Origin of the sequence: Streptococcus toyakuensis (assembly GCF_024346585.1) — a bacterium.
GTDB lineage: Bacteria > Bacillota > Bacilli > Lactobacillales > Streptococcaceae > Streptococcus > Streptococcus toyakuensis.
Window position 1 is genome coordinate 195,001 of the sequence record NZ_AP024523.1, and the last position, 57,671, is coordinate 252,671.

The window sequence follows — 57,671 nt, forward strand, 5'->3', positions numbered from 1 at the left end:
GGACAAACCTATTATTTTTATCCGATTCAGGCTAGGGACTATTTGGCTACACCTGAAATCCAAGCATATGCGCTTAATGGGGATGAGATTATTATTTATCCTCAAGAGAAGGATTTTGAAACCCATCGTAGTTATCAGTACCAAGACTTAACGACTCGCGGAACAGTTGAGTTTCGTAGTGTGTGTACTCAACCTCTAGATAGAACCTTCGCTTCAGCAGCTTTTCACTTAGGATTGTTGGTTAATTTAGATAAGTTAGAAGCTTACTTAGAAACAGTACCTTTCTTTAAAGAATTTGGTCGTGATTACAAGTTTTTAAGACGGCAATTTTCTAAAAAAAATCTTATAGCTGAGGAAAAACCTGCGATTATTGAATTTTCCAAAGACTTACTCCTTCTAGCTGAGGAAGGACTGGAGATGAGAAATAAGCAAGAAATGACCTACTTACAGGCTTTGAAAGAAGAATTGGGCCTATAATTTCTCTTACAAAAGGAGAATTTTCTGAAAAATCATGATATAATGGATGAGACTATAGATAAAGGACAGAGAGTAATGACATTAGTTTATCAATCAACGCGTGATGCCAACAATACAGTAACTGCTAGTCAAGCTATTTTGCAAGGTTTGGCGACGGACGGTGGTTTGTTTACACCGCTTACTTATCCAAAGGTAGATTTGGACTTTGACAAATTGAAAGATGCTTCTTATCAGGAAGTTGCTAAGTTAGTTTTGTCGGCATTTTTAGATGACTTTACAGCTGAGGAGTTGGATTACTGTATCAACAATGCCTACGATAGCAAATTTGATACTCCTGCTATCGCGCCATTAGTGAAATTAGACGGACAATATAACTTGGAACTTTTCCATGGTTCAACAATTGCCTTTAAGGATATGGCCTTGTCTATTTTGCCATACTTTATGACAACAGCTGCTAAGAAACATGGTTTGGAGAACAAGATTGTCATCTTGACAGCGACATCTGGTGACACGGGGAAAGCTGCTATGGCAGGATTTGCGGATGTACCTGGTACTGAGATTATCGTCTTTTATCCAAAGGATGGTGTCAGCAAGGTACAAGAGTTGCAAATGACCACTCAGACTGGCGACAATACTCATGTTATCGCTATTGATGGTAACTTTGACGATGCGCAAACAAATGTGAAGCACATGTTTAACGACGTAGTTCTTCGTGAAAGATTAGCGGCTAACAAGTTGCAATTTTCATCTGCAAACTCTATGAATATTGGTCGTTTGGTGCCACAGATTGTTTATTATGTTTATGCCTATGCTCAGTTAGTTAAGACTGGTGAGATTGTGGCTGGTGAACAGATCAACTTTACCGTACCAACAGGAAACTTTGGAAATATCTTGGCTGCTTTTTATGCCAAACAAATCGGCTTACCAGTTGGTAAATTGATCTGTGCTTCAAATGATAACAATGTTTTGACAGACTTCTTCAAGACACGTGTTTACGATAAGAAACGTGAGTTTAAGGTAACAACTAGCCCATCTATGGATATCTTGGTATCTTCAAACTTGGAGCGTCTCATTTTCCACCTTTTGGGTAATGATGCGGTTAAAACAGCTGAACTTATGAATGCCTTGAACAAGCAAGGACAATATGAGTTGACAGACTTTGATGCAGAGATTTTGGACCTCTTTGCAGCTGAATATGCGACTGAGGAAGAAACGGCAGCAGAAATCAAGCGTGTTTATGAGGCAGATTCTTATATCGAGGATCCACATACGGCGGTTGCCTCGGCAGTTTATAAGAAATACCAAGCGGCTACTGGCGATGTGACTAAGACAGTGATTGCTTCAACAGCGAGTCCATACAAGTTCCCAGTGGTTGCAGTAGAAGCTGTAACAGGTAAAGTAGGCTTGACTGACTTTGAAGCCTTGGCTCAATTACATGATATTTCAGGAGTTGCAGTACCACCAGCAGTTGACGGGCTTGAAACAGCTCCTGTTCGTCACAAGACAACAGTGGCAGCTGCTGATATGCAAGCAGCGGTTGAGGCTTATCTAGGACTTTAAGACAGAGGGAGTAAACTCGGTTGGGAAACCAACTGAGTTTCTTTTCATCAGGAGGAAGGATTGTTTAAGAAAAATAAAGACATTCTTAATATTGCCTTGCCAGCTATGGGCGAAAATTTTTTGCAGATGCTCATGGGGATGGTGGATAGTTACTTAGTAGCCCACTTGGGCTTGATAGCTATTTCGGGTGTATCAGTAGCTGGCAATATTATCACGATTTATCAGGCGATTTTCATCGCTCTGGGAGCTGCTATTTCCAGTGTTATTTCAAAAAATTTGGGGCAGAAGGATCAATCTATGCTAGCCTATCATGTGACTGAGGCATTGAAGATTACCTTACTATTAAGTTTCCTTTTAGGATTTTTGTCCATCTTCGCTGGGAAAGAGATGATAGGACTTTTGGGGACGGAGAGAGATGTAGCTGAGAGTGGTGGACTCTACCTATCTTTGGTAGGCGGATCGATTGTTCTCTTAGGTTTAATGACTAGTCTGGGAGCCTTGATTCGTGCAACGCATAATCCACGTCTGCCTCTCTATGTTAGTTTTTTATCCAATGCCTTGAATATTCTTTTTTCAAGTCTAGCTATTTTTGTTCTGGATATGGGGATAGCTGGTGTTGCTTGGGGGACAATTCTGTCTCGTTTGGTAGGTCTTGTGATTTTATGGTCGCAATTAAAGTTGCCTTTTGAGAAACCGACTTTTGGTTTAGATAAGGAACTATTGACCTTATCGTTGCCAGCAGCTGGAGAGAGGCTCATGATGAGGGCTGGAGATGTCGTGATCATTGCCTTGGTTGTTTCTTTTGGAACGGAGGCGGTGGCTGGAAATGCAGTCGGAGAAGTCTTGACCCAGTTTAACTATATGCCTGCCTTTGGCGTCGCTACTGCAACGGTCATGCTGGTAGCTCGAGCAGTTGGAGAGGATAATTGGGAAAGAGTAGCTAATTTGAGCAAGCAAACCTTTTGGCTTTCTCTGCTTCTCATGTTGCCCTTGACGCTTAGTGTCTATGCCTTGGGTATACCACTAACTCATCTCTATACGACTGATTCTCTAGCGGTGGAGGCTAGTGTGCTAGTGACACTTTTTTCACTACTTGGTACTCCTATGACGATAGGAACAGTCATCTATACAGCAGTCTGGCAGGGTTTGGGCAATGCTCGGCTTCCCTTTTATGCGACAAGTATAGGAATGTGGTGTATCCGCATTGGAACAGGATATCTGATGGGGATTGTGCTTGGTTGGGGCTTGCCCGGTATTTGGGCCGGAACCCTTTTGGATAATGGTTTTCGTTGGTTATTTCTACGTTACCGTTACCAGCGTTATATGAGCTTGAAAGGATAGGAAATGCAAAAAACAGCTTTTATTTGGGATTTAGATGGGACTTTATTGGATTCTTACGAAGCGATTTTATCAGGAATTGAGGAAACTTTTGCTCAGTTTTCTATTCCTTATGATAAGGAGCAGGTGAGGGAGTTTATTCTCAAGTTTTCTGTGCAGGATTTACTTGTGCAGGTGGCAGAAGAGAGAAAGCTGGATGTGGAAATGCTAAATCAGGTGCGTGCCCAGAGTTTGGCTGAGAAGAATGCTCAGGTAGTTTTGATGCCAGGTGCGCGTGATGTGCTAGCTTGGGCAGAGGAATCAGGAATTCAGCAGTTTGTTTACACTCATAAGGGAGACAATGCTCGTACCATTCTCAGAGACTTGGGTTTGGAATCTTATTTTACAGAGATTTTAACCAGTCAGAGTGGTTTTGTGCGGAAGCCAAGTCCAGAAGCGGCTAACTATCTGTTAGGCAAGTATCAGTTGGATTCTGAGAAGACCTATTATATAGGGGATCGGACTCTGGATGTGGAATTTGCCCAGAATAGTGGGATTCAAAGTATCAACTTTTTAGAGTCGACTTATGAAGGAAATCATAGGATTCAAGGGTTAGCAGATATTCCTTATATTTTTGGGGATTGGGAACGATAAGATTGTGTCAGTTTTGTGACAGAGACCTAACAAACTATTTCAAGTAACCAAGTTTGTTACAAGGAATAGACAGTTCTGTTAAATAGGCCCGAGAGGGCTTTTTTTCTGCATTTTTTGTGTTATGATAGACAGGTACTCATTTGAAAGGAATAGGAAAGAATGAAGAAAAGAATATTATTAGCTTCAACAGTAGCCTTGTCATTTGCCCCAGTATTGGCAACTCAAGCAGAAGAAGTTCTTTGGACTGCACGTAGTGTTGAGCAAATCCAAAACGATTTGACTAAAACGGACAACAAAACAAGTTATACCGTTCAGTATGGTGATACCTTGAGCACCATTGCAGAAGCCTTGGGTGTAGATGTCACAGTTCTTGCGAATTTGAATAAAATCACTAATATGGACTTGATTTTCCCAGAAACTGTTTTGACAACGACCGTCAATGAAGCAGAAGAAGTAACAGAAGTTGAAATCCAAACACCTCAAGTGGCTTCTAGTGAAGAGGTGACAACTGCGACAGCAGATTTGACAACCAATCAAGTGACCGTAGATGATCAAACTGTTCAGGTTGCAGACCTTTCTCAACCGATTGCAGAAGCGCCAAAAGCGGTAGAAACTACAAGTACAAAAGAAGTAGCAACAAATTCAGAAGTTGCAGAGACAGTTGCTACTGCAGAAGAAGTGGCACCATCTACAAATACTTCAACGTCAGCGGAGCAAACAGCCGAAACAAGCAATGCAGTTGCAGAAGCAGCTCCTCAGGCAACAATTCCAGCTGAGAAAGATGAAACACAAGCAAGCACTCAAGCTGAATCAGCAGTGGAAGCAACTACAACTCCAACAGAAGAAACAGCAATCGAAACAACTGCAACAAGTTCAGAAGAATTAAAAGAAGCCTCATCAAATGAAGCTACAACAGCAGTTTCTACTTATCAACCAGAAGAGGCGAAAACAGTTTCAACAACTTACGCGGCTCCAGCTGCGCCCGATTATGCTGGACTGGCAGTAGCGAAATCTGAAAATACTGGCCTTCAACCACAAACAGCTGCCTTTAAAGAAGAAATCGCCAACTTGTTTGGCATCACATCCTTTAGTGGTTACCGTCCAGGAGATAGTGGAGATCACGGAAAAGGTTTGGCTATCGACTTTATGGTACCAGAAAGTTCAGAACTAGGGGATAAGGTTGCGGAATACGCTATTCAAAACATGGCCAGCCGTGGAATTAGTTACATCATCTGGAAACAACGTTTCTATGCTCCATTCGATAGCAAATATGGACCAGCTAATACTTGGAACCCAATGCCGGACCGTGGTAGCGTGACAGAAAACCACTATGACCACGTTCACGTTTCAATGAATGGATAAACCAGACTTTGTAATATCATTTTGACGAATGAGATCTAGCTTTCGTGATAAGAAGCGAGTCTCGTTCGTTTTTTCTTTGTCATACTCTTCGAAAGTCTCTTCAAACCACGTCAGTTTTATCTGCAACCTCAAAGCTGCGCTTTGAGCAACCTACGGATAGCTTCCTAGTTTGCTCTTTGATTTTCATTGAGTATCAATATGAATAGAAAATGGAAGTTACCATTTTGTAATGATTGAAGCAACATTCTTGCAATCTATTTTACTTTGTATTATGATTGATTAATCAACTATTGATAAATCAATAAAAGGGAAGAAGAAATGTTAGAGATTCAAGATTTACTTTATCAACTCCGCTTGTCTGAGCAAGCAAGTACGCAATTGTTTGAAAAAAGACTTGGGATTAGTTTGACACGGTATCAGATTTTACTGTTTCTGCTGAAGCATTCCCCTTGTAATCAAATAGCGGTTCAGGAGCGTTTGAAGATTGATCAGGCTGCTTTGACACGACATTTCAAGATTCTGGAAAAGGAAGGTTTGGTGGAACGTCATCGCAATTCTGAAAATCAGCGGGAAGTGTTGGTAGAGGCTACGAAGTATGCCAAGGAGCAGTTAGTGGTGAATCCCCCTCTGACGCATATCAAGGTTAAGGAGGCGATGGAAAGTATCTTAACAGATTCTGAGAGAACAGAACTCAGCCGTTTATTAAATAAATTGGTTTTGGGTATTGAGAATATAGAAATTTAAGGAGAAATAGATGTCAATTATGACAATCATTTTAGCAACGATTGTTGCTTTGGAGCATTTTTACATTTTTTATTTGGAAAGTATTGCAACGAAATCAGATGCGACTAGTCGTGTCTTTAACATGGACAAGGAAGAACAGGCTCGTCCGTCGGTAAGTTCACTGTTTAAAAATCAAGGGATTTATAATGCTTTGCTAGGAGTCTTTCTCTTGTATGGAATTTATTTCTCACAGAATTTAGAAATTGTGACTATTTTTGTTTTATTTGTGATTGGTGCTGCGGCTTATGGCTCTCTCACAGCAGACAAGAAAATTATTTTGAAGCAAGGTGGACCAGCTATTTTGGCCTTGATTAGTATTTTCCTCTTTAAATAAACTTTAATGCCAGTCTTATCCTCTCTAGTCCTTTTCACTCCAGAATAAGAGAAATATGTTATACTTGTTTCTAAGAAAAAAGTCTCATTGAATTAGTTTTGAGGAGTTAGAAATGAAAGTATTAGTGACAGGTTTTGAGCCCTTTGGAGGGGAAAAGGTTAATCCAGCCTTGGAGGCCATTAAAGGTTTACCAGCTGAAATCCATGGTGCTGAGGTCCGTTGGTTAGAAGTGCCAACAGTCTTTCACAAATCGGCTCAAGTATTGGAAGAAGAGATGAACCGCTATCAACCGGACTTTGTCCTTTGTATCGGCCAAGCAGGTGGAAGGTCTAGCTTGACACCTGAGCGAGTAGCTATTAATCAAGATGATGCACGGATTCCTGATAATGAGGGTAATCAACCGATTGACTTTCCCATTCGCCCAGATGGTGCTTCGGCCTACTTTAGTAGTTTGCCGATTAAAGCGATGGTTCAAGCTATAAAAAAAGAAGGTTTGCCGGCCTCTGTTTCCAATACTGCAGGGACTTTTGTCTGCAATCATTTGATGTATCAGGTCCTCTATTTGGTAGAAAAGAAATTTCCCCATGTTAAGGCAGGTTTTATGCATATTCCTTATATGATGGAACAGGTGGTGAATCGACCGACCACTCCAGCTATGAGTTTAGTGGATATTAGGCGAGGGATAGAAGCAGCAATCGGCGCCATTATAGAACATGGAGATCAGGACCTCAAGTTGGTAGGCGGAGAAACTCATTGATAGAAAAAAGCTTGAGGGGTTACCTTCAAGCTTTTGGACGTTTTCGAGCCAGTACTGCTCGGTAAAAAATCATTTTATTAATTTGAATGTAGGGTAGGAGTGAGAAACTAGCAATTCCAAAGGTAATCCAATTGAGGAAATACCAAGGAAGGAGTTGTAAGTCTAGGACAAAGCGCTGAAATTTGTAACCTTTCATTAAGAAACGGCTGGTTTTAAGGATTTGTCCTGGTTTGGCTTGTCCTAAGTCTAGGGTGTCACAGAGGAGAAATTCTACCTGTGAATAGGCATAGTATTGTGGAATATAGAGACTATTTCCGACAATCATCAAGAGGATACTTGCTAGAAAGTAAAGACCAAAGATCATGAGGAAGTGCTCGGTTTCAATTGACGAGAGATCCAAATTGGGAAATTCAGGATGAAGGACAACGAATTTCTTTGCTAGAAAGCTACTATAAAAGAGGAAGTAAATCCCAAGTAAACTAGGAATACTCCATAAGAAGAGATAGAAACGTTTGAGAAGGAGAGTCAAAAAGGTTTGTGAAAAGTGCTCTTCGTTAAAGAGTGTGAGACTATTTTTGACGGATAGTCCTGTATCAGGATTCTTGATGAGTTTCAGTGTTGTATAGACTGAACTGGTTAGAAGTATTGTTCCGATAAAGGAAACTAATAATGGAAAGAGGTAGGCTTGGAATACATGGCCAAACACGCTTAAAAAGGGTTGTTCTAAAATTGCTTCGTTGATACGCTCTAAGGGATTGAGGAAGCCAGACAAGATGACCAGCATGCTAGGTAAGAGATAGACGAGAAAGAGGCGGGGATTTTCAGCCTGAAATTGTCTGGCTTGCAGACGAACGGTTTTTAAATCAATTTTTGGGTATTTCATTCTCTCATTATACCATAGTTCGTGACAGTTCCTCCTTTTTTTGATAAAATCATACAGTATGCCCTTGGGCACAAAGTATGAACTGGGACTGTCTTTTCCAGCTTCGGAGGTAAAAAATGTCAGATTCACCAATCAAATATCGTTTGATTAAGAAAGAAAAACACACAGGAGCTCGTCTGGGAGAAATCATCACTCCCCACGGTACCTTCCCAACACCTATGTTTATGCCAGTTGGGACACAAGCCACTGTCAAAACTCAGTCGCCTGAAGAATTGAAGGAGATGGGTTCGGGAATTATCCTGTCAAACACCTATCATCTCTGGCTTCGTCCTGGAGATGAACTCATCGCACGCGCAGGTGGTCTCCACAAGTTCATGAATTGGGACCAGCCTATTTTGACAGATAGTGGTGGTTTTCAGGTTTATTCCTTAGCAGATAGCCGCAATATCACAGAAGAAGGGGTAACCTTTAAAAACCATCTCAATGGTTCTAAGATGTTCCTATCACCAGAAAAAGCCATTTCTATTCAGAACAATCTGGGCTCAGACATCATGATGTCCTTTGACGAATGTCCTCAGTTTTATCAACCATACGACTACGTTAAGAAATCAATCGAGCGTACCAGCCGTTGGGCTGAGCGTGGTTTAAAGGCTCATCGTCGTCCGCATGACCAAGGATTATTTGGGATTGTGCAAGGGGCAGGATTTGAAGACTTGCGTCGCCAATCGGCTCATGACCTTGTTAGCATGGATTTCCCAGGCTACTCTATCGGTGGTTTGGCAGTGGGAGAAACCCACGAAGAGATGAATGCAGTCTTGGACTTTACAACTCAACTGCTGCCTGAAAATAAACCTCGCTATTTGATGGGGGTGGGAGCGCCAGATAGCTTGATTGATGGGGTGATTCGTGGGGTGGATATGTTTGACTGTGTCTTGCCGACTCGAATCGCTCGTAATGGGACTTGTATGACCAGTCAAGGTCGTTTGGTTGTCAAAAATGCTCAGTTTGCTGAGGACTTTACGCCACTGGATCCTGAGTGTGATTGCTACACATGTAAGAACTATACACGCGCCTACCTTCGTCACCTGCTCAAGGCTGATGAAACCTTTGGTATCCGCTTGACGAGTTATCACAATCTTTACTTCTTGCTTAACCTGATGAAGCAAGTGAGACAAGCCATCATGGATGACAATCTCTTGGAATTCCGTGAGTATTTTGTTGAAAAATATGGCTATAATAAGTCAGGCCGTAATTTTTAAACTGGAATTGATATAAGCTAAAAATCCTAAGTTTTCTCTTGGGATTTTTCTTCTTTTTTTGATAGAATAAAGTGTATAATGAAAGGGAGAATAAACTCGTATGCGTATTAAATGGTTTTCCTTGATTAGGATTACAGGTTTACTTTTGGTACTCTTGTATCATTTCTTTCAGACAATCTTTCCTGGAGGATTTTTCGGGGTAGATGTCTTTTTCACATTTTCAGGCTTTCTGATTACGGCTCTACTTATCGAAGAATTTTCTAAAAATCATGAAATTGATTTGGTTGGATTTTTTAGGAGACGCTTTTATCGTATCGTGCCGCCCGTGGTTTTGATGGTCTTGGTGACCATGCCCTTTACCTTTCTAGTTCGACAAGATTATGTGGCTGGAATTGGGGGTCAGATTGCGGGTGTCTTAGGCTTCATGACAAACTTCTATGAACTCCTAACAGGTGGGAGTTATGAATCTCAGTTCATTCCTCATTTGTTTGTTCATAATTGGAGTTTGGCAGTTGAGGTTCACTACTATATTCTTTGGGGATTGGCAGTTTGGTTCTTATCCAAACAGGCTAAATCAAATGGTCAGTTGAAAGGGATGGTTTTTCTCTTATCAGCTGCTGCCTTCTTGATTAGTTTCTTCTCCATGTTTATTGGTAGTTTTCTAGTAACCTCTTATTCCTCTGTTTACTTCTCCAGTTTAACTCATGTCTATCCATTCTTTTTGGGAAGTGTGTTAGCAACTATCGTAGGCGTTCGTCAGACGACTTCCCTAGTTAAGCAATTGGATAAAATCTGGGATTTACGCAAGACCCTTTTAGTTTTTGGGGGAGGTTTTGGCTTCTTACTCATTTTGACCTTCTTTGTCAAATTTACCTATCTCTTTGCCTATCTTATGGGCTTCTTGCTTGCCAGCCTTGCAGCCATTGCTATGATTCTGGCGGCGCGTGTCTTACATGAAAAGACTCCTCATATACAGGAACCAAAGATTATTAGCTTTTTAGCAGATACTAGCTATGCAGTTTATCTCTTCCATTGGCCTTTCTATATCATTTTTTCACAGTTGACATCAAATCTTCTTGCTGTGTTATTAACTTTGATTTTTTCTTATGGATTCGCCAGCCTATCATTTTATGTGTTGGAACCTTGGATTGCAGGAAAGAACACACCTGTTTTACAAATCCTTCGTCCCCTGCCTCATATTCACACAATCCTTGCAGCAAGTACAGGAATCTTGGCCTTCATTGTCTTCTTAGTAACTCTGTTGGCACCACAAGTGGGAGCTTTTGAGACAGACTTAACTGTCAATGGCTTGAAGCAAGCTGCAACAAATATTAACCAGACCAAGGTAATGACAGAACGGGCAGATGCAAATAGTTTGGGAATTGCTGATGGCACTATGTTAATTGGTGACTCGGTGGCTTTAAGGGCAAATACAGCACTACAGACAGCCCTTCCTGGAGCACAGATTAACGCGCAGGTCAGCAGAACAACCAAGACCGCCAATGAAATCATGCTCAACAATAGCCAGAATAAATTTCTACCAAAGATGGTGGTTATTGCAACTGGGGTAAATAATCCTGAAAATTACAAGGAAGATTGGGATAGTATCGTGAAAAATCTTCCTAAGGGCCACCATATGGTTTTGGTGACTCCTTATGAAGGAGATAAGACAAAAGAGACCTATGGAATCGTTGAGAAGGCGGCTGCCTATATGAGAGAATTAGCAGAGAAGACTCCTTACATCACGATAGCAGATTGGAATCAAGCTGCTAAGGAACATCCAGAAATTTGGACTGGGACAGACCAAGTCCATTTTGGAAGTGATAATAGTAAAATTGAAGCAGGAGCTAAATTGTATGCAGATACCATTGCTGCAGCCTTGCAAACAGCTCAAGACAAGCCGGTCAAATCAAAATAACTTGTATTAAAAAGAGAAGAGTTGGAGAAATCCAGCTCTTTTAAAATATCTCCAGAAAATAGGTCTATACCATTTACAAATGAATCAGAAAGGTTTATAATGTAATTGACATAATAAATATCAAAAGTAATCTTTTAAGGAGGTCATTATTATGCCTAATTACGTTAAAGCGGATCAGTTTTTCTATCCATTTGGCATTCGTCGCGGTGGGTACTTAGAACTTGTTGATGGCAAATTTGGGAAACATGTGGATCAAATTCCTGAAGGAGCAGAGGTTCTTGACTATACTGGTTATAGCATTGCACCAGGTCTTGTGGATACTCATATTCATGGATATGCAGGTGTAGATGTGATGGACAACAACATTGAAGGTACATTGCATACTATGAGTGAAGGACTTCTTAGTACCGGTGTTACCAGTTTCTTGCCCACAACTTTAACAGCCACTTATGAGCAATTGCTTGCAGTCACTGAAAATCTTGGAAACCATTATAAAGAAGCAACAGGTGCTAAGATTCGTGGGATTTATTATGAAGGTCCATATTTCACAGAAACTTTTAAGGGGGCACAAAATCCAACTTATATGAGAGACCCGGGTGTTGAGGAGTTTCATTCTTGGCAGGATGCTGCAAAAGGGATGCTAAATAAAATCGCTATTGCACCAGAACGTGATGGGGTGGAAGATTTTGTACGTACTATTACAGGTGAAGGTGTGACAGTTGCACTTGGACACTCAGATGCGACATTTGAACAAGCTAAGAAGGCAGTTGATGCTGGAGCTAGTGTATGGGTACATGCCTATAATGGGATGCGTGGTTTAACACACCGCGAACTAGGTATGGTAGGAGCTATGTATGAGCTCCCACATACTTACGCAGAATTGATTTGTGATGGTTATCACGTAGATCCAAAAGCTTGTGAGATTTTACTTAAGCAAAAGGGGACAGAAAACATCGCTCTTATCACAGACTGTATGACAGCTGGTGGGCTTGAAGACGGTGACTATATGTTGGGAGAATTCCCTGTTGTAGTAGCAAATGGAACTGCACGTCTCAAATCTACTGGTAATTTGGCAGGTTCTATCCTCAAACTTAAAGATGGTATGAGAAATGTAGTCGAGTGGGGTATTGCAAATCCACACGAAGCGGTCATGATGGCCAGCCTTAACCCAGCTAAATCCGTTCACATCGATGATGTTTGTGGCCAAATCCGTGAAGGTTATGATGCGGACTTTATCGTACTAGATAAAGATTTGGAATTGGTAGCAACCTACCTAGACGGTGTGAAACGTTATCAAGCATAAGAGAAAAAGCAGAAGTTAGAGATTAGCTTCTGCTTTTTTATCTATATTGCTTTACTGGTAAATAAAAAAGTTAAAAAAATCACAAAAAAACTTGAAGAAACAAATGAAAAGGCTTACAATTATATTATAAATAGTACAAATAAAAAAACGGAGGAATGCTTTATGAAAGCCTATACTTATGTTAAACCAGGACTTGCTTCTTTTGTTGATGTAGACAAACCAGTGCTTCGCAAGCCAACAGACGCTATTGTGCGTATCGTAAAAACTACTATTTGTGGAACAGACCTCCATATTATCAAAGGGGATGTTCCTGCTTGCCAAAGTGGTACCATTCTTGGTCACGAAGGGATTGGGATTGTTGAAGAAGTTGGGGAAGGAGTTTCGAACTTCAAAAAAGGCGATAAGGTCTTGATTTCTTGTGTCTGTGCCTGTGGTAAATGCTACTACTGTAAAAAAGGAATTTATGCCCACTGTGAAGACGAAGGGGGCTGGATTTTCGGTCACCTGATTGATGGTATGCAGGCTGAATATTTACGTGTCCCTCATGCAGATAACACTCTTTACCACACTCCAGAAGACTTGTCAGATGAAGCCTTGGTTATGCTATCAGACATTCTGCCTACTGGGTATGAAATTGGTGTCTTGAAAGGGAAAGTAGAACCTGGTTGTAGTGTAGCCATTATTGGTTCAGGACCTGTTGGATTGGCTGCTCTTTTGACAGCCCAATTCTATTCACCAGCCAAATTGATTATGGTGGATTTAGACGATAACCGCTTGGAAACTGCCCTATCATTTGGTGCGACTCATAAGGTTAATTCTTCAGACCCTGAAAAAGCCATTAAAGAAATTTATGATTTGACAGATGGACGTGGTGTGGATGTCGCTATCGAAGCTGTTGGTATTCCTGCAACATTTGATTTCTGTCAAAAGGTTATCGGTATAGACGGAACAGTTGCCAACTGTGGTGTACATGGTAAACCAGTTGAATTCGATTTGGACAAACTTTGGATTCGCAACATCAATGTAACAACTGGTTTGGTATCTACAAATACCACTCCACAATTGTTGAAAGCTCTTGAAAGTCATAAGATTGAGCCAGAAAAATTGGTAACTCACTATTTCAAACTAAGTGAAATTGAAAAAGCCTATGAAGTTTTCAGTAAGGCAGCAGACCACCATGCAATCAAGGTCATCATCGAAAACGATATTTCAGAAGCTTAAGTAGTAAAAACATTTTGGAACATAAGCAAATAGAAATTCAGTCATCATAAGATGGCTGGATTTTTTATCAAAAAATTAAGAAATGAGCATTTTACTTTCCTTGTTTGGCGGAATTAGTTATAATATACGGTACGAAGGAATGAATGAATATGTATCGTGTTATAGAAATGTACGGAGATTTTGAACCCTGGTGGTTCTTAGAAGGTTGGGAAGAAGATATTGTAGCTAGTAAGAAATTTGACCAGTATTATGATGCTCTCAAATACTACAAAACTTGCTGGTTTAGATTGGAACAAGAATCCCCTCTTTATAAAAGTAGAAGTGACTTGATGACCATTTTTTGGGATCCAGAAGACCAACGCTGGTGTGATGAATGTGATGAATATTTACAACAATACCATTCTTTGGCTCTTTTACAGGATGAGCAGGTTATTCCAGATGAAAAACTACGCCCAGGCTATGAAAAACAAACCGGTAAGGAAAGGCACCGTTCTTGCCGTATGAAATTAAAATAGAGAAAAAGTAACTTTTTTGGAGTTGCTTTTTTTATTTTTCCAAATCTTTGCGAATAGTATAGGTGAGGAGGTAAGTATGGTTCAAGAAATTGCACAAGAAATCATTCGTTCGGCTCGGAAAAAAGGAGCGCAAGACATTTATTTTGTCCCCAAGTTAGACGCCTATGAGCTTTATATGAGGGTGGGAGACGAGCGCTGTAAAATCGGTTGTTATAATTTTGAAAAGTTTGCGGCCGTCATCAGTCACTTTAAGTTTGTGGCAGGTATGAATGTTGGGGAAAAGAGACGTAGTCAGCTAGGTTCCTGCGATTATGCCTATGACCAGAAGATGGTTTCTCTACGTTTATCTACTGTAGGTGATTATCGAGGTCATGAGAGTTTAGTTATTCGCTTGTTGCATGATGAGGAGCAGGACTTGCATTTTTGGTTTCAGGATATTGGAGAACTGGGCAAGCAGTATAGGCAACGGGGACTCTATCTCTTTTCTGGTCCAGTCGGAAGTGGCAAGACGACCTTGATGCACGAATTGGCTAAATCTCTCTTTAAAGGACAGCAAGTTATGTCCATCGAAGATCCTGTCGAAATCAAGCAGGACGACATGCTCCAGTTGCAGTTGAATGAAGCGATTGGGCTGACCTATGAAAATCTAATCAAACTTTCTTTGCGTCATCGTCCTGATCTCTTGATTATCGGAGAAATTCGGGACAGCGAGACGGCGCGTGCAGTGGTCAGAGCTAGTTTGACAGGGGCGACAGTCTTTTCAACCATTCACGCCAAGAGTATCCGAGGTGTTTATGAACGCCTGCTGGAGTTGGGTGTGACTGCGGAGGAATTGGCAGTCGTTCTGCAAGGAGTCTGCTACCAGAGATTAATTGGGGGAGGAGGAATCGTTGATTTTGCAAACAAAGACTATCAAGAACACCAGCCAACTAGCTGGAATGAACAGATTGACCAGCTTCTTAAAGATGGACATATCACAAGTCTTCAGGCTGAGACGGAAAAAATTAGCTACAGCTAAGCAAAAAAATATCATCACCCTGTTTAACAGTCTCTTTTCCAGCGGTTTTCATCTGGTGGAGACCATCTCCTTTTTAGATAGGAGTGCCTTGTTGAACAAGCAGTGTGTGACCCAGATGCGCACGGGCTTGTCTCAGGGAAAATCATTCTCAGAAATGATGGAAAGTTTGGGCTTTTCAAGTGCTATTGTCACCCAGTTATCCCTAGCAGAAGTTCATGGGAATCTTCACCTGAGTTTGGGAAAGATAGAAGAGTATCTAGACAATCTGGCCAAGGTCAAGAAAAAACTAATCGAAGTGGCGACCTATCCTTTGATTTTGCTGGGATTTCTTCTCTTAATTATGCTGGGGCTACGTAACTACCTACTACCTCAACTGGATAGTAGTAATATTGCCACCCAAATTATCGGCAATCTGCCACAAATTTTTCTAGGCATGGTAGGGTTTGTTTCCGTACTTGCACTTTCAGCACTCACTTTCTATAAAAGAAGTTCGAAGATGCGCGTCTTTTCTATCTTAGCACGTCTTCCCTTTCTTGGAATCTTTGTGCAGACCTATTTGACGGCCTATTACGCGCGTGAATGGGGGAATATGATTTCGCAGGGAATGGAGCTGACGCAGATTTTTCAGATGATGCAGGAACAAGGTTCCCAGCTCTTTAAAGAAATCGGTCAAGACTTAGCTCAAGCTCTCCAAAATGGTCGTGAGTTTTCTCAAACTATAGGAACCTATCCTTTCTTTAGAAAGGAATTGAGTCTCATCATCGAGTATGGGGAAGTCAAGTCCAAGCTGGGTAGTGAGTTGGAAATCTATGCTGAAAAAACTTGGGAAGCCTTTTTTACCCGAGTCAACCGCACCATGAATTTGGTGCAGCCGCTGGTTTTTATCTTTGTGGCTCTGATTATCGTTTTACTTTATGCGGCAATGCTCATGCCCATGTATCAAAATATGGAGGTAAATTTTTAACATGAAAAAAATGATGACATTCTTGAAAAAAGCGAAAGTGAAGGCTTTCACACTTGTGGAGATGTTGGTGGTCTTGCTGATTATCAGCGTACTTCTCTTGCTATTTGTGCCTAATTTGACCAAGCAAAAAGAAGCAGTTAACGACAAAGGAAAAGCAGCTGTTGTGAAGGTGGTAGAAAGCCAGGCAGAGCTTTATAGCTTAGATAAAAATGAAGAGGCTAGCCTAAGCAAGTTACAAGCAGATGGGCGAATCACAGAAGAGCAGGCTAAAGCCTATAATGAATACTATACAAAAAATGGAGGAAAAAATCGTACAGTCAATGATTAAGGCTTTTACCATGCTGGAAAGTCTCTTAGTTTTGGGACTTGTGAGTATCCTTGCCTTGGGCTTATCCGGCTCTGTCCAATCCACTTTTGCGGCGGTAGAGGAGCAGATTTTCTTTATGGAGTTTGAAGAACTTTATAGGGAAACCCAAAAACGTAGTGTAGCCAGTCAGCAAAAGACTAGTCTAAACTTAGATGGGCAGATGATCAGTAACGGCAGTCAAAAGTTGACAGTTCCTAAAGGAATTCAAGCACCATCGGGACAAAGTATCATATTTGACCGAGCTGGGGGCAATTCGTCCCTGGCTAAGGTTGAATTTCAGACCGGTAAAGGAACGATTCGCTATCAATTATATCTAGGAAATGGAAAAATTAAACGCATTAAGGAAACAAAAAATTAGGGCAGTGATTTTACTGGAAGCAGTAGTTGCTCTAGCTATCTTTGCTAGCATTGCGACCCTTCTTTTGGGACAAATTCAGAAAAATAGACAAGAAGAAGCAAAAATTTTGCAAAAGGAAGAAGTCTTGAGGGTAGCTAAGATGGCCTTGCAGACAGGTCAAAATCAGGTAAACATCAACGGAGTTGAGATTCAGGTGTTTTCTAGTGAAAAGGGATTGGAGGTTTATCATGGCTCAGAACAGTTGTTGGCTATCAAAGAGCCATAAGGTCAAGGCTTTTACCTTGTTAGAATCCCTGATTGCCCTCATTGTCATCAGTGGAAGCTTACTCCTCTTTCAAGCCATGAGTCAGCTCCTCATTTCAGAAGTTCGCTACCAGCAACAAAGCGAGCAAAAAGAGTGGCTCTTGTTTGTGGAGCAGTTGGAGGCAGAATTAGACCGTTCGCAGTTCGAAAAAGTGGAGGGCAATCGCCTCTATATGAAGCAAGATGGCAAGGATATCGCTATGGGTAAATCCAAATCAGATGATTTTCGAAAAACTGATGCCAGTGGACGAGGATATCAGCCTATGATTTATGGACTTAAATCTGCGCAGATTACAGAGGATAATCAACTGGTTCGTTTTCGTTTCCAGTTTCAAAAAGGCTTAGAAAGGGAGTTCATCTATCGTGTGGAAAAAGAAAAAAGTTAAGGCAGGAGTTCTCCTTTATGCAGTAACCATGGCAGCCATTTTTAGCCTTTTGTTACAATTTTACTTGAACAGACAAGTCGCCCACTATCAAGACTACGCTTTAAATAAAGAAAAGTTGGTTGCTTTTGCCATGGCTAAGCGAACCAAGGATAAAGCCGAGCAAGAAAGTGGGGAGCAGATCTTTAATCTAGGTCAGGTAAGCTATCAAAATAAGAAAACTGGCTTGGTGACAATGGTTCGTACGCCTAAGAGTCAATATGAGTTCCTATTTCCTTCAGTCAAAATCAAAGAAGAGAAAACGGATAAAAAGGAAGATGTAGCGACTGATTCAAGCGAAAAAGCGGAGAAGAAAAAATCAGAAGAGAAGGTCGAAAAGAAAGATCATTCTTAGCCAATCAAGCTACTTTGTGTTAAACTAAAAGCATGAAACATGATTTTAACCACAAAGCAGAAACTTTCGATTCCCCTAAAAATATTTTCCTTGCAAACTTGGTTTGTCAAGCAGTCGAGAAACAGATTGATCTTCTATCAGACAAAGAAATTTTGGATTTCGGTGGAGGGACGGGTCTGTTAGCTTTGCCCCTAGCCATTCAAGCCAAGTTCGTTACTCTTGTAGATATTTCTGAGAAAATGCTGGGGCAAGCTCGTTTGAAAGCGGAGCGACAAGACATCAAGAATATCCACTTTTTGGAGCAAGATTTACTGGAAAAACCCTTGGAGAAAGAGTTTGATCTCATTGTTGTTTGTCGTGTTCTTCATCATATGCCTGATTTGGATGCGACTCTCTTACTGTTTTATCAACATTTGAGGGAAGATGGACAACTCCTACTTGCTGATTTTACCAAGACAGAAGCTAACCATCATGGATTTAAATTGCCTGAACTGGAAAACAAGCTAGCCCAGTTTGGTTTTTCATCTGTGCATAGTCAGATTCTCTATAGCGCTGAAGACCTGTTTCAAGGAAATTACGCAGAACTCTTTTTAACAGTAGCCCAAAAATCACTCGCCTAGTCAGGGAGTGATTTTTCTATAAGGATGGAAAAAAGAAGGGAAATTTGATAAGATAGGAATATGGATTTTGAAAAAATTGAACAAGCTTATACGTATTTACTAGAGAATGTCCAAGTCATCCAAAGTGATTTGGCGACCAACTTTTATGACGCCTTGGTGGAGCAAAATAGCATCTATCTGGATGGTGAAACTGAGCTAGAGCAGGTCAAGGAAAACAATCAGGCCCTTAAACGCTTAGCGCTACGCAAAGAAGAATGGCTCAAGACCTACCAGTTTCTCTTGATGAAGGCTGGGCAGACAGAGCCCCTACAGGCCAATCACCAGTTTACACCAGATGCCATTGCTTTACTTTTGGTGTTTATTGTGGAAGAGTTGTTTAAAGAAGAGGAGATTACGATCCTCGAAATGGGTTCTGGGATGGGAATTCTAGGCGCTACTTTCTTGACCTCGCTTGATAAAAAGGTGGATTACTTGGGAATGGAAGTGGATGATTTGCTGATTGATTTGGCAGCAAGCATGGCAGATGTAATTGGTTTGCAGGCTGGCTTTGTCCAAGGAGATGCTGTTCGTCCACAAATGCTCAAAGAAAGCGACGTGGTCATCAGCGACTTGCCTGTCGGCTATTATCCTGATGATGCCGTTGCGTCGCGCCATCAAGTTGCTTCTAGTCAAGAAAATACCTACGCCCATCACTTGCTCATGGAACAAGGGCTTAAGTACCTCAAATCAGATGGCTACGCTATTTTTCTAGCTCCGAGTGATTTGTTGACCAGTCCTCAAAGTGACTTGTTGAAAGGTTGGTTGAAAGAGGAGGCAAGTCTGACTGCCATGATTAGTTTGCCTGAAAATCTCTTTGCCAATGCCAAACAATCTAAGACCATTTTTATCCTACAGAAGAAAAATGAAATAACAGTAGATCCTTTTGTTTATCCTCTTGCTAGCTTACAAGATGCAAGTGTTTTAATGAAATTTAAAGAAAATTTTCAAAAATGGACTCAAGGTACTGAAATATAAAATAGATTTTGTTATAATAGATGAAAACGCTTAAAAAGGGGTATCATGTTATGACAAAAACAATTGCAATCAATGCGGGAAGTTCAAGTTTGAAATGGCAACTTTATCAAATGCCAGAGGAAAAAGTTCTTGCTAAAGGTTTAATTGAACGGATTGGTTTGAAAGATTCAATTTCAACTGTAAAATTTGACGGCCGTTCTGAACAACAAATTTTGGATATCGAAAATCACACACAAGCTGTTAAAATCTTATTGGATGACTTGATTCGTTTCGATATTATCAAGGCTTATGACGAGATTACAGGTGTTGGACACCGTGTTGTTGCAGGTGGAGAATATTTCAAAGAATCAACAGTCGTTGAGGGAGATGTTTTAGAAAAAGTTGAAGAGTTGAGCTTGTTGGCTCCTCTCCACAATCCAGCCAATGCAGCAGGTGTTCGTGCCTTCAAGGAATTGTTGCCAGACATTACCAGTGTAGTTGTTTTTGATACTTCATTCCACACAACTATGCCAGAGAAAGCTTATCGCTACCCTCTACCAACAAAATATTACACAGAAAACAAGGTTCGTAAATATGGTGCCCACGGTACAAGTCACCAGTTTGTAGCAGGAGAAGCAGCAAAACTCTTGGGCCGTCCATTAGAGGACTTGAAATTGATTACTTGCCACATCGGTAATGGTGCTTCTATTACAGCTGTTAAGGGTGGTCAATCTGTTGATACTTCAATGGGATTCACTCCACTTGGTGGTGTGATGATGGGAACACGTACAGGAGATATTGACCCAGCTATCATTCCTTACTTAATGCAATATACAGAGGACTTTAACACGCCTGAAGACATTAGTCACGTTCTTAATCGTGAATCAGGACTGATGGGGGTTTCAGGTAAATCTAGTGATATGCGTGATGTGATTGCTGCTATGGAAGAAGGGGACCACGATGCCACTTTGGCTTATGAAATGTATGTTGACCGTATCCAAAAACATATCGGGCAATACCTTGCAGTCTTAAATGGAGCAGATGCTATTATCTTTACTGCAGGTATCGGTGAAAATGCTGCAAACGTACGTGAAGATGTTATCTCAGGTATCTCTTGGTTTGGCTGTGATGTTGATCCAGAAAAGAACGTCTTTGGCGTGACAGGAGACATCTCAACAGATGCAGCGAAGATTCGTGTCTTGGTTATTCCAACAGATGAAGAATTAGTCATTGCCCGTGACGTTGAACGTTTGAAAAAATAACTAAAATCAGAAAAAATATTCCGTACAAGGAGTTGGGAAAGAGATTTTTCCAGCTTCTTTTTCTGATGGAAATGTCCAAAACCTTGCTATGATTGGCTTTTTTGAAAAATATGGTATAATAGTAGTATTTTAATAGATGGAGTTGAGTTTTGAAGAAAAACTTTCGTGTAAAAAGAGAGAAAGATTTTAAGGCGATTTTCAAGGAAGGGACAAGTTTTGCCAATCGCAAATTTGTTGTCTACCAATTAGAAAACCAGAAAAACCATTTTCGAGTAGGTCTATCAGTTAGCAAAAAGCTGGGGAATGCCGTCACTAGAAATCAAATTAAGCGACGGATTCGGCATATTATCCAGAATGCCAAAGGGAGTCTGGTAGAAGATGTCGACTTTGTTGTCATTGCTCGAAAAGGGGTCGAAACCTTGGGATACGCAGAGATGGAGAAAAATCTACTCCACGTATTAAAATTATCAAAGATTTACCAGGAAGGAAATGGGAGTGAAAAAGAAATTACAGTTGACTAGTTTGCTAGGACTGTCTCTATTGATCATGACAGCCTGTGCAACAAATGGGACAACTAGCGATATTACAGCCAATTCGGCTGATCTTTGGAGTAAATTTGTTTACTTCTTTGCGGAAATCATTCGCTTTTTGTCGTTTGATATCAGTATCGGAGTGGGAATTATCCTCTTTACGGTCTTGATTCGTACAGTTCTCTTGCCAGTCTTCCAAGTGCAAATGGTGGCTTCTAGAAAAATGCAGGAAGCTCAACCACGTATTAAGGCGCTTCGAGAACAATATCCAGGTCGAGATATAGAAAGCAGAACCAAGCTAGACCAGGAAATGCGTAAAGTCTTTAAAGAAATGGGTGTCAGACAGTCAGATTCTCTTTGGCCGATTTTGATTCAGATGCCGGTTATCTTGGCCTTGTTCCAAGCTCTATCAAGAGTTGACTTTTTAAAGACAGGTCATTTCTTATGGATTAACCTTGGTGGTGTGGATACAACCCTTGTTCTTCCTATTTTAGCAGCAGTATTTACCTTTTTAAGTACTTGGTTGTCTAATAAAGCCTTGTCTGAGCGTAATGGAGCTACGACTGCGATGATGTATGGGATTCCAGTCTTGATTTTTGTCTTTGGGGTCTATGCTCCGAGCGGAGTAGCGCTCTACTGGGCAGTGTCCAATGCTTATCAAGTCCTGCAAACCTATTTCTTGAATAATCCATTCAAGATTATCGCAGAGCGCGAGGCTGTAGCTCAGGCACAGAAAGATTTGGAAAATAGAAAAAGAAAAGCCAAGAAAAAGGCTCAGAAAACGAAATAATAAGGAGGAATCTGGTAATGGTAGTATTTACAGGTTCAACTGTTGAAGAAGCAATCCAGAAAGGATTGAAAGAATTAGATATTCCAAGAATGAAGGCTCACATCAAAGTTATTTCTCGTGAAAAAAATGGATTTCTTGGTTTATTTGGTAAAAAACCAGCTCAGGTTGACATTGAAGCTATTAGTGAAACAACTGTCATCAAAGCAAATCAACAAGCTGTGAAGGGTGTTCCTAAAGAAATTAATGAACAAAATGAACCAGTTAAAACAGTTAGTCAAGCGACCGTTGATTTGGGGCATGTTGTAGAAGCGATTAAAAAGATTGAAGAAGAAGGCCAAGGGGTTTCTGATGAAGTCAAGGCTGAAATCTTGAAAAATGAAAAACATGCTAATACCATTTTAGAAGAAACTGGTCACATTGAGATTTTAAATGAATTACAACTTGAAGAAACTGCTCTCGAAGAAGAAGTAGAAATTCCTATTCTTGAAAGCCAAGCCGAGCAAACTGAAAGTCAAGAACTAGAAGACTTGGGCTTGAAGGTTGAACCGAGCTTTGATATTGAACAAGTAGCTACGGAAGTAACGACTTATGTTCAAACAATTATTGATGACATGGATGTTGAAGCTACACTTTCAAATGACTATAACCGTCGTAGCATCAATCTACAAATTGACACCAACGAACCAGGGCGTATTATCGGTTATCATGGTAAAGTCTTGAAGGCCTTGCAACTGTTGGCTCAAAATTATCTTTATAATCGCTATTCAAGAACCTTCTACATTACAATTAATGTCAATGATTATGTTGAACACCGTGCAGAAGTCTTGCAGACCTATGCGCAAAAATTGGCGACTCGTGTTTTAGAAGAAGGGCGCAGTCATCAAACAGATCCAATGTCAAATAGCGAACGCAAGATTATCCATCGTATTATTTCACGTATGGATGGCGTGACTAGTTACTCTGAAGGTGACGAGCCAAATCGCTATGTCGTTGTAGATACAGAATAAGTAAAATCGGCTCTTTGTCAACTGTAGTGGGTTGAATAAAAGCTAACATCTGGAGAGGACAATCATTGTCTTCTCCATTTTTATATTCAGAGCGATAAAAATCCGTTTTTTGAAGTTTTCAAAGTTCCGAAAACCAAAGGCATTGAGTTTGATGAGATTATTAGTCGCTTCCAATTTGGCATTGGAATAGGGTAACTGAAGGGCGTTGATAGTCTTTTCTTTGTCTTTGAGAAATGTCTTAAAGACAGTCTGAAAAAGAGGATGAACCTGCTTTAGATTGTCCTCAATGAGTCCGAAAAATTTGTCAGGCTCTTTATTCTGAAAGTGAAAAAGCAGGAGCTGATAGTGGTCTTTCAAGTCTTCTGAATAGCTCAAAAGCTTGTCTAGGATTTCTTTATTGGTTAAGTTCATACGAAAAGTAGGGCGATAAAATCTCTTATCACTGAGTTTACGACTATCCTGTTGAATGAGTTTCCAGTAGCGCTTAATAGCCTTGTATTCATGGGATTTTTGATGAAACTAATTCATGATTTGGACACGCACACGACTCATAGCACGGCTTAAGTGTTGGAGTAAAACAGTCCAGTGGCCTGTTTTAGCCTGAGTTTAGAAATATAATAACGAAGGGTGAAAGCGATCCAGAACGATTTTTGCATTCGGGAGTGAAACAGTCTGGAAGACTGTTTCAGCCTGAGCCTAGAAATTCGAAAGCGAAGTTGTCTAGCTAAGTCATAATAAGGGCTAAACATATCCATGGTGATGATTTTCATTCGACATCGGACGGCTCTATCATATTTAAGAAAGTGATTTCGGATAACAGTTTGTGGTCTACCTTCAAGAACAGTGATGATATTGAGATTATCAAAATCTTGCGCAATGAAACTCATCTTCATTTCCCGATTGAAACAGTCACTCCCCTGACTATTTCAACGTCCTAGGACATAATCTTTGGTAGACGAGAAAAATCATGTTTAAAGTGAAAGTCATTGAGCTTGCGAATAACAGTTGAAGTTGAGATGGCTAGCTGATGATCAATATCGGTCATAGAAGTCTTTTCAATCAGCTTCTGATCAATCTTTTGGTTGATGATACGAGGGATTTGATGATTTTTCTTGACGAGGGAAGTCTCAGCGACAGCCTTTTTTGAGCACTGATAGCACTTAAAACGGCGTTTTTTAAGGAGAATTCTGGTAGGCATACCAGTTGTTTCGAGGTAAGGGATCTTAGACGGTTTTTGAAAGTCATATTTCTTCATTTGACTTCCGCAATCAGGGCAAGATGGGGCATCGTATTCCAGTCTAGTGATGATTTCTTTGTGGGTATTCTTATTGATGATATCTATAATTTGGATATTGGGGTCTTTGATATCGAGCAGTTTTGTGATAAAATGTAATTGTTCCATATGAATCCTTCTAATGATGGTTTAGTTGCTTTTCATTATAGATCTTATGGGACTTTTTTCTACACTAAAAAAGGCTCCATAATATCCATAGGGGATTTACCAACTACAAATATTATAGAGTCGTAAAATCAGGGTTCTCCTGATTTTTTGCTAGCTAGAGGAGATTAAACTGATGTTGAATAAGATAAGAGACTATCTAGACTTTGCAGGGATCCAGTATCGTAATCCAGATAAAGGGGGAGAAGAGAGAGAGAAGATGCTGGAATTGCGCCACAAAGGTCAAGAGGCCCGAAAGGCTTTTACAGAACTGGCTAAAGCCTTTCAAGCAAGCCATCCAGAATGGCAACTCCAACAGACTAGCCAGTGGATGAATCAGGCGCAACGTTTGCGACCGCATCTATGGGCCTATTTACAGTGTGAGGGGGAAGCGACAGAGCCTATGTTGGCCCTTCGTTTGTATGGAAGCCCTTCTGATTTTGGAGTTTCACTAGAAGTTAGTTTTATCGAACGTAAGAAGGATGACCGAACTTTAGACAAACAGACCAAGATCCTAGAAGTTCCAGTGGTAGAAGGAATTTATTATTTAGTCTATTCAGATGGAGAAAGTCAAAAGATGGAGGCTACTGAGGAAAATCGTCGTACTTTGCGTGAGAAGGTAAGCAGTCAAGAAATCCGAAAAGTTTTAGTGAAGGCAGATGTTTCTTTTATAGAAACTCAATCATTAGAAACGATTTTAGAAGAATTAGAAGAAGCTTATGAACGCTTACTTCCCTACTATCAGGCGACTAGAGAGTAGAAAACAAATGACTTATATAGAGTCGAATTGTTTGATTGCTATTCTATGTATTTTTTCATATAATAGTAAAATAGAATGTGTGATTTAGTAATCACCTCAAATAGAAAGGAAATTCTATGTCAAATCTATCTGTTAATGCAATTCGTTTCCTAGGTATTGACGCCATTAATAAAGCCAACTCAGGTCACCCAGGTGTGGTTATGGGAGCGGCTCCAATGGCTTATAGCCTCTTTACAAAACAACTTCGTATCAATCCAGCTCAACCAAACTGGATCAACCGCGACCGCTTTATTCTTTCAGCAGGCCATGGTTCAATGCTCCTTTATGCCCTTCTTCATCTTTCTGGTTTTGAAGATGTCAGCATGGATGAGATCAAGAGCTTCCGTCAATGGGGTTCAAAAACACCAGGTCACCCAGAATTTGGCCATACAGCAGGAATTGATGCTACAACAGGTCCCCTAGGTCAAGGGATTTCAACTGCCACTGGTTTTGCCCAGGCAGAACGTTTCTTGGCAGCTAAGTATAACCGTGAAGGCTACAATATCTTTGACCACTATACTTACGTTATCTGTGGAGATGGAGACTTGATGGAAGGTGTCTCAAGCGAGGCAGCTTCATACGCAGGTTTGCAAAAACTAGACAAGTTGGTTGTTCTTTATGATTCAAATGACATCAACTTGGATGGTGAGACAAAAGATTCCTTTACAGAAAGTGTTCGTGACCGTTACAATGCCTACGGTTGGCATACTGCCTTGGTTGAAGATGGAACAGACTTGGAAGCTATCCATGCTGCTATCGAAACAGCTAAAGCTTCAGGTAAGCCATCTTTGATTGAAGTGAAGACTGTTATTGGATACGGTTCTCCAAACAAACAAGGAACTAATGCCGTACACGGTGCTCCTCTTGGAGCAGATGAAACTGCAGCAACTCGTCAAGCCCTTGGTTGGGACTACGAACCATTTGAAATTCCAGAACAAGTTTATGCTGATTTCAAAGAACATGTTGCAGACCGTGGCGCATCAGCTTATGAAGCTTGGACAAAACTAGTCGCAGATTACAAAGAAGCGCATCCAGAATTGGCTGCAGAATTGGAAGCAATTATCGAAGGGCGCGATCCAGTTGAAGTGACTCCAGCAGACTTCCCAGCTTTAGAAAATGGTTTCTCTCAAGCAACTCGTAATTCAAGCCAAGATGCCTTAAATGTTGTGGCGGCTAAGTTACCAACCTTCCTAGGTGGATCAGCTGACCTTGCTCACTCAAACATGACTTATATCAAGACTGACGGACTTCAAGACGATTCCAATCGCTTGAACCGTAACATTCAGTTTGGTGTTCGTGAATTTGCCATGGGAACTATCTTGAACGGGATGGCCCTTCACGGTGGACTTCGTGTATACGGTGGAACTTTCTTCGTCTTCTCTGACTATGTGAAGGCAGCTGTTCGCTTGTCAGCCTTACAAGGACTTCCTGTGACTTATGTCTTTACCCACGATTCTATTGCGGTTGGGGAAGACGGTCCGACTCACGAACCAGTTGAGCATTTAGCAGGTCTTCGTGCTATGCCAAATCTGAATGTTTTCCGTCCAGCAGATGCGCGTGAAACGCAAGCAGCTTGGTACCTTGCAGTGACAAGCGAAAAAACACCAACTGCCCTTGTCTTGACACGTCAAAACTTGACTGTTGAAGAAGGAACAGACTTCGACAAGGTTGCAAAAGGTGCCTATGTTGTCTATGAAAATGCAGCAGACTTTGATACCATCTTGATTGCGACAGGTTCAGAGGTTAATCTTGCTGTCTCAGCTGCCAAAGAATTGGCTAGTCAAGGTGCAAAAGTCCGCGTAGTCAGCATGCCATCTACAGATGTCTTTGATAAACAAGATGCAGCTTACAAGGAAGAAATCCTTCCAAATGCAGTTCGCCGTCGTGTTGCAGTCGAAATGGGTGCAAGTCAAAACTGGTACAAATATGTTGGACTAGATGGTGCTGTTCTTGGTATTGATACCTTCGGAGCCTCTGCCCCAGCACCAAAAGTATTGGCAGAATATGGCTTTACTGTAGAAAATCTAGTAAAAGTCGTTCAAAACTTGAAATAATCCTAAAAATCAGGGCGCAAGCTCTGATTTTTCTTACTAGAAAAGCAAGGTACAATCTTGTAAAAGTAGCTGAAATTTGATATAGTAGTCCTATGTAAAAGACAAAGGAGAATACAATGAATCCAAATTATACATTTTTAATTATGCTTGTAGCGATGTTTGCCTTGATGTTCTTTATGCAACGCTCTCAAAAGAAACAAGCACAAAAACGTATGGAAAGCTTAAATAAACTGCAAAAAGGCTATGAAGTGATTACAATCGGTGGACTTTACGGAACAGTCGATGAAGTAGATACTGAGAAGAGAACGATTGTTCTTGATGTAGATGGAGTTTACTTGACTTTTGAACTAGCTGCTATCAAGACCGTATTACCGCTGAAAGAAACAGCTTCACTAGAAGGCGCAATTGAAAAATAAGACGGGATTACTAACTCCCGTTTTTCTATAAAAGAAAGGAAATGGGATGAAAAAACTAGTCTTTGTCTGTTTGGGGAATATTTGTCGCAGCCCTATGGCCGAGTTTGTTATGAAATCAATGACAGATAATTATGAAATCCAAAGTCGAGCGACTTCCTCTTGGGAACATGGTAATCCGATTCATAAGGGAACTCAAGGGATTTTTCAACAGTATGAGATTCCTTATGAAAAAGGCAAGACATCGCTTCAGATTAGTAAGGAAGATTTTGAAGCCTTTGATTATATTATCGGTATGGATGCTTCAAATGTTTCTGACTTACGTCAGATGTGTCCAGCAGACTGTAAAGATAAGATTTACTCATTCGCATCTGAAAGTGTTCCAGATCCTTGGTATACAGGAGATTTTGAGGAAACCTATCGACGTGTTCAAGAGGGTTGCAGGGCTTGGTTAGAATGTTTAGAAAAGGAGAGTGAAGATGGAAAATCTTGAGAATTTTTACGAGAAGTATCGTGTCTATCTGACTCGTCCACGTTTAGAGCTTTTAGCAGTAGTTGCCATTGTTTTTTGTGCTGTACTCGTCTTTTTTCTAAATATTCCCGGAAAAGGAGTTCTAAAGCTTGATAATGGAACGATTATTTACGACGGCAGTCTTATCCGTGGTAAAATGAATGGGCAAGGTACCATTACCTTCCAAAACGGGGACCATTATACAGGTGGTTTCAGCAATGGAGCCTTCAATGGAAAAGGTACCTTTCAATCTAAAGAAGGCTGGACCTACGAAGGTGATTTTGTAAATGGTCAGGCTGAAGGAAAAGGGAAACTAACAACAGAACAAGAAGTCGTTTATGAAGGAACTTTTAAACAAGGTGTTTTTCAACAAAAATAGGGCCTCCTTATCAAAGGAGGTATTGTTATAAGCTTTAAGTAAGCGCTTACCTGCAAATCCTTTTCTTTCCAAGTCTCTCTTCCAAGCAAGGTTGTGAAATAAAAAATTTTTGAAATAAATTTCACAAACTCTAAAGAAAAAGCTTGTGGAGAAAAGATAATGAGAAAAAATTCACAAGTAACCAAAAATTCTTTGTGAAATGTTTATGAAACTGTTTACAAAGTTGAAATAATGCGTTATAATAAACTTGTGAAAAAATTAACAAAGGATATCAATCCTTGAAAGCTATGGAGGAAAATATGGCTGATAAAAAAACTGTGACACCAGAGGAAAAGAAACTCGCTGCTGAAAAGCATGTCGATGGCTTGGTGCAAAAAGCTTTAGTTGCTCTTGAAGAAATGCGTAAACTCGACCAAGATCAGGTCGACTACATCGTAGCTAAAGCGTCAGTGGCAGCTTTGGATGCCCACGGAGAATTGGCTTTACATGCCTTTGAAGAAACAGGACGTGGTGTATTTGAAGATAAAGCAACTAAGAACTTGTTTGCTTGTGAACACGTAGTAAACAACATGCGTCACACTAAAACAGTTGGCGTTATCGAAGAAGACGATGTAACAGGTTTAACTCTTATTGCTGAACCAGTTGGTGTTGTTTGTGGTATCACTCCAACAACTAACCCTACCTCGACAGCAATCTTTAAGGCATTGATTTCATTGAAGACACGTAATCCAATCGTCTTTGCCTTCCACCCATCAGCTCAAGAATCATCAGCTCACGCAGCTCAAATTGTTCGTGATGCTGCGATTAAAGCAGGAGCTCCTGAAAACTGTGTACAGTGGATCACTGAACCATCTATGGAAGCAACTAGTGCCCTTATGAACCACGAAGGTATTGCAACAATCCTTGCAACAGGTGGTAATGCCATGGTTAAAGCGGCGTACTCTTGTGGTAAACCAGCTCTTGGGGTAGGTGCCGGGAACGTTCCAGCTTATGTTGAAAAATCAGCTAACATTCGCCAAGCTGCACACGATATCGTCATGTCTAAATCGTTTGACAACGGTATGGTCTGTGCATCTGAACAAGCGGTTATTATTGATAAAGAAATTTATGATGAATTTGTAGCAGAGTTCAAATCTTACCACACTTACTTTGTAAACAAAAAAGAAAAAGCCCTTCTCGAAGAATTCTGCTTCGGCGTGAAAGCAAACAGCAAAAACTGTGCTGGTGCAAAATTGAACGCTGACATCGTTGGTAAACCGGCAACCTGGATTGCAGAACATGCAGGATTTACAGTTCCAGAAGGAACAAACATTCTTGCTGCAGAATGTAAAGAAGTTGGTGAAAATGAGCCATTGACTCGTGAAAAATTGTCACCAGTTATCGCAGTTTTGAAATCTGAAAGCCGTGAAGATGGTATTTCCAAAGCTCGTCAAATGGTTGAATTTAACGGTCTTGGTCACTCAGCAGCTATCCACACAGCTGACGAAGAATTGACTAAAGAATTTGGTAAAGCTGTTAAAGCTATTCGTGTTATCTGTAACTCACCTTCTACTTTCGGTGGTATCGGGGACGTTTACAATGCCTTCTTGCCATCATTGACACTCGGATGTGGTTCTTACGGACGTAACTCAGTTGGGGATAACGTTAGTGCCATTAACCTTTTGAATATCAAAAAAGTCGGAAGACGGAGAAATAACATGCAATGGATGAAACTTCCTTCAAAAACATACTTTGAACGTGATTCAATTCAATACCTTCAAAAATGTCGTGACGTTGAACGTGTCATGATCGTTACTGACCATGCCATGGTAGAGCTTGGTTTCCTTGATCGTATCATCGAACAACTTGATCTTCGTCGCAATAAGGTTGTTTACCAAATCTTTGCTGATGTAGAACCAGATCCAGATATCACTACAGTTGAACGTGGTACTGAAATCATGCGTGCCTTCAAACCAGATACAATCATCGCTCTTGGTGGTGGATCTCCAATGGATGCTGCTAAAGTAATGTGGCTCTTCTATGAACAACCAGAAGTGGACTTCCGTGACCTTGTTCAAAAATTCATGGATATCCGTAAACGTGCCTTCAAATTCCCATTGCTTGGTAAGAAGACTAAATTCATCGCAATCCCAACAACATCTGGTACAGGATCTGAAGTAACACCATTTGCCGTTATCTCTGATAAAGCAAATAACCGTAAATATCCAATCGCTGACTACTCATTGACACCAACCGTGGCAATCGTAGACCCTGCTTTGGTATTGACAGTTCCTGGATTTGTTGCTGCGGACACTGGTATGGACGTATTGACCCATGCGACTGAAGCTTACGTATCACAAATGGCTAGCGACTACACTGACGGTCTTGCACTTCAAGCCATCAAACTTGTATTCGAAAACCTTGAAAGCTCAGTTAAGAATGCAGACTTCCACTCACGTGAGAAAATGCATAACGCTTCAACAATCGCTGGTATGGCCTTTGCCAATGCCTTCCTAGGTATTTCTCACTCAATGGCCCATAAGATTGGTGCGCAATTCCACACAATCCACGGTCGTACAAATGCAATCTTGCTTCCATACGTTATCCGTTACAACGGTACTCGCCCAGCTAAGACAGCTACATGGCCTAAGTACAACTACTACCGTGCAGACGAGAAATATCAAGATATCGCTCGTATGCTTGGCCTTCCAGCTTCTACACCAGAAGAAGGGGTTGAATCTTTTGCAAAAGCTGTTTACGAACTCGGTGAGCGCGTAGGTATCCAAATGAACTTCAAAGCACAAGGTGTTGACGAAAAAGAATGGAAAGAACATTCACGTGAATTGGCCTTCCTTGCTTATGAAGACCAATGTTCACCTGCAAACCCACGTCTTCCAATGGTTGACCATATGCAAGAAATCATCGAAGATTCTTACTATGGTTACAAAGAAAGACCAGGACGCCGTAAATAATTGTTATCAGCCTAGAGGCAGGAATTCCCTGTCTCTTTTCTTGTGGAATTGGAGTGTTGAAAATAATTTTTAGCTTTTCTATTTTTTACTTTTCATTTGAAAAGGAAAGTGGGAAATGACTAGGTAGACAAAGAAAGACAGCAGTATAGGCTTTTGAAGGAGAAAGAAAAATAAGTGGGGTATAGACAAAAAACAACGCCCGTACTTGCAATTCAACTCAAATAGTTATATAATAGGTTTGTTGAAAGGTGATTTGTAGTGATTCAAGTTACTCTTTTCACAATAAAAATTTCATGATTTTCATAAGGAGGAAATCACTAATGGTAGTTAAAGTTGGTATTAACGGTTTCGGACGTATCGGTCGTCTTGCTTTCCGTCGTATCCAAAACGTAGAAGGTGTTGAAGTTACTCGTATCAACGACCTTACAGATCCAGTTATGCTTGCACACTTGTTGAAATACGACACAACTCAAGGTCGTTTCGACGGTACTGTTGAAGTTAAAGAAGGTGGATTCGAAGTTAACGGTAAATTCGTTAAAGTTTCTGCTGAACGTGATCCAGAACAAATCGACTGGGCTAACGACGGTGTAGACATCGTTCTTGAAGCAACTGGTTTCTTTGCTACTAAAGCAGCTGCTGAAAAACACTTGCACGCTGGTGGTGCTAAGAAAGTTGTTATCACTGCTCCTGGTGGATCAGATGTTAAAACAGTTGTATTTAACACTAACCATGACGTTCTTGATGGTACTGAAACAGTTATCTCAGGTGCTTCATGTACTACAAACTGTTTGGCTCCAATGGCTAAAGCTCTTCATGATAACTTTGGTGTTGTAGAAGGATTGATGACTACTATCCACGGTTACACTGGTGACCAAATGCTTCTTGATGGACCACACCGTAAAGGTGACCTTCGCCGTGCTCGTGCTGCTACAGCTAACATCGTTCCTAACTCAACTGGTGCTGCTAAAGCAATCGGTTTGGTTATCCCTGAATTGAACGGTAAATTGGACGGAGCTGCTCAACGTGTTCCTGTTCCAACAGGTTCTGTAACTGAATTGGTAGCAGTTCTTGAAAAGAACGTTACTGTTGATGAAGTGAACGCAGCTATGAAAGCAGCTTCAAATGAATCATACGGTTACACAGAAGATCCAATCGTATCTTCAGATATCGTAGGTATGTCTTACGGTTCATTGTTTGACGCAACTCAAACTAAAGTTCTTGACGTTGACGGTAAACAATTGGTTAAAGTTGTATCATGGTACGACAACGAAATGTCATACACTGCACAACTTGTTCGTACTCTTGAATACTTCGCAAAAATTGCTAAATAATTCTTGAGTCGATAAAAAGCAAGGCCTTTGGTCTTGCTTTTTAAATATTTAAAAATGGATGACGGAATCATCCATTCTTTTTTAATTCTCTTTCGAAAGTATCTGAAAGTGCATTGAAGCTTAATTTCTCTAGAGTAAGAGGATGGGTAAAGGACAGTCGAAAGGCGTGGAGCATAAGCCGACTTATTTTTGATTTCCTATTATAGAGAGGGTCACCCAGGATAGGAAGATTATGATGCGAAAGGTGGACACGAATCTGATGGGTTCGCCCTGTCTTTAGCTTGCAACGAACCAAGGAAGTTTTGTTTGGAAATTGCTTTAATCTGCTTATATGCGTTTCGGCATATTGGCCATTTTTTGTATCAACTACTCGTTTTCTGCGATCATGGCGATCACGTCCGATTTTGTCTTTGAAAACAAGTTCTTTGCTGTTGATATGTCCGTCGACCTGTGCCCAATATTCCCTAGAAATCTCTTTTTTCTCAAGTAAGCGATTGAGGATAGGTAGGATAAAAGGATTTTTGGCAAAGAGAACTAAGCCACTGGTTTCCATGTCCAGACGATGAACGACATAACAGGTCTGGCCAACATAGGCACTGACATGGTTAAGAAGAGCAATTTCGTTTGGATGATTACCATGCGTTTTCATCCTCTCTGGTTTGTTGACAATAATCAAGTGTTGATCTTGATAAACCTCTTGAACGAGGTCAGGATTGCCCCAAGGGATTTCTTTTTCGGGATAATCTTCCTTGTCAAACGTTAACTGGCAAACATCTCCAGGACTTACAATCTCGTTCCAATGAACTTCTCGCTGATTAATCAAAATGTGTTTCTTGATTCTCAAAAAATGACGGATTTTTCTAGGGATGAGGAGTTGTTCCTCAAGTAATTGCTTTACCGTCATTTGAGGTAGAGAGTCTGGTAATGTAAATGTGAATTTCATACAGATATTGTAACAAAAAAAGCCCTATTTGGATAGGAAATAGCTAAATTCTTGTCTTCCTATGATGAAGATGATAAAATAAACGCATGAAATTAGATAAATTATTCGAGAAATTTCTTTCTCTTTTTAAAAAAGAAACAAGTGAACTAGAGGACTCTGATTCTACTAGCTTACGTCGCTCTCGTAGTGATCGAAAAAAATTAGCCCAAGTAGGTCCAATTCGAAAACTCTGGCGTCGCTATCATCTAACAAAGATTGTCCTTATACTAGGTTTGAGCGCAAGCTTGCTAGTTGGAACCTATTTGTTTGCTGTAGCCAAGTCAACCAATGTCAATGATTTGCAAAATGCCTTGAAAACTCGGACTCTCATTTTTGACCGTGAAGAAAAAGAGGCAGGTGCCTTGTCTGGTCAAAAGGGAACTTACGTTGAACTGACTGATATCAGTAAAAACTTGCAGAATGCTGTTATTGCGACAGAAGACCGTTCTTTCTATAAAAATGACGGGATTAACTACAGCCGTTTCTTCTTGGCTATTGTCACTGCTGGACGTTCAGGCGGTGGTTCTACTATTACCCAACAGCTGGCTAAAAATGCCTATTTGTCACAGGATCAAACCGTTGAGAGAAAAGCGAAAGAATTTTTCTTGGCTTTAGAATTGACTAAAAAATATAGCAAAGATCAGATCCTAACCATGTATCTTAACAACGCCTATTTTGGAAATGGTGTGTGGGGTGTAGAAGATGCGAGTAAGAAATACTTTGGGGTTTCTGCATCTGAAGTGAGTCTGGATCAAGCTGCTACTCTGGCAGGCATGCTTAAAGGGCCGGAATTGTATAATCCTTTAAATTCTGTGGAGGATTCTACCAATCGTCGCGATACTGTTTTGCAAAATATGGTTGCAGCGGGTTATATTGATAAAAATCAAGAAACCGAGGCTGCAGGAATTAATATGACCTCGCAATTGCAAGATAAGTATGAAGGAAAAATTTCAGATTACCGTTACCCTTCTTATTTTGACGCGGTGGTTAATGAAGCCGTTTCTAAGTATAATCTAACTGAGGAAGAAATCGTAAATAATGGCTACCGCATTTATACAGAGTTGGATCAAAACTACCAAGCAAATATGCAGGTTGTCTATGAAAACACCTCACTATTCCCGAGGGCAGAGGATGGAACATTTGCTCAATCAGGAAGTGTAGCTCTCGAACCGAAAACAGGGGGAGTGCGTGGGGTTGTCGGTCAAGTTGCAGACAATGATAAAACTGGATTTCGTAATTTCAACTATGCAACTCAATCAAAACGTAGTCCTGGTTCTGCAATTAAGCCTTTAGTTGTTTATACGCCAGCAGTTGAAGCAGGCTGGGCTTTGAATAAGCTCTTGGATAACCATACCATGCAGTACGACAGCTATAAGCTTGATAACTATGCAGGAATCAAAACGAGTCGAGAAGTTCCTATGTATCAAGCCTTGGCAGAGTCGCTTAATCTGTCTGCTGTTGCCACTGTTAATGATTTGGGCGTTGATAAGGCTTTTGAGGCGGGCGAAAAATTCGGACTCAACATGGAAAAAGTTGATCGTGTTCTTGGTGTCGCCTTGGGAAGCGGTGTTGAAACCAATCCTCTGCAAATGGCTCAAGCATATGCTGCCTTTGCAAATGAAGGTTTAATGCCTGAAGCTCATTTTATTAGTCGAATTGAAAATGCTAGTGGTCAGGTTATTGCGAGCCATAAAAATTCACAAAAACGGGTGATTGATAAGTCTGTAGCTGATAAGATGACCAGTATGATGTTGGGGACATTCACCAACGGTACCGGTATTAGTTCATCGCCTGCAGACTATGTCATGGCAGGGAAAACTGGAACAACTGAAGCAGTTTTCAATCCGGATTACACAAGTGACCAGTGGGTAATTGGTTATACTCCGGATGTAGTGATTAGCCACTGGCTTGGCTTTCCGACCACTGATGAAAATCACTATCTAGCAGGTTCGACTTCAAACGGTGCAGCACATGTCTTTAGAAACATTGCAAATACCATTTTACCTTATACGCCAGGAAGCACTTTTACGGTTGAAAATGCTTATAAGCAAAATGGAATTGGACCAGCCAATACAAAAAGACAAGTACAAACCAATGATAATAGCCAGACAGATGATAATTTGTCTGATATTCGAGGACGTGCGCAAAGTCTAGTAGATGAGGCTAGCCGGGCTATCTCAGATGCGAAGATTAAGGAAAAGGCTCAAACAATATGGGATTCGGTAGTCAATCTATTTCGCTAAGATGCTTGTCAAAGCCTAGCTTTCTTGTTATAATAGATAAGATGGAGGCGTTATGGCACTAAAAAAAGCAAGCCTAGCTTGTGCGGTTTGTGGTTCGAGAAACTATTCAATCAAGATTAGTGGAAACCCCAAGCCTACACGACTAGAAGTAAATAAATTTTGTAAGCATTGTGGCAAGTACACTACACACAGAGAAACGAGATAGGAGAGAGCGATGCGTTTTATTGGAGATATTTTTAGACTTCTTAAAGACACAACATGGCCAACTCGCAAGGAAAGCTGGAGAGATTTTCGTTCTATCATGGAATACACAGCTTTCTTTGTAGTAATTATTTACATTTTTGACCAGTTGATTGTTTCAGGTTTGATTCGATTTATTAACATTTTTTAGAAGGTTAGTGGAGTTAATTACACTAGAAATCTTCTATTTATGAAAGGAAATATCATGGATAGTTTTGATAAAGGGTGGTTTGTTTTACAAACTTATTCTGGTTATGAAAATAAGGTAAAAGAAAATCTATTACAACGTGCACAAACCTACAATATGTTGGATAATATTCTACGTGTTGAAATTCCAACACAAACAGTGCAAGTTGAAAAAAATGGAAAGAGAAAAGAAGTAGAAGAAAATCGCTTTCCAGGTTATGTTCTTGTAGAAATGGTCATGACAGATGAAGCTTGGTTTGTTGTTCGAAATACTCCGAACGTTACAGGATTTGTCGGATCACACGGGAACAGATCAAAACCAACTCCATTATTGGAACAAGAAATTCGTGACATTTTGATATCTATGGGACAAACTGTTCAAGAATTTGATTTCGATGTTGAGGTTGGTCAAACTGTACGTATTATTGATGGTGCTTTTGCAGATTACACTGGTAAGATTACAGAAATTGATAATAACAAAGTGAAGATGATTATCTCTATGTTTGGTAATGACACAGTTGCAGAAGTAAACCTAAACCAAATTGCAGAATTATAACCCTGAGAGAGGCATGCCCTCTCTTTTTTGTGCAGTTTAGACGGTGTAGGGAACAGAATGGGGGAAATGGGACAAAAGTGTTTCTGAATCTGTTAAACTGTATCTAGAAAGGGGAACGTTATGTTTAAAGAATTGTATAAAGAAGTCCAGGGGATTGTATATAAGTGTAGAAATGAATATTACCTTCATTTATGGGATCTATCGGATTGGGACCAAGAGGGGATGATTTGCTTACATGAATTGATTAGTAGAGAAGAAGGAATAGTAGAAGACATTCCTCGTTTAAGAAAATATTTCAAAACTAAGTTCCGTAATCGAATTCTAGACTATATCCGTAAGCAAGAAAGTCAAAAACGAAGATATGATAAAGAACCGTATGAAGAAGTAGGTGAGATTAGTCATCGTATCAGTGAGGGAGGTCTGTGTCTAGATGATTATTATCTCTTTCATGAGACACTAAGAGATTATAGAAGTAAACAAAGTAAAGACAAACAAGAAGAGTTAGAACGGGTCCTAAGACATGAACGCTTCCGAGGGCGTCAAAGAGTATTAAGAGACTTACGTATTGTGTTTAAGGAGTTTGATATCCGTACTCGGTAAGAAGCTATGCAAAAAAAAGAAAAAAGCAGAAAAAGTTGTTGACAAAAAATAAAAAGCCAGTATAATAGTAAGAGTTGAAAATAACAACTCTGGTCCGTTGGTCAAGGGGTTAAGACACCGCCTTTTCACGGCGGTAACACGGGTTCGAATCCCGTACGGACTATGGTATGTTGCGGATGGAACACTTGATGAAAAAAGATTAAAAAAGTTTCAAAAAAGTGTTGACAAGCGAAAGCACCTGTGATATACTAATATAGTTGTCGCTTGAGAGAAGTGAGTGACAAAGACCTTTGAAAACTGAACAAGACGAACCAATGTGCAGGGCACTACAACTAAGGTTGTAGTACTGAACAATGAAAAAAACAATAAATCTGTCAGTGACAGAAATGAGTGAGAACTCAAACTTTTAATGAGAGTTTGATCCTGGCTCAGGACGAACGCTGGCGGCGTGCCTAATACATGCAAGTAGAACGCTGAAGGAGGAGCTTGCTCTTCTGGATGAGTTGCGAACGGGTGAGTAACGCGTAGGTAACCTGCCTGGTAGCGGGGGATAACTATTGGAAACGATAGCTAATACCGCATAAGAGTAGATGTTGCATGACATTTGCTTAAAAGGTGCAATTGCATCACTACCAGATGGACCTGCGTTGTATTAGCTAGTTGGTGGGGTAACGGCTCACCAAGGCGACGATACATAGCCGACCTGAGAGGGTGATCGGCCACACTGGGACTGAGACACGGCCCAGACTCCTACGGGAGGCAGCAGTAGGGAATCTTCGGCAATGGACGAAAGTCTGACCGAGCAACGCCGCGTGAGTGAAGAAGGTTTTCGGATCGTAAAGCTCTGTTGTAAGAGAAGAACGAGTGTGAGAGTGGAAAGTTCACACTGTGACGGTATCTTACCAGAAAGGGACGGCTAACTACGTGCCAGCAGCCGCGGTAATACGTAGGTCCCGAGCGTTGTCCGGATTTATTGGGCGTAAAGCGAGCGCAGGCGGTTAGATAAGTCTGAAGTTAAAGGCTGTGGCTTAACCATAGTACGCTTTGGAAACTGTTTAACTTGAGTGCAAGAGGGGAGAGTGGAATTCCATGTGTAGCGGTGAAATGCGTAGATATATGGAGGAACACCGGTGGCGAAAGCGGCTCTCTGGCTTGTAACTGACGCTGAGGCTCGAAAGCGTGGGGAGCAAACAGGATTAGATACCCTGGTAGTCCACGCCGTAAACGATGAGTGCTAGGTGTTAGACCCTTTCCGGGGTTTAGTGCCGCAGCTAACGCATTAAGCACTCCGCCTGGGGAGTACGACCGCAAGGTTGAAACTCAAAGGAATTGACGGGGGCCCGCACAAGCGGTGGAGCATGTGGTTTAATTCGAAGCAACGCGAAGAACCTTACCAGGTCTTGACATCCCTCTGACCGCTCTAGAGATAGAGTTTTCCTTCGGGACAGAGGTGACAGGTGGTGCATGGTTGTCGTCAGCTCGTGTCGTGAGATGTTGGGTTAAGTCCCGCAACGAGCGCAACCCCTATTGTTAGTTGCCATCATTCAGTTGGGCACTCTAGCGAGACTGCCGGTAATAAACCGGAGGAAGGTGGGGATGACGTCAAATCATCATGCCCCTTATGACCTGGGCTACACACGTGCTACAATGGCTGGTACAACGAGTCGCAAGCCGGTGACGGCAAGCTAATCTCTTAAAGCCAGTCTCAGTTCGGATTGTAGGCTGCAACTCGCCTACATGAAGTCGGAATCGCTAGTAATCGCGGATCAGCACGCCGCGGTGAATACGTTCCCGGGCCTTGTACACACCGCCCGTCACACCACGAGAGTTTGTAACACCCGAAGTCGGTGAGGTAACCGTAAGGAGCCAGCCGCCTAAGGTGGGATAGATGATTGGGGTGAAGTCGTAACAAGGTAGCCGTATCGGAAGGTGCGGCTGGATCACCTCCTTTCTAAGGAAAAGGAACTGCGCATTGGTCTTGTTTAGTCTTGAGAGGTCTTGTGGGGCCTTAGCTCAGCTGGGAGAGCGCCTGCTTTGCACGCAGGAGGTCAGCGGTTCGATCCCGCTAGGCTCCATCGGTGAGAGATCACCAAGTAATGCACATTGAAAATTGAATATCTATATCAAATAGTAACAAGAAAATAAACCGAAAACGCTGTAGTATTAATAAGAGTTTATGACTGAAAGGTCAGAAAAATAAGGTTAAGTTAATAAGGGCGCACGGTGGATGCCTTGGCACTAGGAGCCGAAGAAGGACGTGACAAACGACGATATGCCTTGGGTAGCTGTAAGTAAGCGATGATCCAGGGATTTCCGAATGGGGGAACCCAACAGGTACTACCTGTTACCCACATCTGTTAAGGATGTGAGGAGGAAGACGCAGTGAACTGAAACATCTAAGTAGCTGCAGGAAGAGAAAGCAAAAGCGATTGCCTTAGTAGCGGCGAGCGAAACGGCAGAAGGGCAAACCGAAGAGTTTACTCTTCGGGGTTGTAGGACTGCAATGTGGACTCAAAGATTATAGAAGAATGATTTGGGAAGATCAGCCAAAGAGAGTAATAGCCTCGTATTTAAAATAGTCTTTGTACCTAGCAGTATCCTGAGTACGGCGGGACACGTGAAATCCCGTCGGAATCTGGGAGGACCATCTCCCAACCCTAAATACTCCCTAGTGACCGATAGTGAACCAGTACCGTGAGGGAAAGGTGAAAAGCACCCCGGGAGGGGAGTGAAATAGAACCTGAAACCGTGTGCCTACAACAAGTTCGAGCCCGTTAATGGGTGAGAGCGTGCCTTTTGTAGAATGAACCGGCGAGTTACGTTATGATGCGAGGTTAAGTTGAAGAGACGGAGCCGTAGGGAAACCGAGTCTGAATAGGGCGAATTAGTATCATGACGTAGACCCGAAACCATGTGACCTACCCATGAGCAGGTTGAAGGTGCGGTAAGACGCACTGGAGGACCGAACCAGGGCACGTTGAAAAGTGCTTGGATGACTTGTGGGTAGCGGAGAAATTCCAAACGAACTTGGAGATAGCTGGTTCTCTCCGAAATAGCTTTAGGGCTAGCGTCGACATAAAGATTCTTGGAGGTAGAGCACTGTTTGGGTGAGGGGTCCATCCCGGATTACCAATCTCAGATAAACTCCGAATGCCAATGAATTATGGTCGGCAGTCAGACTGCGAGTGCTAAGATCCGTAGTCGAAAGGGAAACAGCCCAGACCACCAGCTAAGGTCCCAAAATAATTGTTAAGTGGAAAAGGATGTGGGGTTGCACAGACAACTAGGATGTTAGCTTAGAAGCAGCTATTCATTCAAAGAGTGCGTAATAGCTCACTAGTCGAGTGACCCTGCGCCGAAAATGTACCGGGGCTAAAACAATTTACCGAAGCTGTGGATACCTTTATAGGTATGGTAGGAGAGCGTTCTATGTGTGATGAAGGTGTACCGTGAGGAGTGCTGGAACGCATAGAAGTGAGAATGCCGGTATGAGTAGCGAAAGACAGGTGAGAATCCTGTCCACCGTAAGACTAAGGTTTCCAGGGGAAGGCTCGTCCGCCCTGGGTTAGTCGGGACCTAAGGAGAGACCGAAAGGTGTATCCGATGGACAACAGGTTGATATTCCTGTACTAGAGTATGTAGTGATGGAGGGACGCAGTAGGCTAACTAAAGCAGACGATTGGAAGTGTCTGTCTAAGCAGTGAGGTGTGAACTGAGTCAAATGCTTAGTTCTATAACATTGAGCTGTGATGGGGAGCGAAGTTTAGTAGCGAAGTTAGTGACGTCACACTGCCAAGAAAAGCTTCTAGCGTTTAAACATACTCTACCCGTACCGCAAACCGACACAGGTAGTCGAGGCGAGTAGCCTCAGGTGAGCGAGAGAACTCTCGTTAAGGAACTCGGCAAAATGACCCCGTAACTTCGGGAGAAGGGGTGCTGACTTTAAGTCAGCCGCAGTGAATAGGCCCAAGCAACTGTTTATCAAAAACACAGCTCTCTGCTAAATCGTAAGATGATGTATAGGGGGTGACGCCTGCCCGGTGCTGGAAGGTTAAGAGGAGTGCTTAGCGCAAGCGAAGGTATGAATTGAAGCCCCAGTAAACGGCGGCCGTAACTATAACGGTCCTAAGGTAGCGAAATTCCTTGTCGGGTAAGTTCCGACCCGCACGAAAGGCGTAATGATTTGGGCACTGTCTCAACGAGAGACTCGGTGAAATTTTAGTACCTGTGAAGATGCAGGTTACCCGCGACAGGACGGAAAGACCCCATGGAGCTTTACTGCAGTTTGATATTGAGTGTCTGTACCACATGTACAGGATAGGTAGGAGTCTATGAGATCGGGACGCCAGTTTCGAAGGAGACGATGTTGGGATACTACCCTTGTGTTATGGCCACTCTAACCCAGATAGGTGATCCCTATCGGAGACAGTGTCTGACGGGCAGTTTGACTGGGGCGGTCGCCTCCTAAAAGGTAACGGAGGCGCCCAAAGGTTCCCTCAGAATGGTTGGAAATCATTCGCAGAGTGTAAAGGTATAAGGGAGCTTGACTGCGAGAGCTACAACTCGAGCAGGGACGAAAGTCGGGCTTAGTGATCCGGTGGTTCCGTATGGAAGGGCCATCGCTCAACGGATAAAAGCTACCCTGGGGATAACAGGCTTATCTCCCCCAAGAGTTCACATCGACGGGGAGGTTTGGCACCTCGATGTCGGCTCGTCGCATCCTGGGGCTGTAGTCGGTCCCAAGGGTTGGGCTGTTCGCCCATTAAAGCGGCACGCGAGCTGGGTTCAGAACGTCGTGAGACAGTTCGGTCCCTATCCGTCGCGGGCGTAGGAAATTTGAGAGGATCTGCTCCTAGTACGAGAGGACCAGAGTGGACTTACCGCTGGTGTACCAGTTGTCTTGCCAAAGGCATCGCTGGGTAGCTATGTAGGGAAGGGATAAACGCTGAAAGCATCTAAGTGTGAAACCCACCTCAAGATGAGATTTCCCATGATTTTATATCAGTAAGAGCCCTGAGAGATGATCAGGTAGATAGGTTAGAAGTGGAAGTGTGGCGACACATGTAGCGGACTAATACTAATAGCTCGAGGACTTATCCAAAGTAACTGAGAATATGAAAGCGAATGGTTTTCTTGATTTGAATAGATATTCAATTTTGAGTAGGTATTACTCAGAGTTAAGTGACGATAGCCTAGGAGATACACCTGTACCCATGCCGAACACAGAAGTTAAGCCCTAGAACGCCGGAAGTAGTTGGGGGTTGCCCCCTGTGAGATATGGAAGTCGCTTAGCTCTAGGGAGTTTAGCTCAGCTGGGAGAGCATCTGCCTTACAAGCAGAGGGTCAGCGGTTCGATCCCGTTAACTCCCATAGGTCCCGTAGTGTAGCGGTTATCACGTCGCCCTGTCACGGCGAAGATCGCGGGTTCGATTCCCGTCGGGACCGTTTAAGATAACGGAAGTTATTTTAGACTCGTTAGCTCAGTTGGTAGAGCAATTGACTTTTAATCAATGGGTCACTGGTTCGAGCCCAGTACGGGTCATATATGCGGGTTTGGCGGAATTGGCAGACGCACCAGATTTAGGATCTGGCGCTTAACGGCGTGGGGGTTCAAGTCCCTTAACCCGCATTAAGATATAATAAATGAGCCGGCTTAGCTCAGTTGGTAGAGCATCTGATTTGTAATCAGAGGGTCGCGTGTTCAAGTCATGTAGCCGGCATTTTTAGATAGAAGAAAACAGTGCGAACGTAGTTCAGTGGTAGAACACCACCTTGCCAAGGTGGGGGTCGCGGGTTCGAATCCCGTCGTTCGCTTAGAGAGGCCGGGGTGGCGGAACTGGCAGACGCACAGGACTTAAAATCCTGCGATTGGTAACGATCGTACCGGTTCGATTCCGGTCCTCGGCATAATATAATGAGCACCCTTAGCTCAACTGGATAGAGTACCTGACTACGAATCAGGCGGTTAGAGGTTCGACTCCTCTAGGGTGCATTTTTCTATTTAACTCGGGAAGTAGCTCAGCTTGGTAGAGTACTTGGTTTGGGACCAAGGTGTCGCAGGTTCGAATCCTGTCTTCCCGATACATTACAGAGATACGTAAATGTATCTTTTTTATTTAGCTCTTTGCCAACTGTAGTGGGTTGAAGAAAAGCTAAGCTCGAGAAAGTACAAAATTAAGAGAGAATCAGTTTGCTTCTCTCTTTTTTTGAATTCCAGTAATTCATTTTGATCGCGTATATTTTTTTGTTTCCTGATTTGTTCAATGAATACTGTAGTTTAGGTACATAAATTAAAATTTAACAGATTGTATAATTCTTACAAACTTTTAAGAAAGTAATTGAAGAGTTTTTTGCTCTGCCTATAATATATATGTTTTTGAGATGGAAATTTCCGATCTTTTGATTTTAAATAAGTATTAGTGTTCAATATAGTGTGAATTGGGTTTGATATTTCTTTTGAGGAAGCTGCCTTAGATTTTTCTACTTGTGTTTTATTGTATAGTGTATCTTGCTTGTTTTGAACAGAATCTTTTATGACATTTGTCATATCTCCTCATGACAGAAGCTTCTAGTGGCAGTAGATTCAAAGAATTATACTAGATGTATCAAATGGAGGAAGAAAAAAATGAAACATAAAGTAATTGTCGCAGTGAGTCTAGTAGCAGCAGGAGTCGTGACTTATCTCATGTTCTCAGGATTGGATGAAGATTTCTATCATTTTCCTTGGGAGCTATTTGCAGGATTTGGAATGATGTCCTGGCTTATCCGAGAAGGTTTGAAATTAGTCTCAGATGTGAAAAAGGAGTTTGAAAAATGAAAAAAGCGTTTCTCTATCTTTTTATTGGACTATCACTAGTGGTATGGTTTGTAGAAATGTTTACAGGTTGGTTTGATCAAGCCTTCCTTCACCAATTCATCCGTGGTGCCTGGGGACTAGGATTTATGATTTTTATCGCCTTTCCTATGGGAAAGGAGTGGCTGAAAGGAGAATATCATGAATATGATTAAGGTAGAAAGCCTAAATAAAAACATCAAGGGCAAGGCTATTTTGAAGGATATTTCCTTTGAGGTAGCTGAAGGTGAATGTGTTGCCATGATTGGGCCAAACGGAGCAGGAAAGACGACACTCTTGGACTGTTTGCTTGGAGATAAACTGGTCACCAGTGGGCAAGTATCTATCCAAGATTTGCCGGTAACGAGCTCTAAGTTAGACTACACAAGATCCTATCTCCCTCAAGAAAATGTAATTGTTCAAAAATTAAAGGTTAAAGAGTTGATTGTTTTCTTTCAACGTATCTATCCAAATCCCTTGAGCGAGCAGGAAATTGATCAACTATTGCAGTTTGACCAGCAACAAAAAGAGCAATTCGCAGAAAAATTATCAGGTGGACAAAAGCGTCTTTTCTCTTTTGTCTTGGCCTTAATTGGGCGACCAAAGCTTGTCTTTTTAGATGAGCCTACATCGGCTATGGATACCTCAACTCGTCAACGTTTTTGGGGAATTGTCGATCAGTTAAAGAAAAATGGTGTGACCATTGTCTATTCTTCTCACTATATCGAAGAGGTAGAGCATACAGCTGACCGGATTTTGGTTTTAAATAAGGGAGAGTTGATTCGTGATACGACGCCTCTAGCTATGCGTAGTGAGGAGATTGAAAAGCATTTTATCCTTCCTCTAGCTTACAAGGAAGTCGTTGAGAAGTCAAACTTGGTTGAAAACTGGTCACAAAAACAGGATGCTCTACAAGTAGTCACACGCGAAGCAGATGCTTTCTGGGAACTATTAGTCCGAGCAGGATGTAGGATTCAAGAAATTGAAGTCAATAATCGTAGCTTACTGGATACAATCTTTGAAGAAACACAAAAGGGAGATGACTAAGATGAAACAATGGATAGCATTAAATAAGATAGAATTTCTATTGACCAAACGACAATTAGTCTACTATCTATTATCCGTAGGGATGCCGACAGCCTTCTATTTATTCTTTTCAGGCATGTACCAGGACACACCAGGTGGACCAGCTAATTTTATGCGTGACTACCTCATCTCCATGACAGCCTTTTCCATGATGTCGACAGCCATGTTTTCATTTCCAGCTGTCTTACATACCGATAAAATCAACAACTGGCAGAAAACATTGCGCCATACCCCTGTAAATATGGTAGAATATTATCTATCAAAGATAACAAGTATGATGGTTGATTATTTGGTCTCAATCCTGGTTGTTTTCTCAGTTGGGCACTTGGTCAGAGGTGTGGATATGCCTCTAGGAAGCTGGATTGGGGCTGCGTTCTTGCTGATAGTAGGAAGTGTTGCCTTTGTAGCGCTTGGATTGACCTTGACACTCTTGCCTTCTAGTCAGCTGATGTCTGTCGTGGGCAATCTTCTCTATCTAGGCTTGGCTGTTTTAGGTGGACTCTGGATGCCCATCTCTTTATTTCCAGACTGGATGCAAGCAATCGGGAAGTGCCTACCAACTTATCAGTTGATGGAGTTGCTCAAGACCTTCTTAAACGAGGGTAGCATCAATCTATCAGCCACAGTTTATCTACTTGTTTTTTCAGCAGTTTTGTTTGGTTTGACTATTTACCTTCAAGGTCATAAGGAGAATGCTTAATGCTTGAAAGAATGAAAAGCATACACTATATGTTTTGGGCCAGTTTGATTTTTATGGTTTTTCCCATCGTTCCTGTAGTGACTGGGGAGCTTCCTAGCTGGCATTTATTGATTGATATTCTATTTGTAGTGGCTTACTTAGGCGTTTTAACCACCAAGAGCCAGCGCTTATCCTGGCTCTTTTGGATTATCATGCTAGCCTATGTAGCTGGCTATACCGCCTTTGTTGGTGTAAATTATATCTGGTTCTTCTTTTTCCTTGCTAATCTCTTAATTTATCATTTCGGCGTACGTAGTTTTAATTCTTTACATGTCCGGACTTTTCTCCTTGCTCAAGTCCTTGTTGTGGGCCAACTTTTGATTTTTCAGAGAATCGAAGTTGAGTTTCTATTCTATCTACTTGTAATTCTTACTTTTGTCGATTTAATGACTTTTGGATTGGTTCGGATTCGGATTGTGGAGGATTTGAAAGAAGCGCAGGCTAAGCAAAATGCCCAGATAAATCTATTGCTTGCTGAAAATGAACGTAGTCGTATCGGTCAGGATTTGCATGATAGCTTGGGCCATACCTTTGCTATGCTTAGTGTTAAAACTGATCTAGCCTTGCAGTTATTTCAAATGCAGGCTTACCCACAGGTGGAAAAGGAATTAAGAGAAATACAGCGAATTAGCAAAGAATCAATGCGTGAAGTGCGAACCATTGTGGAAAATCTTAAGTCTAGAACTTTGACATCCGAACTAGAGACTGTGAAAAAGATGTTAGAAATTGCTGGAATTGAGGTGGAAATAGCTAATCAACTAGATACAGCTAGCCTTACTCAGGAATTGGAGTCAACGGCTTCCATGATTTTGCTTGAATTAGTGACCAATATCATCAAACATGCTAAAGCGTCTAAAGTCTACTTAAAATTAGAACGGACAGAGAAAGAACTCATTCTAACAGTGAGAGATGATGGCTGTGGCTTTGCTTCTATAAAGGGGGATGACCTCCATACAGTTCGAGATCGTGTTCTTCCATTTTCGGGAGAAGTAAAGGTAATTAGCTGGAAAGAACCGACAGAAGTTCAGGTTCGACTACCTTATAAGGAGAGAAATTAAGATGAAACTACTTGTTGCAGAAGATCAAAGTATGCTACGAGATGCTATGTGTCAATTGCTCACGCTTCAACCGGATGTAGAGTCTGTCTTTCAAGCCAAGAATGGGCAAGAAGCAATCCAACTATTAGAAAGGGAGTCTGTAGATATCGCCATCCTTGACGTAGAAATGCCTGTTAAGACAGGTCTTGAAGTCTTGGAGTGGATACGAGCAGAAAATCTAGAAACAAAGGTGGTTGTGGTGACGACCTTCAAGCGTCCTGGGTATTTTGAACGTGCGGTCAAGGCTGGAGTAGATGCTTATGTATTAAAAGAAAGAAACATTGCAGACCTCATGCAAACCTTGCACACTGTCCTCGAAGGGCGCAAGGAGTATTCTCCTGAATTGATGGAAGTGGTGATGACGCATCCCAATCCGTTGACAGAACAAGAAATCGCAGTTTTAAAGGGAATCGCTCAGGGTTTCTCTAACCAAGAAATTGCAGATCAACTTTATTTATCAAACGGAACAGTCCGAAACTATGTCACCAATATTCTTTCGAAACTAGATGCTGGTAATCGAACAGAGGCAGCTAATATCGCGAAAGAATCTGGTTGGTTGTGATGATATAATATTTTTTGAACATTATGTGCTAAAATTGATGGGATTGAATGGAACAATACTAACTTTAGGAGGGTGGGATTCCTCCTTTTTCTTTTTTTGGGGAGCACTAAAAAAGAGCTAAAATTAACAATAAAAAAGAAAAATATCTTGACAACCAAGGGAAAATTTTGTTACAATAATAGACGGTACTTTTTACTTTTGGTCTCTCAAGAGTGTACAGGGACGTGCTGACAAATGTTGCAAAAGTACACACAGATGATAGCTGTCACCAAGTGTATCGTCACCAAAAATAAAAAAACACAGGAGAATGTAGATGCCTACAATTAACCAATTGGTTCGCAAACCGCGTAAATCAAAAGTAGAAAAATCTAAATCACCAGCTTTGAACGTTGGTTACAACAGTCATAAAAAAGTTCAAACAAACGTTTCTTCACCACAAAAACGTGGTGTTGCAACTCGTGTTGGAACAATGACACCTAAAAAACCTAACTCAGCCCTTCGTAAATTCGCTCGTGTACGTTTGAGCAACCTTATCGAAGTTACTGCCTACATCCCAGGTATCGGACACAACTTGCAAGAGCACAGCGTGGTGCTTCTTCGTGGTGGACGTGTAAAAGACCTTCCAGGGGTACGTTACCATATCGTCCGTGGTGCACTTGATACTGCAGGTGTTAACGATCGTAAACAAGGCCGTTCTAAATACGGTACTAAACGTCCAAAAGCATAAGGAAAGGGGATAAAGAGAAATGAGTCGTAAAAATAGAGCTCCAAAACGTGACGTATTGCCAGATCCGCTTTACAATTCACAACTAGTTACTCGTCTTATCAACCGCGTTATGCTTGATGGTAAACGTGGTACAGCTGCTTCAATCGTTTACGGTGCCTTTGAGCAAATCAAAGAAGCTACTGGAAACGATGCACTTGAAGTATTTGAAACAGCTATGGAAAACATCATGCCTGTACTTGAAGTACGTGCACGTCGTGTTGGTGGTTCTAACTACCAAGTCCCAGTTGAAGTTCGTCCAGAACGTCGTACAACACTTGGACTTCGTTGGTTGGTAACAATTGCTCGTCTTCGTGGTGAACACACAATGCAAGACCGTCTTGCAAAAGAAATCTTGGATGCTGCTAACAACACTGGTGCAGCTGTTAAGAAACGTGAAGACACTCACCGTATGGCTGAAGCTAACCGTGCATTCGCACACTTCCGTTGGTAATAAAATGATACCAAGAGCGGTAAAGGCCCAAGGCAAAAATAGGAAACTGATGCAGTGTTCCGTGAACACAAAGCAGTTTATCTTTTTTGCACCGGGCCTCGCTCGGGTTCAAATCAGCTAACTTGAGCTTTTAGCTCGAGTTCAACTCAACTTACCATCTCGTAAGTTGAAACCAACAATAGCATGAAAACATTGAGAACGGGTAGGTCCTGCCTATCCGTTTTTATTAAAATCGTGTTATAATAGAATAGAAATCAAAAATAAATAGGAGAAACAAACCTCATGGCACGCGAATTTTCACTTGAAAAAACTCGTAATATCGGTATCATGGCTCACGTCGATGCTGGTAAAACAACAACTACTGAGCGTATTCTTTACTACACTGGTAAAATCCACAAAATCGGTGAAACTCACGAAGGTGCGTCACAAATGGACTGGATGGAGCAAGAGCAAGAGCGTGGTATCACTATCACATCTGCTGCGACAACAGCTCAATGGAACAATCACCGCGTAAACATTATCGACACACCAGGACACGTGGACTTTACAATCGAAGTACAACGTTCTCTTCGTGTATTGGATGGTGCGGTTACCGTTCTTGACTCACAATCAGGTGTTGAGCCTCAAACTGAAACAGTTTGGCGTCAAGCAACTGAGTATGGAGTTCCACGTATCGTATTTGCCAACAAAATGGACAAAATCGGTGCTGACTTCCTTTACTCTGTAAGCACACTTCACGATCGTCTTCAAGCAAATGCACACCCAATCCAATTGCCAATCGGTTCTGAAGATGACTTCCGTGGTATCATCGACTTGATCAAGATGAAAGCTGAAATCTATACTAACGACCTTGGTACAGATATCCTTGAAGAAGACATCCCAGCTGAATACCTTGACCAAGCTCAAGAATACCGTGAAAAATTGATCGAAGCAGTTGCTGAAACTGACGAAGAATTGATGATGAAATACCTCGAAGGTGAAGAAATCACTAACGAAGAATTGAAAGCTGGTATCCGTAAAGCGACTATCAACGTTGAATTCTTCCCAGTATTGTGTGGTTCAGCCTTCAAGAACAAAGGTGTTCAATTGATGCTTGATGCGGTTATTGACTACCTTCCAAGCCCGCTTGACATCCCAGCAATCAAAGGTATTAACCCAGATACAGACGAAGAAGAAACTCGTCCAGCATCTGACGAAGAGCCATTTGCAGCTCTTGCCTTCAAGATCATGACTGACCCATTCGTAGGTCGTTTGACATTCTTCCGTGTTTACTCAGGTGTTCTTCAATCAGGTTCATACGTATTGAACACTTCTAAAGGTAAACGTGAACGTATCGGACGTATCCTTCAAATGCACGCTAACAGCCGTCAAGAAATTGACACTGTTTACTCAGGTGATATCGCTGCTGCCGTTGGTTTGAAAGATACTACAACTGGTGACTCATTGACAGATGAAAAAGCTAAAATCATCCTTGAGTCAATCAACGTTCCAGAACCAGTTATCCAATTGATGGTTGAACCAAAATCTAAAGCTGACCAAGATAAGATGGGTATTGCCCTTCAAAAATTGGCTGAAGAAGATCCAACATTCCGCGTTGAAACAAACGTTGAAACTGGTGAAACAGTTATCTCTGGTATGGGTGAGCTTCACCTTGACGTCCTTGTTGACCGTATGCGTCGTGAGTTCAAAGTTGAAGCGAACGTAGGTGCTCCTCAAGTATCTTACCGTGAAACATTCCGCGCTTCTACTCAAGCACGTGGATTCTTCAAACGTCAGTCTGGTGGTAAAGGTCAATTCGGTGATGTATGGATTGAATTTACTCCAAACGAAGAAGGTAAAGGATTCGAATTTGAAAACGCAATCGTCGGTGGTGTGGTTCCTCGTGAATTTATCCCAGCGGTTGAAAAAGGTTTGGTAGAATCTATGGCTAACGGTGTTCTTGCAGGTTACCCAATGGTTGACGTTAAAGCTAAGCTTTACGATGGTTCATACCACGATGTCGACTCATCTGAAACTGCCTTCAAGATCGCGGCTTCACTTGCTCTTAAAGAAGCTGCTAAATCAGCACAACCAGCTATCCTTGAGCCAATGATGCTTGTAACAATCACTGTTCCAGAAGAAAACCTTGGTGATGTTATGGGGCACGTAACTGCTCGTCGTGGACGTGTAGATGGTATGGAAGCACATGGTAACAGCCAAATCGTTCGTGCTTACGTTCCACTCGCTGAAATGTTCGGTTACGCAACAGTTCTTCGTTCTGCATCTCAAGGACGTGGTACATTCATGATGGTATTTGACCACTACGAAGATGTACCTAAGTCAGTACAAGAAGAAATCATTAAGAAAAACAAAGGTGAAGACTAATCAGTCCTCACTCTAGAAGGAAGTCACATAGTGGCTTCCTTTTGTCTTTAGAAAACACCTCTAAGTATGGTAAAATAGTAGGAGAATAATGTGAGGAAAATGAATGTCAAATAGTTTTGAAATTTTGATGAATCAATTGGGGATACCTGCTGAAATGAGACAGGCTCCTGTTTTAGCACAGGCTGATATTGAGCGAGTTGTGGTTCATAAAATTAGTAAGGTATGGGAGTTTCATTTCGTATTTTCTAATATTTTACCGATTGAAATCTTTTTAGAATTAAAGAAAGGTTTGAGGGAAGAATTTTCTAAGACAGGCAATAAAGCTATTTTCGAAATCAAGGCTCTGTCTCAAGAATTTTCAAATCAACTCTTGCAGTCCTACTATAGAGAGGCTTTCTCTGAAGGCCCATGTGCTAGTCAAGGTTTTAAGTCCCTTTATCAAAATTTACAAGTTCGTGCGGAAGGAAGTCAGCTCTTTATTGAAGGCTCTGAGGCTATTGATAAGGAACATTTTAAGAAGAATCATCTTCCTAATTTAGCTAAACAACTTGAAAAGTTTGGTTTTCCAACTTTTAATTGTCAAGTCGAGAAGAATGATGTGCTGACCCAAGAGCAGGAAGATGCCTTTCATGCGGAAAATGAGCAGATTGTTCAAGCTGCCAATGAGGAAGCGCTCCGTGCTATGGAGCAACTGGAACAGATGGCACCTCCTCCAGCGGAAGAGAAACCAGCCTTTGATTTTCAAACGAAAAAAGCTGTAGCTAAACCGAAGCTAGATAAGGCAGAGATTACTCCTATGATCGAAGTGACGACGGAAGAAAATCGTTTGGTATTTGAAGGGGTTGTTTTTGATGTGGAGCAAAAAGTGACCAGAACAGGGCGCGTTTTGATCAACTTTAAAATGACCGACTATACTTCAAGTTTTTCTATGCAAAAGTGGGTTAAAAATGAGGAAGAGGCTCAGAAATTTGATCTAATCAAGAAAAATTCTTGGCTACGAGTGCGTGGAAATGTGGAGATGAATAACTTCACACGCGATTTGACAATGAACGTGCAGGATGTGCAGGAGGTTGTTCACTATGAGCGGAAGGATTTGATGCCAGAAGGTGAGCGCCGGGTTGAGTTTCATGCTCATACTAACATGTCGACCATGGATGCTCTGCCAGAGGTTGAAGAAATCGTTGCGACAGCTGCTAAGTGGGGACACAAGGCTGTTGCCATCACGGACCACGGGAATGTCCAGTCCTTCCCACACGGCTATAAGGCGGCCAAAAAAGCGGGAATTCAGCTGATTTATGGAATGGAAGCCAATATCGTGGAGGATCGTGTTCCTATCGTTTATAACGAAGTGGAAATGGACTTATCAGAAGCGACCTATGTGGTTTTTGACGTGGAAACGACGGGACTTTCAGCTATCTATAATGATTTGATTCAGGTTGCGGCCTCTAAGATGTACAAGGGGAATGTTATTGCTGAATTTGATGAATTTATCAATCCTGGGCATCCCTTGTCAGCTTTTACTACTGAATTGACCGGAATTACAGATGATCATGTAAAAAATGCTAAACCACTGGAACAAGTTTTGCAAGAATTCCAAGAATTTTGCCAGGATACTGTCCTAGTCGCCCACAATGCGACCTTTGACGTTGGCTTTATGAATGCCAACTATGAGCGTCATGGTCTTCCTAAAATTAGCCAGCCAGTGATTGATACGCTGGAGTTTGCTAGAAACCTCTATCCTGAGTATAAACGTCATGGTTTGGGGCCTTTGACCAAGCGTTTTGGTGTGGCTTTGGAACATCACCACATGGCCAACTACGATGCGGAAGCGACTGGTCGTCTGCTTTTCATCTTTATCAAAGAGGTGGCAGAAAAACATGGTGTGACAGACTTGGCTAGACTAAACATTGATTTGATTAGTCCAGACTCTTATAAAAAAGCTCGAATCAAGCATGCGACCATTTATGTCAAGAATCAGGTAGGGCTAAAAAATATCTTTAAGCTGGTTTCCTTGTCTAATACCAAGTACTTTGAAGGGGCACCACGGATTCCGAGAACGGTTCTAGATGCCCATCGGGAGGGCTTGATTTTAGGATCAGCCTGTGCAGAAGGCGAAGTTTTTGATGCGGTCGTTTCTCAAGGTGTGGATGCGGCGGTTGAGGTGGCCAAGTATTATGACTTTATTGAGGTTATGCCACCAGCTATCTATGCTCCCTTGATTGCCAAGGAGCAGGTCAAGGATATGGAGGAACTCCAGACCATTATCAAGAGTTTGATAGAGGTGGGAGACCGTCTTGGTAAGCCTGTTCTGGCTACGGGGAATGTCCACTATATCGAACCAGAAGAAGAAATTTACCGTGAAATTATTGTCCGTAGTTTGGGACAAGGAGCTATGATTAACCGAACTATCGGTCATGGGGAACATGCCCAACCAGCTCCTCTTCCGAAGGCTCATTTTCGAACAACCAATGAGATGTTGGATGAATTTGCCTTCTTGGGAGAGGAACTAGCTCGCAAATTGGTTATTGAAAACACCAATGCCTTGGTAGAAATCTTTGAGCCTGTTGAGGTAGTTAAGGGGGACTTGTATACGCCTTTTATCGACAAGGCTGAAGAAACAGTTGCCGAGTTGACCTATAAGAAAGCTTTTGAGATTTATGGAAATCCGCTGCCAGATATCGTTGATTTGCGGATTGAAAAAGAATTAACCTCTATTCTGGGGAATGGATTTGCCGTGATTTATCTGGCATCGCAGATGCTGGTGCAACGTTCCAATGAACGGGGTTACTTGGTTGGTTCTCGTGGGTCTGTCGGATCTAGTTTCGTTGCGACCATGATTGGGATTACAGAGGTCAATCCTCTTTCTCCTCACTATGTCTGTGGTCAGTGTCAGTACAGTGAATTTATCACAGATGGTTCGTACGGTTCAGGATTTGATATGCCCAATAAGGACTGTCCAAACTGTGGTCATAAACTCAGCAAAAACGGACAGGATATTCCTTTCGAGACCTTCCTTGGTTTTGATGGGGATAAGGTTCCTGATATTGACTTGAACTTCTCGGGAGAAGACCAGCCTAGCGCCCACTTGGATGTGCGTGATATCTTTGGTGAGGAATATGCCTTCCGTGCAGGAACGGTTGGTACGGTGGCTGCCAAGACTGCCTATGGCTTTGTCAAGGGTTACGAGCGAGATTATGGGAAGTTTTATCGTGATGCAGAGGTGGAACGTCTTGCTCAAGGCGCTGCCGGTGTCAAGCGGACAACAGGACAACACCCCGGGGGAATCGTTGTTATTCCTAACTACATGGATGTTTACGACTTTACGCCTGTCCAGTATCCAGCAGATGACGTGACGGCTGAATGGCAAACGACTCACTTTAACTTCCACGATATCGATGAGAACGTTCTTAAACTTGATGTACTGGGACATGATGATCCGACCATGATTAGGAAATTGCAGGACTTGTCTGGGATTGACCCTAATGAAATCCCTATGGATGACGAAGGTGTAATGGCCCTCTTTTCTGGGACTGATGTGCTAGGGGTGACTCCTGAACAAATCGGAACGCCAACGGGCATGCTGGGAATTCCAGAGTTTGGGACCAACTTTGTACGTGGGATGGTAGACGAGACGCATCCGACGACCTTTGCGGAGTTGCTACAGTTATCTGGATTGTCTCACGGTACTGATGTCTGGTTGGGAAATGCCCAGGATCTGATTAAACAAGGGATTGCTGACCTATCGACTGTTATCGGTTGTCGGGATGACATCATGGTTTACCTTATGCATGCGGGTCTCGAACCTAAGATGGCCTTTACCATCATGGAACGGGTGCGTAAGGGCTTGTGGCTGAAGATTTCTGAAGAAGAGAGAAATGGCTATATCGAAGCTATGAAGGCCAATAAGGTACCAGAGTGGTATATCGAGTCCTGTGGGAAAATTAAGTACATGTTCCCTAAAGCCCATGCGGCAGCCTACGTTATGATGGCCTTGCGTGTAGCTTACTTCAAGGTTCACCATCCCATTTATTATTACTGTGCTTACTTCTCCATCCGTGCTAAGGCTTTTGATATCAAGACCATGGGTGCGGGCTTGGATGCCATCAAACGCAGAATGGAAGAAATCTCTGAAAAAAGGAAGAACAATGAAGCCTCTAATGTGGAGATTGACCTCTATACAACTCTTGAGATTGTTAATGAAATGTGGGAACGTGGTTTCAAGTTTGGGAAGTTAGACCTTTACCGTAGTGATGCGACTGAATTCATCATTGACGGAGATACACTGATTCCACCATTTGTTGCTATGGATGGTCTGGGAGAGAACGTTGCCAAGCAATTGGTGCGAGCGCGTGAAGAGGGAGAATTCCTCTCTAAAACAGAACTACGCAAGCGTGGTGGGCTCTCATCAACCTTGGTTGAAAAGATGGATGAAATGGGGATTCTGGGCAATATGCCAGAGGATAATCAGTTGAGTTTGTTTGATGAGTTGTTTTAAGGTCTTGGAGGAAAAAAGATGAAACTAAGAATTTTTGCGGAAGATAAGCCGGCTGAGAAGGTGTTTGAGTATCAATTGGAACTTGCTGATCAAACAATTCTTCTATCAACAGCACTCTTGTCAGGTGCTATTGCTTTAGCAGGATTATTCTCTGCTTTGAAAGAAAAAGAAAAATAAAAATAGAAAAGAGAAAATTACATGGTTTTACCAAATTTTAAAGAAAATCTAGAAAAATATGCGAAATTGTTGGCTGCAAATGGAATCAATGTGCAACCTGGTCACACTTTGGCTCTTTCTATCGATGTGGAGCAACGTGAGTTGGCTCACTTAATCGTCAAAGAAGCTTACGCTTTGGGTGCGCATGAGGTTATCGTTCAGTGGACAGATGATGTCATTAATCGTGAGAAATTCCTCCATGCGCCGATGGAGCGTTTGGACAATGTGCCAGAATACAAGATTGCTGAGATGAACTATCTTTTGGAGAACAAAGCTAGCCGTCTTGGGGTTCGTTCATCTGATCCAGGTGCCTTGAACGGAGTGGACGCTGATAAGCTTTCAGCTTCTGCTAAAGCTATGGGACTTGCCATGAAGCCAATGCGAATCGCAACTCAATCTAACAAGGTTAGTTGGACTGTAGCAGCCGCTGCTGGACTTGAGTGGGCTAAGAAAGTCTTTCCAAATGCTGCGAGCGATGAAGAAGCAGTTGATCTACTTTGGGACCAAATCTTCAAAACTTGTCGTGTCTACGAAGCAGATCCTGTTAAGGCTTGGGAAGAGCATGCAGCTATCCTCAAGAGCAAGGCCGATATGCTTAATAAAGAGCAATTTTCAGCCCTTCACTACACAGCGCCAGGGACAGATTTGACACTTGGTTTGCCAAAGAACCACGTTTGGGAATCAGCTGGCGCTATTAATGCGCAGGGCGAAGGATTCTTGCCAAATATGCCGACAGAGGAAGTCTTCACAGCGCCTGACTTCCGTCGCGCAGATGGTTATGTCACTTCTACAAAACCGCTTAGCTATAACGGAAATATCATTGAAGGTATTAAGGTAACCTTTAAGGATGGACAAATCGTAGATATCACTGCTGAGAAGGGTGATCAGGTCATGAAAGACCTTGTCTTTGAAAATACGGGGGCGCGTGCCTTAGGTGAATGTGCCTTGGTACCAGATCCAAGCCCAATTTCTCAGTCAGGCATTACCTTCTTTAACACCCTTTTCGATGAGAATGCGTCAAACCACTTGGCTATCGGTGCAGCCTATG

Annotated in this window: 52 protein-coding genes, 11 tRNA genes, 3 rRNA genes and 1 pseudogene (2 of these 67 only partly in view); 64 read left to right on the forward strand and 3 right to left on the reverse strand. The window is 41.8% G+C overall.

Going from position 1 to position 57,671, the window contains the following annotated elements; translation table 11 throughout:
- From STYK_RS00975 to pcp, 8 genes are all read left to right on the forward strand, one after another.
- Positions 1 to 477, forward strand: the final stretch of a protein-coding gene (locus STYK_RS00975; RefSeq protein ID WP_261805073.1) for a glutamate-cysteine ligase family protein. Its footprint begins 801 nt before the window's first position; only the last 477 of its 1,278 coding nucleotides appear in the window; its start codon lies beyond the left edge, outside the window; the stop codon is at positions 475 to 477.
- Positions 478 to 552: 75 nt separating this feature from the next.
- Positions 553 to 2,037: a threonine synthase gene (thrC, locus tag STYK_RS00980; protein ID WP_125393782.1), complete on the forward strand. Its 1,485-nt coding sequence runs from the start codon at positions 553 to 555 to the stop codon at positions 2,035 to 2,037.
- Between the two features lie 60 nt (positions 2,038 to 2,097).
- The gene (locus STYK_RS00985) at positions 2,098 to 3,378 is read left to right on the forward strand and encodes an MATE family efflux transporter (RefSeq protein WP_261805074.1); all 1,281 of its coding nucleotides are present in this window, start codon (positions 2,098 to 2,100) and stop codon (positions 3,376 to 3,378) included.
- Between the two features lie 3 nt (positions 3,379 to 3,381).
- Positions 3,382 to 4,008 (forward strand): HAD family hydrolase, encoded by a 627-nt coding sequence (locus tag STYK_RS00990; protein WP_020903674.1) that lies wholly within the window; start codon positions 3,382 to 3,384, stop codon positions 4,006 to 4,008.
- Positions 4,009 to 4,167: 159 nt separating this feature from the next.
- Positions 4,168 to 5,370, forward strand: a complete 1,203-nt coding sequence (locus STYK_RS00995) for a LysM peptidoglycan-binding domain-containing protein (RefSeq protein WP_261805075.1) — start codon at positions 4,168 to 4,170, stop codon at positions 5,368 to 5,370.
- A gap of 318 nt (positions 5,371 to 5,688) precedes the next feature.
- Entirely contained in the window at positions 5,689 to 6,114 is a 426-nt protein-coding gene (locus tag STYK_RS01000; protein WP_261805076.1) for a MarR family winged helix-turn-helix transcriptional regulator, read from the forward strand.
- 10 nt (positions 6,115 to 6,124) lie between these two features.
- Positions 6,125 to 6,487, forward strand: coding sequence for a DUF1304 domain-containing protein (locus STYK_RS01005; protein ID WP_261805077.1), 363 nt, complete (start codon positions 6,125 to 6,127; stop codon positions 6,485 to 6,487).
- Positions 6,488 to 6,599: 112 nt separating this feature from the next.
- A complete protein-coding gene (gene pcp, locus STYK_RS01010) occupies positions 6,600 to 7,244 on the forward strand; it encodes a pyroglutamyl-peptidase I (protein ID WP_261090191.1) in 645 nt (214 codons plus the stop codon).
- A gap of 25 nt (positions 7,245 to 7,269) precedes the next feature.
- Here the strand turns inward: pcp and STYK_RS01015 are convergent, their stop codons facing one another.
- Positions 7,270 to 8,127: a DUF975 family protein gene (locus STYK_RS01015; protein ID WP_153199944.1), complete on the reverse strand. Its 858-nt coding sequence runs from the start codon at positions 8,125 to 8,127 to the stop codon at positions 7,270 to 7,272.
- A 116-nt stretch (positions 8,128 to 8,243) separates the two neighbouring features.
- On the opposite strand from STYK_RS01015, the gene tgt reads away from it, so the two are divergent.
- The 18 genes from tgt (at position 8,244) to jag (ending at position 23,332) form a co-directional block, all read left to right on the forward strand.
- On the forward strand, positions 8,244 to 9,386 hold the full coding sequence (gene tgt / locus STYK_RS01020; protein WP_001285237.1) for a tRNA guanosine(34) transglycosylase Tgt: 1,143 nt from the start codon (positions 8,244 to 8,246) through the stop codon (positions 9,384 to 9,386).
- A gap of 100 nt (positions 9,387 to 9,486) precedes the next feature.
- Positions 9,487 to 11,304: an acyltransferase family protein gene (locus tag STYK_RS01025; protein WP_261805078.1), complete on the forward strand. Its 1,818-nt coding sequence runs from the start codon at positions 9,487 to 9,489 to the stop codon at positions 11,302 to 11,304.
- Between the two features lie 151 nt (positions 11,305 to 11,455).
- Positions 11,456 to 12,607 carry an N-acetylglucosamine-6-phosphate deacetylase gene (gene nagA / locus STYK_RS01030; protein WP_001134549.1) on the forward strand — a complete coding sequence of 384 codons (1,152 nt, stop codon included), beginning with the start codon at positions 11,456 to 11,458 and terminating at the stop codon, positions 12,605 to 12,607.
- 162 nt (positions 12,608 to 12,769) lie between these two features.
- Complete coding sequence (locus tag STYK_RS01035) at positions 12,770 to 13,828, forward strand: zinc-dependent alcohol dehydrogenase family protein (protein WP_261805079.1); 1,059 nt, start codon at positions 12,770 to 12,772, stop codon at positions 13,826 to 13,828.
- 149 nt (positions 13,829 to 13,977) lie between these two features.
- Positions 13,978 to 14,343: a DUF1033 family protein gene (locus tag STYK_RS01040; RefSeq protein WP_000286405.1), complete on the forward strand. Its 366-nt coding sequence runs from the start codon at positions 13,978 to 13,980 to the stop codon at positions 14,341 to 14,343.
- A gap of 76 nt (positions 14,344 to 14,419) precedes the next feature.
- On the forward strand, positions 14,420 to 15,361 hold the full coding sequence (gene comGA / locus STYK_RS01045; RefSeq protein ID WP_261805080.1) for a competence type IV pilus ATPase ComGA: 942 nt from the start codon (positions 14,420 to 14,422) through the stop codon (positions 15,359 to 15,361).
- Positions 15,309 to 16,325: a competence type IV pilus assembly protein ComGB gene (gene comGB / locus STYK_RS01050; RefSeq protein ID WP_261805081.1), complete on the forward strand. Its 1,017-nt coding sequence runs from the start codon at positions 15,309 to 15,311 to the stop codon at positions 16,323 to 16,325. The genes comGA and comGB overlap by 53 nt, the downstream gene beginning before the upstream one ends.
- 1 nt (position 16,326) lies before the next feature.
- On the forward strand, positions 16,327 to 16,653 hold the full coding sequence (gene comGC, locus STYK_RS01055; RefSeq protein WP_004257466.1) for a competence type IV pilus major pilin ComGC: 327 nt from the start codon (positions 16,327 to 16,329) through the stop codon (positions 16,651 to 16,653).
- The gene (gene comGD / locus STYK_RS01060) at positions 16,646 to 17,050 is read left to right on the forward strand and encodes a competence type IV pilus minor pilin ComGD (protein WP_261081317.1); all 405 of its coding nucleotides are present in this window, start codon (positions 16,646 to 16,648) and stop codon (positions 17,048 to 17,050) included. Before comGC ends, comGD begins: the two co-directional genes overlap by 8 nt.
- Positions 17,013 to 17,315 (forward strand): competence type IV pilus minor pilin ComGE, encoded by a 303-nt coding sequence (comGE, locus tag STYK_RS01065; protein ID WP_000413380.1) that lies wholly within the window; start codon positions 17,013 to 17,015, stop codon positions 17,313 to 17,315. The genes comGD and comGE overlap by 38 nt, the downstream gene beginning before the upstream one ends.
- Positions 17,278 to 17,739: a competence type IV pilus minor pilin ComGF gene (gene comGF / locus STYK_RS01070; RefSeq protein ID WP_261805082.1), complete on the forward strand. Its 462-nt coding sequence runs from the start codon at positions 17,278 to 17,280 to the stop codon at positions 17,737 to 17,739. Before comGE ends, comGF begins: the two co-directional genes overlap by 38 nt.
- Entirely contained in the window at positions 17,717 to 18,130 is a 414-nt protein-coding gene (comGG, locus tag STYK_RS01075; protein ID WP_261805083.1) for a competence type IV pilus minor pilin ComGG, read from the forward strand. The genes comGF and comGG overlap by 23 nt, the downstream gene beginning before the upstream one ends.
- A 32-nt stretch (positions 18,131 to 18,162) precedes the next feature.
- Positions 18,163 to 18,750 carry a class I SAM-dependent methyltransferase gene (locus STYK_RS01080; RefSeq protein WP_261805084.1) on the forward strand — a complete coding sequence of 196 codons (588 nt, stop codon included), beginning with the start codon at positions 18,163 to 18,165 and terminating at the stop codon, positions 18,748 to 18,750.
- Between the two features lie 60 nt (positions 18,751 to 18,810).
- The gene (locus STYK_RS01085; protein ID WP_049515760.1) at positions 18,811 to 19,764 is read left to right on the forward strand and encodes a class I SAM-dependent methyltransferase; all 954 of its coding nucleotides are present in this window, start codon (positions 18,811 to 18,813) and stop codon (positions 19,762 to 19,764) included.
- A gap of 50 nt (positions 19,765 to 19,814) precedes the next feature.
- Positions 19,815 to 21,005 carry an acetate kinase gene (locus tag STYK_RS01090; RefSeq protein ID WP_033684718.1) on the forward strand — a complete coding sequence of 397 codons (1,191 nt, stop codon included), beginning with the start codon at positions 19,815 to 19,817 and terminating at the stop codon, positions 21,003 to 21,005.
- A gap of 149 nt (positions 21,006 to 21,154) precedes the next feature.
- A complete protein-coding gene (gene rnpA / locus STYK_RS01095) occupies positions 21,155 to 21,526 on the forward strand; it encodes a ribonuclease P protein component (protein ID WP_033679593.1) in 372 nt (123 codons plus the stop codon).
- On the forward strand, positions 21,501 to 22,325 hold the full coding sequence (locus tag STYK_RS01100; protein ID WP_261805085.1) for a membrane protein insertase YidC: 825 nt from the start codon (positions 21,501 to 21,503) through the stop codon (positions 22,323 to 22,325). The genes rnpA and STYK_RS01100 overlap by 26 nt, the downstream gene beginning before the upstream one ends.
- Positions 22,326 to 22,342: 17 nt before the next feature.
- Positions 22,343 to 23,332: an RNA-binding cell elongation regulator Jag/EloR gene (gene jag / locus STYK_RS01105; protein ID WP_261805086.1), complete on the forward strand. Its 990-nt coding sequence runs from the start codon at positions 22,343 to 22,345 to the stop codon at positions 23,330 to 23,332.
- 42 nt (positions 23,333 to 23,374) lie between these two features.
- On the opposite strand, the pseudogene STYK_RS01110 reads toward jag, so the two are convergent.
- Positions 23,375 to 24,734 (reverse strand): annotated as a pseudogene (locus tag STYK_RS01110) (transposase).
- Between the two features lie 172 nt (positions 24,735 to 24,906).
- On the opposite strand from STYK_RS01110, the gene STYK_RS01115 reads away from it, so the two are divergent.
- From STYK_RS01115 to gap, 7 genes are all read left to right on the forward strand, one after another.
- Positions 24,907 to 25,530: a ribonuclease P gene (locus STYK_RS01115; RefSeq protein ID WP_261805087.1), complete on the forward strand. Its 624-nt coding sequence runs from the start codon at positions 24,907 to 24,909 to the stop codon at positions 25,528 to 25,530.
- A gap of 116 nt (positions 25,531 to 25,646) precedes the next feature.
- Positions 25,647 to 27,623, forward strand: a complete 1,977-nt coding sequence (gene tkt, locus STYK_RS01120) for a transketolase (protein WP_261805088.1) — start codon at positions 25,647 to 25,649, stop codon at positions 27,621 to 27,623.
- A 116-nt stretch (positions 27,624 to 27,739) separates the two neighbouring features.
- The gene (gene yajC, locus STYK_RS01125; protein WP_004257425.1) at positions 27,740 to 28,039 is read left to right on the forward strand and encodes a preprotein translocase subunit YajC; all 300 of its coding nucleotides are present in this window, start codon (positions 27,740 to 27,742) and stop codon (positions 28,037 to 28,039) included.
- A gap of 46 nt (positions 28,040 to 28,085) precedes the next feature.
- The gene (locus tag STYK_RS01130) at positions 28,086 to 28,529 is read left to right on the forward strand and encodes a low molecular weight protein-tyrosine-phosphatase (protein ID WP_120770666.1); all 444 of its coding nucleotides are present in this window, start codon (positions 28,086 to 28,088) and stop codon (positions 28,527 to 28,529) included.
- A complete protein-coding gene (locus STYK_RS01135) occupies positions 28,516 to 28,926 on the forward strand; it encodes an MORN repeat-containing protein (protein ID WP_238096596.1) in 411 nt (136 codons plus the stop codon). Before STYK_RS01130 ends, STYK_RS01135 begins: the two co-directional genes overlap by 14 nt.
- A gap of 299 nt (positions 28,927 to 29,225) precedes the next feature.
- On the forward strand, positions 29,226 to 31,877 hold the full coding sequence (adhE, locus tag STYK_RS01140) for a bifunctional acetaldehyde-CoA/alcohol dehydrogenase (protein ID WP_261805089.1): 2,652 nt from the start codon (positions 29,226 to 29,228) through the stop codon (positions 31,875 to 31,877).
- 320 nt (positions 31,878 to 32,197) lie between these two features.
- Positions 32,198 to 33,208: a type I glyceraldehyde-3-phosphate dehydrogenase gene (gene gap, locus STYK_RS01145; RefSeq protein WP_261805090.1), complete on the forward strand. Its 1,011-nt coding sequence runs from the start codon at positions 32,198 to 32,200 to the stop codon at positions 33,206 to 33,208.
- 67 nt (positions 33,209 to 33,275) lie between these two features.
- Here gap and STYK_RS01150 read toward each other — a convergent pair whose 3' ends face one another.
- Positions 33,276 to 34,151 carry an RluA family pseudouridine synthase gene (locus STYK_RS01150; protein ID WP_315972278.1) on the reverse strand — a complete coding sequence of 292 codons (876 nt, stop codon included), beginning with the start codon at positions 34,149 to 34,151 and terminating at the stop codon, positions 33,276 to 33,278.
- 86 nt (positions 34,152 to 34,237) lie between these two features.
- Between STYK_RS01150 and pbp2a the strand changes: the two genes are divergently transcribed.
- From pbp2a to STYK_RS01305, 31 genes are all read left to right on the forward strand, one after another.
- The gene (gene pbp2a, locus STYK_RS01155) at positions 34,238 to 36,433 is read left to right on the forward strand and encodes a penicillin-binding protein PBP2A (protein ID WP_261805091.1); all 2,196 of its coding nucleotides are present in this window, start codon (positions 34,238 to 34,240) and stop codon (positions 36,431 to 36,433) included.
- Between the two features lie 52 nt (positions 36,434 to 36,485).
- Positions 36,486 to 36,638: a 50S ribosomal protein L33 gene (gene rpmG / locus STYK_RS01160; protein ID WP_001809375.1), complete on the forward strand. Its 153-nt coding sequence runs from the start codon at positions 36,486 to 36,488 to the stop codon at positions 36,636 to 36,638.
- Between the two features lie 9 nt (positions 36,639 to 36,647).
- Positions 36,648 to 36,824, forward strand: coding sequence for a preprotein translocase subunit SecE (gene secE / locus STYK_RS01165; RefSeq protein ID WP_001210991.1), 177 nt, complete (start codon positions 36,648 to 36,650; stop codon positions 36,822 to 36,824).
- A gap of 54 nt (positions 36,825 to 36,878) precedes the next feature.
- Positions 36,879 to 37,415 (forward strand): transcription termination/antitermination protein NusG, encoded by a 537-nt coding sequence (gene nusG, locus STYK_RS01170; protein WP_000376734.1) that lies wholly within the window; start codon positions 36,879 to 36,881, stop codon positions 37,413 to 37,415.
- 120 nt (positions 37,416 to 37,535) lie between these two features.
- Entirely contained in the window at positions 37,536 to 38,015 is a 480-nt protein-coding gene (locus STYK_RS01175; RefSeq protein WP_261805006.1) for a sigma-70 RNA polymerase sigma factor region 4 domain-containing protein, read from the forward strand.
- Between the two features lie 91 nt (positions 38,016 to 38,106).
- Positions 38,107 to 38,178: transfer RNA gene (locus STYK_RS01180), tRNA-Glu, on the forward strand.
- Positions 38,179 to 38,420: 242 nt separating this feature from the next.
- Positions 38,421 to 39,966: ribosomal RNA gene (locus STYK_RS01185) — 16S ribosomal RNA — on the forward strand.
- Positions 39,967 to 40,017: 51 nt separating this feature from the next.
- Positions 40,018 to 40,090: transfer RNA gene (locus STYK_RS01190), tRNA-Ala, on the forward strand.
- A 125-nt stretch (positions 40,091 to 40,215) separates the two neighbouring features.
- Positions 40,216 to 43,116: ribosomal RNA gene (locus STYK_RS01195) — 23S ribosomal RNA — on the forward strand.
- Between the two features lie 76 nt (positions 43,117 to 43,192).
- Positions 43,193 to 43,308: ribosomal RNA gene (rrf, locus tag STYK_RS01200) — 5S ribosomal RNA — on the forward strand.
- Together the 16S, 23S and 5S rRNA genes with 11 tRNA genes alongside form the textbook arrangement of a ribosomal RNA operon.
- Before the next feature lie 4 nt (positions 43,309 to 43,312).
- Positions 43,313 to 43,385: transfer RNA gene (locus STYK_RS01205), tRNA-Val, on the forward strand.
- A 2-nt stretch (positions 43,386 to 43,387) separates the two neighbouring features.
- A tRNA-Asp gene (locus STYK_RS01210) sits at positions 43,388 to 43,460 on the forward strand.
- A gap of 24 nt (positions 43,461 to 43,484) precedes the next feature.
- A tRNA-Lys gene (locus tag STYK_RS01215) sits at positions 43,485 to 43,557 on the forward strand.
- Between the two features lie 5 nt (positions 43,558 to 43,562).
- Positions 43,563 to 43,644: transfer RNA gene (locus tag STYK_RS01220), tRNA-Leu, on the forward strand.
- Positions 43,645 to 43,662: 18 nt separating this feature from the next.
- Positions 43,663 to 43,735: transfer RNA gene (locus tag STYK_RS01225), tRNA-Thr, on the forward strand.
- A gap of 22 nt (positions 43,736 to 43,757) precedes the next feature.
- Positions 43,758 to 43,829: transfer RNA gene (locus tag STYK_RS01230), tRNA-Gly, on the forward strand.
- Positions 43,830 to 43,836: 7 nt separating this feature from the next.
- Positions 43,837 to 43,922: transfer RNA gene (locus STYK_RS01235), tRNA-Leu, on the forward strand.
- Positions 43,923 to 43,933: 11 nt separating this feature from the next.
- A tRNA-Arg gene (locus tag STYK_RS01240) sits at positions 43,934 to 44,007 on the forward strand.
- A 15-nt stretch (positions 44,008 to 44,022) separates the two neighbouring features.
- Positions 44,023 to 44,096, forward strand: a tRNA-Pro gene (locus tag STYK_RS01245).
- Positions 44,097 to 44,640: 544 nt separating this feature from the next.
- Positions 44,641 to 44,832 (forward strand): hypothetical protein, encoded by a 192-nt coding sequence (locus STYK_RS01250; RefSeq protein ID WP_049543646.1) that lies wholly within the window; start codon positions 44,641 to 44,643, stop codon positions 44,830 to 44,832.
- Positions 44,829 to 45,023 carry a hypothetical protein gene (locus STYK_RS01255; RefSeq protein ID WP_049543649.1) on the forward strand — a complete coding sequence of 65 codons (195 nt, stop codon included), beginning with the start codon at positions 44,829 to 44,831 and terminating at the stop codon, positions 45,021 to 45,023. The genes STYK_RS01250 and STYK_RS01255 overlap by 4 nt, the downstream gene beginning before the upstream one ends.
- The gene (locus STYK_RS01260; RefSeq protein WP_261805092.1) at positions 45,010 to 45,894 is read left to right on the forward strand and encodes an ABC transporter ATP-binding protein; all 885 of its coding nucleotides are present in this window, start codon (positions 45,010 to 45,012) and stop codon (positions 45,892 to 45,894) included. The genes STYK_RS01255 and STYK_RS01260 overlap by 14 nt, the downstream gene beginning before the upstream one ends.
- Position 45,895: 1 nt before the next feature.
- On the forward strand, positions 45,896 to 46,633 hold the full coding sequence (locus tag STYK_RS01265; RefSeq protein WP_060627196.1) for an ABC transporter permease: 738 nt from the start codon (positions 45,896 to 45,898) through the stop codon (positions 46,631 to 46,633).
- Entirely contained in the window at positions 46,633 to 47,730 is a 1,098-nt protein-coding gene (locus STYK_RS01270; protein ID WP_261805093.1) for a sensor histidine kinase, read from the forward strand. Before STYK_RS01265 ends, STYK_RS01270 begins: the two co-directional genes overlap by 1 nt.
- A 1-nt stretch (position 47,731) precedes the next feature.
- Entirely contained in the window at positions 47,732 to 48,331 is a 600-nt protein-coding gene (locus STYK_RS01275) for a response regulator transcription factor (protein ID WP_049502240.1), read from the forward strand.
- Between the two features lie 313 nt (positions 48,332 to 48,644).
- Complete coding sequence (gene rpsL / locus STYK_RS01280) at positions 48,645 to 49,058, forward strand: 30S ribosomal protein S12 (protein WP_001142332.1); 414 nt, start codon at positions 48,645 to 48,647, stop codon at positions 49,056 to 49,058.
- A gap of 19 nt (positions 49,059 to 49,077) precedes the next feature.
- On the forward strand, positions 49,078 to 49,548 hold the full coding sequence (gene rpsG, locus STYK_RS01285; RefSeq protein ID WP_000087873.1) for a 30S ribosomal protein S7: 471 nt from the start codon (positions 49,078 to 49,080) through the stop codon (positions 49,546 to 49,548).
- Positions 49,549 to 49,830: 282 nt separating this feature from the next.
- Positions 49,831 to 51,912 carry an elongation factor G gene (gene fusA, locus STYK_RS01290; protein ID WP_000090348.1) on the forward strand — a complete coding sequence of 694 codons (2,082 nt, stop codon included), beginning with the start codon at positions 49,831 to 49,833 and terminating at the stop codon, positions 51,910 to 51,912.
- 103 nt (positions 51,913 to 52,015) lie between these two features.
- Positions 52,016 to 56,407 carry a PolC-type DNA polymerase III gene (locus STYK_RS01295; RefSeq protein ID WP_261805094.1) on the forward strand — a complete coding sequence of 1,464 codons (4,392 nt, stop codon included), beginning with the start codon at positions 52,016 to 52,018 and terminating at the stop codon, positions 56,405 to 56,407.
- 18 nt (positions 56,408 to 56,425) lie between these two features.
- Entirely contained in the window at positions 56,426 to 56,584 is a 159-nt protein-coding gene (locus STYK_RS01300; protein ID WP_261012977.1) for a hypothetical protein, read from the forward strand.
- A gap of 21 nt (positions 56,585 to 56,605) precedes the next feature.
- Positions 56,606 to 57,671: the 5' portion of an aminopeptidase gene (locus tag STYK_RS01305; RefSeq protein ID WP_261805095.1), read on the forward strand. The gene runs 176 nt beyond the window's last position; the window shows 1,066 of its 1,242 coding nt (coding positions 1–1,066); it begins with the start codon at positions 56,606 to 56,608; the stop codon falls past the right edge of the window.

What these genes read in the sequence shown, in the direction of transcription:
- thrC (WP_125393782.1), top strand. Translation starts at nt 553, where the DNA reads ATGACATTAGTTTATCAATCAACGCGTGATGCCAACAATACAGTAACT.
- STYK_RS00990 (WP_020903674.1), top strand. Translation starts at nt 3,382, where the DNA reads ATGCAAAAAACAGCTTTTATTTGGGATTTAGATGGGACTTTATTGGAT.
- STYK_RS00995 (WP_261805075.1), top strand. Translation starts at nt 4,168, where the DNA reads ATGAAGAAAAGAATATTATTAGCTTCAACAGTAGCCTTGTCATTTGCC.
- STYK_RS01000 (WP_261805076.1), top strand. Translation starts at nt 5,689, where the DNA reads ATGTTAGAGATTCAAGATTTACTTTATCAACTCCGCTTGTCTGAGCAA.
- STYK_RS01005 (WP_261805077.1), top strand. Translation starts at nt 6,125, where the DNA reads ATGTCAATTATGACAATCATTTTAGCAACGATTGTTGCTTTGGAGCAT.
- pcp (WP_261090191.1), top strand. Translation starts at nt 6,600, where the DNA reads ATGAAAGTATTAGTGACAGGTTTTGAGCCCTTTGGAGGGGAAAAGGTT.
- STYK_RS01015 (WP_153199944.1), bottom strand. Translation starts at nt 8,127, where the DNA reads ATGAAATACCCAAAAATTGATTTAAAAACCGTTCGTCTGCAAGCCAGA.
- tgt (WP_001285237.1), top strand. Translation starts at nt 8,244, where the DNA reads ATGTCAGATTCACCAATCAAATATCGTTTGATTAAGAAAGAAAAACAC.
- STYK_RS01025 (WP_261805078.1), top strand. Translation starts at nt 9,487, where the DNA reads ATGCGTATTAAATGGTTTTCCTTGATTAGGATTACAGGTTTACTTTTG.
- nagA (WP_001134549.1), top strand. Translation starts at nt 11,456, where the DNA reads ATGCCTAATTACGTTAAAGCGGATCAGTTTTTCTATCCATTTGGCATT.
- STYK_RS01035 (WP_261805079.1), top strand. Translation starts at nt 12,770, where the DNA reads ATGAAAGCCTATACTTATGTTAAACCAGGACTTGCTTCTTTTGTTGAT.
- STYK_RS01040 (WP_000286405.1), top strand. Translation starts at nt 13,978, where the DNA reads ATGTATCGTGTTATAGAAATGTACGGAGATTTTGAACCCTGGTGGTTC.
- comGA (WP_261805080.1), top strand. Translation starts at nt 14,420, where the DNA reads ATGGTTCAAGAAATTGCACAAGAAATCATTCGTTCGGCTCGGAAAAAA.
- comGB (WP_261805081.1), top strand. Translation starts at nt 15,309, where the DNA reads ATGGACATATCACAAGTCTTCAGGCTGAGACGGAAAAAATTAGCTACA.
- comGC (WP_004257466.1), top strand. Translation starts at nt 16,327, where the DNA reads ATGAAAAAAATGATGACATTCTTGAAAAAAGCGAAAGTGAAGGCTTTC.
- comGD (WP_261081317.1), top strand. Translation starts at nt 16,646, where the DNA reads ATGATTAAGGCTTTTACCATGCTGGAAAGTCTCTTAGTTTTGGGACTT.
- comGE (WP_000413380.1), top strand. Translation starts at nt 17,013, where the DNA reads ATGGAAAAATTAAACGCATTAAGGAAACAAAAAATTAGGGCAGTGATT.
- comGF (WP_261805082.1), top strand. Translation starts at nt 17,278, where the DNA reads ATGGCTCAGAACAGTTGTTGGCTATCAAAGAGCCATAAGGTCAAGGCT.
- STYK_RS01080 (WP_261805084.1), top strand. Translation starts at nt 18,163, where the DNA reads ATGAAACATGATTTTAACCACAAAGCAGAAACTTTCGATTCCCCTAAA.
- STYK_RS01085 (WP_049515760.1), top strand. Translation starts at nt 18,811, where the DNA reads ATGGATTTTGAAAAAATTGAACAAGCTTATACGTATTTACTAGAGAAT.
- STYK_RS01090 (WP_033684718.1), top strand. Translation starts at nt 19,815, where the DNA reads ATGACAAAAACAATTGCAATCAATGCGGGAAGTTCAAGTTTGAAATGG.
- jag (WP_261805086.1), top strand. Translation starts at nt 22,343, where the DNA reads ATGGTAGTATTTACAGGTTCAACTGTTGAAGAAGCAATCCAGAAAGGA.
- STYK_RS01115 (WP_261805087.1), top strand. Translation starts at nt 24,907, where the DNA reads ATGTTGAATAAGATAAGAGACTATCTAGACTTTGCAGGGATCCAGTAT.
- tkt (WP_261805088.1), top strand. Translation starts at nt 25,647, where the DNA reads ATGTCAAATCTATCTGTTAATGCAATTCGTTTCCTAGGTATTGACGCC.
- yajC (WP_004257425.1), top strand. Translation starts at nt 27,740, where the DNA reads ATGAATCCAAATTATACATTTTTAATTATGCTTGTAGCGATGTTTGCC.
- STYK_RS01130 (WP_120770666.1), top strand. Translation starts at nt 28,086, where the DNA reads ATGAAAAAACTAGTCTTTGTCTGTTTGGGGAATATTTGTCGCAGCCCT.
- STYK_RS01135 (WP_238096596.1), top strand. Translation starts at nt 28,516, where the DNA reads ATGGAAAATCTTGAGAATTTTTACGAGAAGTATCGTGTCTATCTGACT.
- adhE (WP_261805089.1), top strand. Translation starts at nt 29,226, where the DNA reads ATGGCTGATAAAAAAACTGTGACACCAGAGGAAAAGAAACTCGCTGCT.
- gap (WP_261805090.1), top strand. Translation starts at nt 32,198, where the DNA reads ATGGTAGTTAAAGTTGGTATTAACGGTTTCGGACGTATCGGTCGTCTT.
- STYK_RS01150 (WP_315972278.1), bottom strand. Translation starts at nt 34,151, where the DNA reads ATGAAATTCACATTTACATTACCAGACTCTCTACCTCAAATGACGGTA.
- pbp2a (WP_261805091.1), top strand. Translation starts at nt 34,238, where the DNA reads ATGAAATTAGATAAATTATTCGAGAAATTTCTTTCTCTTTTTAAAAAA.
- rpmG (WP_001809375.1), top strand. Translation starts at nt 36,486, where the DNA reads ATGGCACTAAAAAAAGCAAGCCTAGCTTGTGCGGTTTGTGGTTCGAGA.
- secE (WP_001210991.1), top strand. Translation starts at nt 36,648, where the DNA reads ATGCGTTTTATTGGAGATATTTTTAGACTTCTTAAAGACACAACATGG.
- nusG (WP_000376734.1), top strand. Translation starts at nt 36,879, where the DNA reads ATGGATAGTTTTGATAAAGGGTGGTTTGTTTTACAAACTTATTCTGGT.
- STYK_RS01175 (WP_261805006.1), top strand. Translation starts at nt 37,536, where the DNA reads ATGTTTAAAGAATTGTATAAAGAAGTCCAGGGGATTGTATATAAGTGT.
- STYK_RS01250 (WP_049543646.1), top strand. Translation starts at nt 44,641, where the DNA reads ATGAAACATAAAGTAATTGTCGCAGTGAGTCTAGTAGCAGCAGGAGTC.
- STYK_RS01255 (WP_049543649.1), top strand. Translation starts at nt 44,829, where the DNA reads ATGAAAAAAGCGTTTCTCTATCTTTTTATTGGACTATCACTAGTGGTA.
- STYK_RS01260 (WP_261805092.1), top strand. Translation starts at nt 45,010, where the DNA reads ATGAATATGATTAAGGTAGAAAGCCTAAATAAAAACATCAAGGGCAAG.
- STYK_RS01265 (WP_060627196.1), top strand. Translation starts at nt 45,896, where the DNA reads ATGAAACAATGGATAGCATTAAATAAGATAGAATTTCTATTGACCAAA.
- STYK_RS01270 (WP_261805093.1), top strand. Translation starts at nt 46,633, where the DNA reads ATGCTTGAAAGAATGAAAAGCATACACTATATGTTTTGGGCCAGTTTG.
- STYK_RS01275 (WP_049502240.1), top strand. Translation starts at nt 47,732, where the DNA reads ATGAAACTACTTGTTGCAGAAGATCAAAGTATGCTACGAGATGCTATG.
- rpsL (WP_001142332.1), top strand. Translation starts at nt 48,645, where the DNA reads ATGCCTACAATTAACCAATTGGTTCGCAAACCGCGTAAATCAAAAGTA.
- rpsG (WP_000087873.1), top strand. Translation starts at nt 49,078, where the DNA reads ATGAGTCGTAAAAATAGAGCTCCAAAACGTGACGTATTGCCAGATCCG.
- fusA (WP_000090348.1), top strand. Translation starts at nt 49,831, where the DNA reads ATGGCACGCGAATTTTCACTTGAAAAAACTCGTAATATCGGTATCATG.
- STYK_RS01295 (WP_261805094.1), top strand. Translation starts at nt 52,016, where the DNA reads ATGTCAAATAGTTTTGAAATTTTGATGAATCAATTGGGGATACCTGCT.
- STYK_RS01300 (WP_261012977.1), top strand. Translation starts at nt 56,426, where the DNA reads ATGAAACTAAGAATTTTTGCGGAAGATAAGCCGGCTGAGAAGGTGTTT.